The organism is Paraburkholderia sp. BL21I4N1 (assembly GCF_002973525.1).
In the GTDB taxonomy this organism is placed as follows: domain Bacteria; phylum Pseudomonadota; class Gammaproteobacteria; order Burkholderiales; family Burkholderiaceae; genus Paraburkholderia.
Genome location: NZ_PVEN01000005.1, coordinates 230,686 through 288,356 on the forward strand (window position 1 = coordinate 230,686; position 57,671 = coordinate 288,356).

The following is a 57,671-nucleotide window of genomic DNA, read 5'->3' on the forward strand; positions in this document are numbered from 1 at the left end:
CGATGCCGGCGTGGCGGAGAGCACCGCGCCGACAACCGCCGCAAGCACGGTGGCCGATGCGGCCGACACCGCGCCGCGATTACCACGTCCTGGCAATTTCATCATGGATCATCCGGGTTGACGCATGGTCACGGGGCGGCATTTGCCCATCTCGTGCGTGGCGAACGGCGTTCGACTCTGACGACTCAACGGCAGATCAGACGGGAAAGTTGACGGGGGAAGTGCAACGAAATTTTTCACGCACGGACAATGTGCGAGATGCCGGCCACGGGCAGGCACGGAAATAGCTAGCGCTTATAGAGTTCGCGGACGGCATCTTCGATGTGCTGCCGTAACAGACGCCGTTCGTCGGGCGTCATATGTCCGTCGCGACGACGTTGATCAAGATCGGGGGGAACTGCGGTGCGCAACATCACGTCGGAAGCGGGACGCTCGATATTGGCGTTATGGCGATTGATCCGGGGGTTGCCGGGCCTGGGCGCGCGTTCGCTCGCAGCTCTGTCGGCGGAAGGCTGGGCATGGGCGAGCGTGGGTCCCAGTGAGCCTGCGAGCGTACCGGCAACTGCCAGTGCAATAACGCTCAGGCGCACATTTGGCCAAACCCCTCCCTTCATGTTGTTCCCTTCGTGGCGCGGCAACCGGCTACCTCAAATGCGTATACAGACCCCGGTAACTAGCCGGGTGCGAGAGTTTTTAGTCGAGTGAAGTATCCACCGAACAGCCGCATTCAGTAAAGCAGTCTACCTGCCCGTGCTTTACGTCGTGCCACAGTGCGGGTAAATTTTGTAACTGACTGTAACCCGATAAATGATGCAACCGCGCACCCCTTTCTAATCGCGCTAAGATGCCGACCATGGAAACTAAAAACCCTTCGAAAATCCTCGTCGTCGACGACGATCCGCGCCTGCGCGATCTGCTGCGCCGCTACCTCGGTGAACAGGGCTTCAATGTCTATGTTGCCGAGAACGCGCCGTCCATGAACAAGCTCTGGGTGCGTGAGCGCTTCGATCTGCTCGTGCTCGATCTGATGCTGCCCGGCGAGGACGGCCTGTCCATTTGCCGCCGCTTGCGCGGCAGCAACGACCGCACGCCGATCATCATGCTGACGGCCAAGGGTGAAGACGTCGATCGTATCGTGGGCCTCGAAATGGGCGCCGACGACTATCTGCCGAAGCCGTTCAACCCGCGCGAACTGGTCGCGCGGATCCACGCGGTGCTGCGCCGCCAGTCGCCCTCCGAATTGCCAGGCGCGCCGTCGGAAACCACCGAGGTGTTCGAGTTCGGCGAGTTCGCGCTGAACCTCGCCACCCGCACGCTCACCAAGGCCGGCCAGGAAATCCCGCTGACCACCGGCGAGTTCTCCGTGCTGAAGGTATTCGCGCGCCATCCGCGTCAGCCGTTGTCGCGTGAGAAGCTGATGGAACTGGCACGGGGCCGTGAATACGAAGTGTTCGACCGCAGTCTCGACGTGCAGATCTCGCGTCTGCGCAAGCTGATCGAGCCGGACCCGGGCAGCCCGCGTTTCATTCAAACTGTCTGGGGTCTGGGCTACGTGTTCATCCCCGACGGTGCAGCCTGAGTTTGTTCTCGCCTCCTGTTTTTGAATTCAGATAAGAAGGGCCCATGCGGATCGACCGGCGCCTCCTGACGCTCGCGTTCGGCGGCCTTTTCTGGCGGACCTTTCTGCTGATCGCGCTGTTGATCGCGGTCAGTCTCGCCGCCTGGTTCCAGAGCTTCCGGGTGATCGAACGCGAGCCGCGCGCGCAGCGCGTGGCGTTGCAGCTCGTGGCGATCGTCAAGCTCACGCGCACCGCTCTCCTTTATTCCGATCCCGACCTGCGGCGCGCACTGCTGCAGGATCTGGAAAGTAATGAAGGGGTGCGGGTGTACCCGCGCGAAACCACCGACAAGTACAAGCTCCAGCCCGACGAGTCGCTGAACCGCCTGATCGAACACGACATTCGCGGCCGGCTCGGCGACGACACGGTCATCGCGCAGAGCGTGAACGACATTCCCGGCGTCTGGATCAGCTTCAAGATCGACGACGACGACTACTGGGTCGCGCTCGACCGCGATCAGCTCGACAACGCCACCGGGCTGCAATGGGCCGGCTGGGGCGTATTCGCGCTAGCGCTCTCGCTGTTCGGCGCGGCATTCATCACGAGTCTGGTGAACCGGCCGTTCGCGCGCCTCGCCATGGCCGCGCGCAAGGTCGGCTCGGGCCAGTCGCCCGAAGCGCTGCCCGAGCGCGGCATGGGTGTGGCCGCCGAAACCAATCGCAGTTTCAACCAGATGGTGCAGGACCTCGAACAGCTCGAGGCCGACCGTGCGCTGATGCTCGCGGGGATTTCGCACGATCTGCGCACGCCGCTCGCACGGCTGCGGCTCGAAACCGAAATGAGCCCGTCCGATCAAAGCACCAAAGACGCGATGGTCGACGACATCGAGCAGATGGACATGATCATCGGCCGCTTCCTCGATTACGCGCGGCCCGTGCAACGGGTTCCGGAACCGGTCGACCTTTCCGTGATCGCGGGAGAACTGGCTGCGCGCATGCAGAGCGAAGACAGCATGCGGCTGATTACACGGCTCGCGCCGTCGGCGGTGATCGAGGCCGATGAAACCGACATGCGGCGCGTGGTCGGCAATTTGCTGGAGAACGCGCGCAAGTACGGTCTGAGCGACGGCGACGGCATCCCGCACGTGATTCTGGAAACGCGGGTGTCGCACTCGCGGGTCGAACTGTCCGTGGTCGACGAAGGCCCCGGTATTCCGGAAGACCAGTTGGCGCTTGTCACACGGCCGTTCTATCGTGTGAACTCGGCGCGCACCCAGGCGAACGGCACGGGCCTCGGCATGGCCATCGTGCAGCGCCTCGTGGGCCGCTATCGCGGTGCGCTGCGTTTGCGCAACCGCACGCCGGGCCCGGGGCTCGAGGTCACGATCGAGTTCCCGCTCGCCAAAGGCGCCTGAGCGGAAACAAGCGGCGCAAACAAGCGTCAGGCGCCCTGGCGCGCCGCCCGCGGCTGTTGGCCGCGTTGAATAAACACCATTCGCCCGGTTAGCTTCAGCGACGGAACGAGTGGCTCAATAGAACCATAGGGGACACCGTGTGACGCACTCGTGTGACGAGTTCGGAGCCTAAGACATGCTGTTTTTTCCAACTGACGAAGGAGTATTCGCATGAAAACCGTTGGCGATAAAATCGAAGCGTTCACTATTGCCGCTGCCAAACCAGGCTTCAACCACCACGAAGAAAACGGCGTCTCGGCGTTCGAGGAAATCACGGAGCAATCTTTCCCGGGCAAGTGGAAAATCATTTATTTCTACCCGAAGGATTTCACCTTCGTGTGCCCGACCGAAATCGTCGAATTCGGCAAGCTGGCCAACGACTTCGAAGAACGCGACGCCGTGCTGCTGGGCGGCAGTGTCGATAATGAATTCGTGAAACTGGCGTGGCGCCGCGAGCATAAGGATCTGGACAAGCTGAATCACTACGCGTTCGGCGACGTGAAAGGCGAGCTGATCGATCAGCTCGGCGTGCGCGACAAGGAAGCCGGCGTCGCACTGCGCGCGACCTTTATTGTCGATCCGGACAATACGATCCAGCACGTGTCGGTGAATAACCTGAATGTCGGCCGTAATCCGGAAGAAGTGCTGCGTATTCTCGACGGCCTGCAAACGGACGAACTGTGTCCGTGCAATCGCTCGGTCGGCGGCGCGACGCTTTAAGCCGTGCCTTCAAAAGCCCGTCAAGCCTGAAAAGCCGCGGGCTTTTTTATCGACCACCTGATAGGAGATAACAATGGAATTCTTGTCTTCGATTAAGGCACGAGTACCCGACTACGCCAAGGACATCCGGCTCAATCTGGACGGAACGATTGCGCGCTCGTCGCTCGAAGGAAACGATGCGGTCGGCGTGGCCTTGGCGGCGGCATTCGCCGCGAAGTGCACGGTAATCGTCGACGCGATTCGCCATGCCGGCGTGTTGTCGCCGGAAGAAACGAATGGCGCGCTCACCGCCGCCGCGTTGATGGGCATGAATAACGTCTGGTATCCGTACGTCGAGATGGCGGGCAGCGCGGATCTGAAATCGCAGCCGGCGCAATTGCGGATGAACGCTTATGCGTCGCATGGCGGCGTGGATAAACGACGCTTCGAGATGTATGCGCTGGCGGCGTCGATTATCGGCAAATGCCATTTTTGCGTGAAATCGCACTTCGATACGCTGGTAGCCGAAGGCATGAGTGCCACGCAATTGCGCGATGTCGGCCGGATCGCGGCGGTGATCAATGCCACCGCGCAGTGTATTGCTGCCGATGGTCAGTAAGACTTCTGTCAGCGCGTGCAGCACGATGCGTTAATCGCTGCTGCGCGCGTGTCTTGAATGAGCCGCACCGGGTCGATGCGGCCCAACCCACCGGTCAGCTCCTGATCAGCAACACGGCGGCCTGCGCTTCGATACCCTCGCCTCGCCCGAGGTAACCGAGCTTCTCGTTGGTCTTCGCCTTCACGTTGACGCGCTCAAGCGGCAGGCCGAGATCGGCCGCGATATTCGCGCGCATGCCTTCGATATGCGGCGCCAGCTTCGGCGCCTGCGCGACCACGCTGCTGTCCACGTTGGCGATCGAAAACCCCGCCGCCTTCACGCGCGCAAAACACTCACGCAGCAAAACGCGGCTATCCGCGCCGGCGAACTTCGCGTCGGTGTCGGAGAAATGACGGCCGATGTCGCCCATGGCCGCGGCGCCGAAAATCGCGTCGGTGATTGCGTGCAGCAGCACGTCCGCGTCCGAATGCCCGAGCAAGCCGCGCTCATAAGGAATCGTCACGCCGCCGATAATCAACGGACGTCCCGGCACCAACGCATGCACGTCATACCCCTGGCCAATTCTGAAATCCATATGCGTCAAGTCCTTAAGTCCGCTTATTCACTGAAATTAAATTTGAAATTGCGATCCATCGTCACGCAGCCGATGTTCGGCTCAGAATCGCCTCGGCCAGATCGAAATCTTCCGGATAGGTCACCTTGAAGTTGCGCAAGCTGCCCTGCACCAGCTTCGGCGCATGACCCAGCCACTCGATCGCGCTCGCCTCATCCGTCAGATCGTGACCGTCGGCCTGCGCGCGCAGAATCGCGTCGCGCAACATGCCGATACGGAACATCTGCGGCGTCTGCGCCTGCCACAAACCGTCGCGGGCTTCGGTGCGGGCAATGCGGCTATCGGCGGACGTCGCGTCGATCCGCTTCAGCGTATCCGCCACCGGCAGGGCCATGATGCCGCCCACGGCGTCGTCCTTCAGCGCGCCGACCAGCGCGCGGATCAACGCGGGCGTGATGCCCGGCCGGGCCGCGTCGTGCACCAGCACCCAGTCGTCGTCGTGCGCGCCGAACTCGGCGAGCGCCTGCAACCCGTTCAGCACCGACGCCTGGCGCGATGCCCCGCCGCAACGGCGCACCGCGAAGCGCAGGCCGCCGAAGCGGCGGCCGTCGAAATGCTGGTCGTCGGGCGCGATCACCAGCAGGGTCTGGGCGAATTCGCTGCAGGCGTCGAACGCCGCCAGCGAGTAATGCAGCATGTCACGCCCGGCTACCGTGCGATATTGTTTGGGCATCGCGGCGCCGGAACGGCTGCCGGTGCCGGCGGAGGGAATCAGGGCAAATAGACGGGAAGTCACGAAGGCGCAGGCCGCGAAGTCAAAGTAAAGGACGGATTTTATAATAGGTCCTTCGCATCCATGCCCGGACACGCGTAAACTTGCCGCTCACGTGTGAGCCCGAGGCCGCCTTTTTTCTTCTATGCCAGACATCGCCGCATCATCGCAGTCCCCTTCGCCCGTCGCGCTTGTCAAGGCCGGCCAGCGTTTTGCCTTCGACGGCACGCACGGCTCGTCCGACGCGTTGCTGATCGCCCGCTACCATCTCGCCTATCGCGAGAAGGTGCCGCTGCTGGCCGTTGTGTGCGAAAGCGCCGTCGACGCGCAGCGTCTGTCGCAGGAAATCGGCTTTTTCGCGCCCGAGGCGCGGGTGCGCCTGCTGCCGGACTGGGAAACCCTTCCTTACGATACGTTTTCGCCGCACCAGGACCTGGTGTCCGAGCGCCTCGCCACGCTGCACGACCTCGGCGAAGGCCGCTGCGACATCCTGCTGGTGCCCGCCACCACCGCGCTGTACCGCATGCCGCCGGCGTCGTTCCTCGCCGGCTACACGTTCTCGTTCGCCCAGGGCGAGCGTCTCAACGAGGCGAAGCTCAAGGCGCAACTCACGCTGGCCGGTTACGAGCACGTGAGCCAGGTAGTGCGCCCCGGCGAATACTGCGTGCGCGGCTCGCTGCTCGACCTGTTCCCGATGGGCTCGCCGCTGCCGTACCGGATCGACCTGTTCGACGATCAGGTCGACTCGATCCGCGCGTTCGATCCGGACACGCAGCGCAGCCTGTACCCGGTGAAAGACGTGCGCCTGCTGCCGGGCCGCGAATTCCCGTTCGACGAAGCCGCGCGCACGTCATTTCGCAGCCGTTGGCGCGAGACCTTCGAAGGCGACCCGAGCCGCGCGTCGATCTATAAAGATATCGGCAACGGCGTGCCGTCGGCGGGTATCGAATACTATCTGCCGCTGTTCTTCGAGGACACCGCCACGCTGTTCCACTATCTGCCCGAAGGCGCGCAACTGGCGTTCATCGGCGATCTGGACGCGGCGATCCGGCGCTTCACCAACGACACCAGGCAGCGCTACAACTTCCTGTCGCACGATCGCGACCGGCCGATCCTGGAGCCGCAGCGGCTGTTCCTGTCGGACGACGATTTCTACACGCTCGCCAAGCCGTTCGCCCGGCTCGTGCTGCCCGCCAACGCGGGCGGCGGCTGGTCGACCCCGCTGCCGAATCTTGCGATCGACCGCCATGCCGACGACCCCGTCGCCGCGCTGCGCGCGTATCTCGCCACCACGCCGAACCGCGTGCTGTTCGCCGCCGAATCGGCGGGCCGCCGCGAAACGCTGCTGCAATTGCTGGCGGACAATCATTTGCGGCCGGCTTCGAGCGACAGCTTCCAGGACTGGCTAATCGGCAACGCCCGATTCTCGTTAGGCGTCGCGCCGCTCGCCACCGGCTTCGCCGTGCCGGTCGACGGTATCGCCGTGATCACCGAAACGGAGCTTTACGGACCGCTCGCGCGGCGCGCCGGGCGCCGCCGCCAGGAACAGGCGAGCAACGTCGATTCGATGGTGCGCGACCTGTCCGAGCTGAAGGTCGGCGATCCCGTCGTCCATTCGCAGCACGGTATCGGCCGCTACATGGGCCTGGTCACCATGGACCTCGGCGAAGGCGAAACCGAATTCCTGCACCTCGAATATTCCGGCGACAGCAAGCTCTACGTGCCGGTCGCTCAGTTGCACGTCATTTCGCGCTATAGCGGCGCCGATCCGGAAAGCGCGCCGCTGCATTCGCTTGGTTCGGGCCAGTGGGAAAAGGCCAAACGCAAAGCCGCGCAACAGATTCGCGACACCGCGGCCGAACTGCTGAATCTCTACGCACGCCGCGCCGCGCGCGAAGGTCACGCGTTCGCGCTCGAACCGAAAGACTATGTGAAGTTCGCCGAGAGCTTCGGCTTCGAGGAAACGCCCGACCAGGCCGCCGCGATCGCCGCCGTGATCGGCGACATGACGAGCGGCAAGCCGATGGATCGCCTGGTGTGCGGCGACGTCGGCTTCGGCAAGACGGAAGTGGCGCTGCGCGCGGCGTTTATCGCGGTGATGGGCGGCAAGCAGGTCGCGCTGCTCTCGCCCACCACGCTGCTCGCCGAACAGCACACCCAGACCTTCACCGACCGCTTTTCCGACTGGCCGGTGCGGATCGCCGAACTGTCGCGCTTCAAGTCGACCAAGGAAGTGAATGCCGCGATCCAGCAGATCAACGAAGGCACGGTCGACATCGTAATCGGCACGCACAAGCTGCTGTCGTCCGACGTGCAGTTCAAACGCCTCGGGCTCGTGGTGATCGACGAAGAACACCGTTTCGGCGTGCGTCAGAAAGAAGCGTTGAAAGCGCTGCGCGCCGAAGTGGACGTGCTCACGCTGACCGCTACACCGATCCCGCGTACGCTCGGCATGGCGCTCGAAGGCCTGCGCGATTTCTCGGTGATCGCCACCGCGCCGCAAAAGCGTCTGGCCATCAAAACCTTCGTGCGTCGCGAGGAAGACAGCGTGATTCGCGAAGCGATGCTGCGCGAACTGAAGCGCGGCGGCCAGGTGTACTTCCTGCACAACGAAGTCGAGACGATCGAGAATCGCCGCCAGATGCTCGAAGCGCTCGTGCCCGAAGCACGTATCGCGGTCGCGCATGGCCAGATGCACGAGCGCGAACTCGAACGCGTGATGCGCGACTTCGTCGCCCAACGCGCCAACGTGCTGCTGTGTACGACGATCATCGAAACCGGCATCGACGTGCCGAGCGCCAACACGATCCTGATTCACCGCTCGGACAAGTTCGGTCTCGCGCAATTGCATCAACTGCGTGGCCGCGTGGGCCGCTCGCATCACCAGGCGTATTCGTATCTGCTGGTGCACGATCCGCAAGGGCTGACCAAGCAGGCGCAACGCCGCCTCGAAGCGATCCAGCAGATGGAGGAACTCGGTTCGGGCTTCTATCTGGCCATGCACGACCTGGAAATTCGCGGCACCGGCGAAGTGCTCGGCGACAAGCAGTCGGGCGAGATTCACGAGATCGGCTTCCAGCTCTACACCGACATGCTGAACGACGCGGTGAAGGCGCTCAAGGAAGGCCGCGAGCCGGACCTCACCGCGCCGCTCGCCGCGACGACCGAGATCAACCTGCACGCGCCCGCGATTCTGCCCGCCGACTATTGCGGCGACGTGCAGGAGCGTCTGTCGCTCTACAAGCGCCTGGCTAATTGCGAACACAACGATTCGATCGATAGCATTCAGGAAGAGCTGATCGACCGTTTCGGCAAGTTGCCGCCGCAGGCACAGGCGCTGGTGGAGACGCATCGGTTGCGGCTGGCGGCGAAGCCGCTGGGCATTTCGAAGATCGATGCGGGCGAAACGGTGATCGGTTTGCAGTTCATCCCCAATCCGCCGATCGACGCGATGCGGATCATCGAGATGGTGCAGAAGCATAAGCACATCAAGCTCGCGGGTCAGGACAAGCTGCGCATCGAAACGCGTAGTCCGGATCTCGCGGTGCGCGTCGCGACGGTCAAGGAGACGTTGCGTGCGCTCGGTTCGCCGAGCCGCGGCACGGCGGCGACCGCCGCCGCACGATGATGGATTCCGCCGTTACGACGTGACCGAGGTACATCCGAGCGCATGCCCTCACGCGTACCACGCGAGAAAAACGGGGGACGTCTAGCGTCTTTCTGCTCATGCTGCGGTGCGCAAACGCGCTCCGCAGCATACGGGTGCATTTTTTTTGGGTATGATCGAAAGACTCAAATGCCGGAGTCTTGTCATGTCTCACGTCGCTGAATCAGCGCAGTCCTCGTCAACGTCCGCTTCCGCCGCCTCGCTTTCGCTCCCCTGGATCACCCGCCTCGTGTCGATGGACACGGTGAGCCGCAATCCGAATCTCGGCCTGATCGAAACCGTGCGCGACGAACTGCGCGCGGTCGGCGTCGACGCCACGCTCACGCACGACCCAAGCGGAAAATGGGCCAACCTGTTCGCAACGATTCCCGCGCACGACGGCGAGACCAACGGCGGTGTGGTGCTGTCGGGTCATACCGACGTGGTGCCCGTGGACGGTCAGCAATGGGACAGCGATCCGTTCAAGCCCGAGATTCGCGGCGACAAGCTGTACGGCCGCGGCACCTGCGACATGAAGGGGTTTATCGGCGCGGCGCTGGCGCTCGTGCCCGAGATGCAGCGCACCCGGCTCGCGAAGCCGATTCACTTCGCCCTCTCGTTCGACGAGGAAGTCGGCTGCGCCGGCGCACCGCTCATGATCGCGGACCTGATGAAGCGCGGCGTGAAGCCGGACGGCTGCATTGTCGGCGAGCCGACCAGCATGCGCCCGATCGTTGCGCACAAAGGCATCAACGCGTACCAGTGCTGCGTGCGCGGCCAGGCCGCGCATTCGTCGCTCACGCCGAAGGGCTTGAACGCGATCGAATACGCCGCGCGCCTGATCTGCTATATCCGCGACATGGCCGATCAGTTCCGCGAACAAGGCCCGTTCGACGAACTGTACGACGTGCCCTTCACTACCGCGCAGACCAGCACGATTATCGGCGGCAACGCGATCAACACCGTGCCGGCTGAATGCAAGTTCCAGTTCGAATTCCGCAACCTGCCCACGCTCGACCCCGAACCGATCTTCGCGCGCATCGATCAATACGCGCGTGAAACGCTGTTGCCGAAAATGTTGCGCGAGCATCCATCGGCAGCGATCGAGATCACCAGGATCGCCGCGGCGCCCGGACTCGATTCGTCTGAACAAGCCGCGATCACGCAACTCGTGCGCGCCCTCACCGCCGACCAGGACAAGCGCAAGGTCGCCTACGGCACGGAAGCGGGCCTGTTCTCGTTGGCGGGCATTCCGAGCATCGTGTGCGGCCCCGGCGACATCCAGCAGGCTCACAAGCCTAACGAGTTCGTTGCGCTCGACCAGTTGGTCGCGTGTGAACGCTTCCTGCAAAAATTCATTCACAGCATGTCGGTCGACGCGCACGCACACTGAAACCGGGCAGCACGAAAAAGGTCTTACTCATAGCGACCCAAGACACCCACACGCCATGTCAACCGCCACACCGCAGCACACGGACCACACGATTGACGGCGAGCCGATTCCCACGCTCGACGACATCGCCACACAGCATTTTGCGTTGACGCCGTGGGTGACGCGCACGCCGGTGTTCGACCGGCTCGACTTCGCGTCGCTGGAAGGCACGGTGGTGAACTTCAAGTTCGAACTGCTGCAGGCCGGCGGCAGCTTCAAGGCGCGTGGCGCGTTCACCAACCTGCTCGCGCTGGACGAAACCCAGCGCAGCGCCGGCGTGACCTGCGTGTCGGGCGGCAATCATGCGGTGGCGGTCGCGTATGCGGCCATGCGACTCGGCATCGGCGCCAAGGTCGTGCTGTTTCGCGCGGCCAATCCGGCGCGTGTCGCGCTGTGCCGGCAATATCGCGCCGAGATCGTGTTCGCCGAAGACATCGCCGAAGCCTTCGAACTGGTGCGCCGTATCGAGGCCGAGGAAGGCCGCTATTTCGTGCATCCGTTCAATGGTTATCGCACCGTGCTAGGGTCGGCCACGCTCGGCTACGAATGGGCCACGCAAACGCCCGACCTTGAAGCGGTCGTGCTACCGATCGGCGGCGGCGGGCTCGCCGCCGGCGTCGCCACGGCCATGCGGCTGGCGAATCCGCGCGTGCATGTGTACGGTGTCGAGCCGGAAGGCGCGGATGTGATGGGCAAGAGTTTCGCCGCCAATCACACGATCAGGATGGGCCACATGCACGGCATTGCCGATTCACTGATGTCGCCGCATACCGAGGAATACAGCTACGAGTTGTGCCGCCGTCATATCGACCAGCTCGTCACCGTGTCCGACGATCAATTGCGCGCGGCCATGCTGACCTTATTCGGACAACTGAAGCTCGCCGTCGAACCGGCCTGCGCGGCCGCCACCGCGGCCCTGCTCGGACCGCTGCGCGAACAGCTGCAGGGCAAGCGCGTGGGCGTGCTGTTGTGCGGCACCAATACCGACCCGGTCAGTTTTGCCGCGCATATTGAACGCGCACGGCATAGCGCGTCACAGTTTCCTGAATAGAAATCCTGTCATGGCTTTCCTTGTCAAAGGACTAGCCTATCCTTCTCAGGTTGGTATCATTCGCTAATCGATATCTGGGAGGAATCTCTATGAGCATGGTCAAGGAATTCAAGGAATTTGCCCTTAAGGGCAACGTGATGGATCTCGCGGTCGGTGTGATTATCGGCGGCGCGTTCTCCACCATTGTCAATTCGATTGTTAAAGACCTGATCATGCCGGTTGTCGGCCTCGTCACCGGTGGCCTCGACTTCTCCAATAAGTTTGTTCGGCTCGGCGACATTCCGGCCAGCTTCAAAGGCAGCCCCGAGTCGTATAAAGACTTGCAGACGGCAGGCGTGGCGGTGTTCGGTTATGGCTCGTTCATCACCGTGCTGATCAACTTCATCATTCTCGCGTTCATCATTTTCCTGATGGTCAAATTCATTAACAATTTGCGCAAGCCGGTTGACGCCGCACCGGCGGAACCGGCGCCCACGCCGGAAGACGTGCTGCTGCTGCGTGAAATTCGCGATTCGTTAAAGAATTCGCCGCGTTAAACCGTGGCCTCCGGCGCATTAGCCGAGGCACACTCGAATAGAAAAAGCCTGTTGCGATAAAAATCGCAACAGGCTTTTTTTCTCGCCGGCGCATCGCCTGACGCAATGCGACAAAGCAAAGGCGTTAAGCGCCCTTCTGCGCTTTCAGACTCACCGCGCTGTCGATCATCGCCTCGAGCTGGCCGAAGTTGACCGGCTTCGTTAGATGCGAAGTGAAACCTGCAGCCACACAACGGCGCACGTCTTCGTCGGTGCCGAAGCCGGTCAGCGCCACCGCCGGCGCATCCGAATGTTCACGGAACGCCTTGATGAAGTCGAGGCCGGTACCGTCGGGCAGGCCCACGTCGCTGACGATCAACTCGAATGTCTGCAACTGCGTGGCGGCCAGCGCGTCGTCCACCCGACCCACCACCGTCACCTCGTGACCGAGGCTGCGGATCAGCTGCGCCATGACCTCGGCGGTGTCCTCGTGGTCTTCGATCAACAGGATGCTCAACAAGCCGCCCGAGCGCACCTGGTTGGGCGCCACGACCGGCGGCGGACCGGCCGGCGCCGCCGCGGTGGGCAGCGTGATCGTGAAGGTCGCGCCGCAGTGCGCGCCCGGACTTTGCGCGATCACCGTGCCGCCGTGCACGTCGGTCAATGCCTTGGTGATCGCCAGCCCCAGACCCAGGCCGCCGAACTGCCGCGTCATATTCTGATTACCCTGCTCGAACGCGTTGAAAAGCTTGCCGATCTGCTCCGGCTCGATGCCGATACCGGTGTCTTCAACCGATATCTGCACCTGCATGCGTTCGTCGCGGGTGCGTAAATAAATATGGCCGCCGTCCGGCGTGAACTTGGCGGCGTTGCGAATCAGATTCCATAGCATCTGTTGCAAGCGGGCGCGGTCGGCCAGCACGTAGTGGTGCTGCGCGTCTTTATGCACGTGCACGTCCTGCTGCTTCACCTGAATCTCGCTGCGGAACAGTTCGAGTACGCTGTCCATCACCTCGTGCACGTCGACGGTTTCCAGCGACAACCGCAGCTTGCCGTTCGCCACCCGCGTGAGATCCAGCAGATCGTCGATCAGGCGCGCTTCGAGTTCGACGTTGCGACGAATCATGCGGACGCTCGCGCGCGCCTGCTCGGGCAGACCGGGGATCATTTCCAGCACGCTGGCGCCAGCCAGCACCGGCGTGAGCGGCGTGCGCAGTTCGTGCGACAGCATCGCGAGAAAGCGGTCTTTGGCGCGGTTGGCGTCTTCGGCGATCTGACGCGCGGCCTGTTCCGACGCGAGCAGCCGCTCGCGCTCCTCGATCGCCTCGCGTTGCGAATGAATGTCGGTGCAACTGCCGAACCACTTGCTGACCTGACCTTCGGCGTCGCGCATCGCCACCACGCGGGCGTCGAACCAGCGGTATTCGCCGTCGTGACGGCGAATCCGCAACTCGTGCCGATAGTCGCCGGCATGACTCGACACCGCCTTGAGCCAGCTGTGGCGGATTTCCTCGCGATCGTCCGGATGCACGGCGTCGAGCCACGCGAGACCATACGAACTGCTGTCGGGCAGACCCGTGTAGTCGTACCACTGCTTGGAGAGGAAATCGCAGTCGCCCGCGGCATTGCAGGTCAGCACGAGGTGCGGCAACGCCTCCGACAGCGTGCGGTAATGTTGCTCCCGATCGCGCAGCAGCAAGGCTTCGTCCGAGGCGCGCTGCAACCGCACTTGCGACAGCACCCGCTCGACGGCTTCGGGCAGATAGTCGAGGTAATCGCCGGATTTCGGCACCACGTCGGACACGCCCGCGCGCAGCGCTTCGATCACGCGCGACTCATCCGTAAAACCGGTCACGAGGATGGCGGGAATCCGCACACCTTCCGAACGCAAACGGCGAAAGAAGTCGAGTCCGGTTTCCGGTCCGCTCAGCTGGTAGTCGAGCACCAGCAGATCGGGGGCGCCGCCCACGAGCCGCTCGCGGGCCGCTTCGACGCCGGCGCAGATCGCAACCCGGCAACCGGCGCGTTCGAGCGACTTGCGCGCAAGCCGCAGGATGCCCTCGTCGTCGTCGACGACCAGCACATAAGCGGCCTGCTGCGTGGACACATCTTCGGTCATGCGGAATTCTTTCACAGGTTCGGATGGACTAGGTTGCCATGCACGGCTTTCGGCCAGCTTCATGGGCGCGGTGCTCGACGGCAGCGGCCTTACGGCGCCGCAAGGCGATGGCCCGACGGCAGCTTCACCACTTGCAGGAAAAACCCGAGCCGGCGTACCGCTTCGATAAACGCATCGTATTCGACCGGCTTGGTGATATAGACGTTGCAACCGAGCTCATAGCAGCGTGCAATCTCGCGCGGGTCGTCGGTGGTGGTCAGCACAATCACCGGCACTGCGGCCGTCTGCGGCGAGTCTTTCAGACGACGCAGCACTTCGAAGCCGTCCACGCGCGGCATTTTCAGATCGAGCAGCACGACGAAGTTCGTCAGATCCTCGCGCGACAGGATCGCCGTGGCGGGATTCGCGTCGGGGTCGACGGCCGGCGCCGGGCCGAAGAAATAGTCGAGCGCCTGCTGGCCGTCGCGAAAGCGCACGAAGCCGTTTGAAATGCCGGCCCGGCGCAGATTGCGCTCCACCAGCGTGGCATGACCGTCGTCGTCTTCGATCAGCACGATGCTGACCGTTTCCCCGTGACTCATAGGCTCTCCGTACAAACAGGTCGCTGATGCATACCGCTTCTGAATTGTTCTGTTTTCAATTCCGCGTGGGCTGCTCCGGCAACACCACGAAAAAGGTCGACCCGGCGCCTTCCGCCGACTCGACCCACACGCGCCCGCCATGCCGCTCGACCGTGCGCCGTACCACCGCGAGGCCGATGCCGTCGCCGTTCGCGACGTCGCCGTGCAGACGCTGGAACGCACGGAATACCTTCGACATATAAGCCGCCGGAATGCCGAGCCCATTGTCGCGCACGTAATAGGTGCGTGTACGCACGGCGCGCGGCTCCGACTCGTCGACCGGATCGGGCTCCAGCGCGCCGACCTCGATGCGCCCAAGGCGCGCCGGGTCGAGATAGTTCAGCGCGTTGCCGATCAGATTGCCGAAGACCTGTTCGATCGCGCCCGGGTCGCCCCATGCGGGCGGCAACTCACGCACCGTGACCACCGCCGACTGCTGCGCGATCGCGCCCTGCAGCGCGTCGACTACCCGGCCCACCACCCGCCCGACGCTCACCCGCTGCCACTGGTATTCCAGCCGGCCGGCGCGCGAGATGCGCAACAGCGCGTCGATGATCGCGGCGGCACGCGTCACCGCGGTGCGCAGATACTGCAAGGACTCGCGCACGTCGCCGTCGAGAATATGCGTCATGCGTCGATGCTCACCCTGCGGCAAACCGGCAGCGTCGACGATGCTGTCAAGTTCGTCGCACGAAACCTGCAGTTCCTTCGAAAAACCTTGCAGGTTCACCAACGGCGAGCGCAAATCGTGCGACACGCTGTAGATGAACATTTCATTATCTTGCGTCTCCTGACGCAGTTCCTCGTTGACACTCGCCAACTCCCGCGCGCGCGCTTCGAGCCGCGTTTTCAGCGTGGCCTGGTCGGCTTCCGCCGCGCGCAGACGGGCGCCGGTCTGATGCAGCACCGCGTCGAGCGCGGCGATTTCGTCGTTGCCCGACAGCGGCGGCGCCAGCGTGCGGCCGTTGCCTAGCCGTTCGGCGTTATCGGTCAGCACTTCCAGCCGCCGGCCGATGCTGCGCGCGAACACCACGGCGGTGGCGGCCCAGATCAGCATCGAGCCGAGCACCGCGGCGATCAGCGCATATTGCTGACGTTCGCGCCGCCGTGTGAGTGCCGCCGCGCGCTCGGCGTCGAGCCGCGACGCCTCGTCGGCGAACGCCGCCAGTTCGTCGCGAAACAGCGCGATCTGCTGCGGCAGCGGCTCGGTTTCGAGCGCGGTGAAGGTGGCCGGACTGCGCCCCGCGTGCAGCGCCTGCGAAATCGCCACGGTCTGCGCGCGATAAGCCTCGATCGCGCGCTGCATCTTGTGAACCCGCTCGACCTGCTGCGGCGTATCGGCCACCAGCGTATCGAGATTCGACAGCCGGTCGCCGAGATCGACCCACACCGTATGACGGTCGATAAACGACGGATCGCCGACGGCCATGCCCGTGCGAACCCGCGCGGCCTGACGCAGCAGCGGGTCGACGATCGCCGACGACTGATAAAGAATCTGCTTGCTGTTGGAGACCCACTGCGCGGCCTGCGCTGTCTGCTCCTGGGTATCGAAGACGACGCCAAGAAGCGCCAGCTCGACCACGCTCGGCACGGCAATCAGCAGCAGACCCTTGGTGAATAATTTCATGTTCGCCCGAAGGTCGAAGGGTCGGTCAGGCCGCGGCGGCTCACGAAGACCGGTCGCGTCTCGCGGTGCAGCTGGACGGGCCATTATCGACGTGAATCCGAGATATTTCAACGTAGCGGCAAGATGCGCTGGCCCACACAAAAGTGACTTTTTTATTGATGCGAGTTGTTTATTCCGCGCGTCGTGCGTCTATCATGGAGGCAGTTGTGATGGGAAGGGAAAGCGCGCGGCGAGGCGGTTCGGCATGATTCGTGCGGGAGGCGGTGGGGTCGGCGTTGGCGTCGAATCACCGTGAATCCGGCCTTGTCGTATGCTATAAAAGATCGACGTGCGGCGCGCGAAGCCGGGAGTGGTCGCATGAGGACGCTGCGTTTCTTGCAATTCTTTTTCAGGCGAATTTTTATGTCCTTCCCGAAAAAGCGTAGGCGCGCGAAGGTGGACGGCGATGAGTCGTTCCTCGCGGTACTACGGCATTTCAAGCCGTTCGGTCAGCTCGACACCAAGATTGCTCGCGCTCGCGCGCAAGACGAGCCGGTGCTTTATGCACACGTGCTGCCCGGCCTCGACGTGCTCTTATGCAGTGTCCGCGGTGCGCAACCGCCCTATCCCGCGGCGGCCGAGTTACGGCGGCGCTGCATCGAATCTATTACCAACGCGTTGGAACAGCCGCTCGACGGACTCGAAAACGGCGGCTACTGGTATGAAGCGGATGGCTTCGGCTTTCTGGTCTTCGCCAGCCGGGCGCGCGGCAAGATCCTGACGGAGTTCGGCGCCACGCGCGTCGGCGGTGCCCGTCGCGGGGTCCGTCGGCAGGACGCGGCGGGAGATGCCGCGCCGAGATCGCTGCGCTAGGCGCGTCCCCGGTCGAAACATTCAAGCACTCAATCTCTGACAACGCCGCTGGTTTCATCAGGCGGCGTTGCCTTTTCTCGCGCGCCCCGATTGATTCGGCCTTGCCCGGTAACACCGTCGCGTATGTGCGCGGCGTATCGGCCTTGGCTCGGTATCGAGCATGGGATCCGCGTGGTCGTGCATCGGCGGTAAGCTGATCAGCCACAGGAAGACCAGCGACAAGCCGCCGCCCACGCTCCAGCTCAACCAGTCCGCCGGGAATAGCGTCATCATTATCAGCTCCCCTTGTACTCGGCGGCGCTGGCCGGCGACATCGTGGTGGGCTTGCGGTTCGACGCGGGTGCCGCAGCCGGCGACGCGGCGCCTGCCGACGACTTATTGACCGGCGCGCCATCCAGTGAAATGGCGGCCTTCGGCTGCTGCTTGACGCCCGGCGGCGGCGCGGTCGGCGCCTGGCGGACCTGGGCCAGCAGTTGCGCGCACGGCAGCGGCTTGTTGTTGCTCGGTGCCAGCAGCGGAATCAACGCGGCGAACGGATTGATCAGCCCGAGCCCCACCGCGGCCCCGCCGCGCAGCGCCAGCGCCGCGGCATTCACGCCGACGTGCGGATCCTTGAAGGTGCCCTTCACGTACAGCGGCGAGCGCAGCGAGAACACCCGGAAGCCCTTGGTATGCGGATGAACGCCCAGATCCATGGTCTCGTCGCGCAGATTCACGTTACCGTCGATGTTGATCACCGCGTCGTCGGTATCGAGCGCGAACACGCGCGAATCGAGCACGCCGTTGGTCGCCACGAAATCGGCGGCCGCGCAGTTGATTTTCACGTCGCGATTGCCGAACAGCTTTTCGTAGACCACGTTCGCCACGTTCAGGCCCGCCGCTTCCATGATCAGGCGGCTCACGGTGCCGTCGGTCACGAGCGCCTTCACCTCCCCGTTCGAGGTCGCCGCCAACGCCGCCGGCGAATTGCCGGTCGCGGTCAGGGCGGCGTCGCCGTTGATTTCGCCGAGTGCGTTTTGCATCGTCTTGAAGTTCGGGAACAGTTGCTTGAGCTTCAGATGCCGCGCCGACGTCGCGAAGCGCCCCTTCAGCGGCGTCGTGCTGCCGTCCAGATGAATGTCCGAGGCGAGCGAGCCGCCGGCCACGCCGAACTTCAGCGGTTCCAGCGACAGCACGCCGTCCTGCATTACCACGTGCGCGTAGAGGTCCGTGATCGGCAGATCCGCATTCTTGACGATGCGCCGGCCAGTGAACTTCACGTCGGCGTCGATCGCTTTCCAGCGGTCGGTGCGGAATTCCTCGACCGGCAGCACCTTGCTGGACGGCTGGGCGGTCGCGTCGCCGCGCTTGGCCTTGCTCGCGTTCGAGTCGGCGCCGATCACGGGCGCCAGATCGGAGAATTGCAGCAGATGCGACACCAGTTCGCCCTGCAACAGCGGACGCGGTTCACGAGCGGTATAGGTCAGCGAGCCGTTCAGATCGCTGCCGCCCACCCGACCTGTAAAATTTTCATACTTGAACACGTTGCCGGTGGACTTGAACTGACCGACCAGGCGGCCTTCCGTTGCGTAAGGCGGGGTGTCGGGCAAGGTCACGCCCGTCAGCGAATAGAGCCGGGCCATGCTGTTGCCTTGCAGCCAGAGACGTAGATCGACCGCCGCCAGATGCGCCGGATCGGTGATCGTGCCGACCAGGCCGACGTGCAGATCGCCCGCCTTGACGTCGGCCTGCACCGGGAACGGCCGGTCCGCGTCCTGCAGGGCCAGCACGCCGCCCACCTTGCCGCTGCCGGACACTGGCGTCTTGTTGTAAGTGCCTTTGATAGTCCAGCCGATTGCGTACGGTGGAATCTCGCGCTTCGCTGCAGTGCTTGCGTTGGCTTCACTGCCGGCCGCCGCGCCCGAAACCGACGTGGCCACGCTTGCGCCCTCGCTCGCGCCTCCAGCGACCAGCGCACCCGAAGCGCCCGTGGCCGGCGTGACCCCCGACGCATTGATATCCGTCGCCGACGCGCCCGATGCAGCCGCCGCAGACGCCGCAGCAGCCTCCGACGCCGCCTGCGCATTCGCTTGCGCAGTCAGCTTGCTGGCCCCCGAACGGCCGATCGCCTCGGCCGACGACTTGCGCGACGCCTCTTCCTGCTGCTTCATCGCTTCGCCGATCGGGATCGGTTGGCCGAGCGTATCGATCGCCATCTGCAGGTCGACTTTTTTCTGCTGATCGGACAACGCGATGTTGCCCTTCGCGAACGCGATGTCGTGCAGGTCGAGTTTCCATTCGGACGGCCCGCTCGATGACGCCAGCTTGAACGTCCAGTTATTGCGCCCATCGAGCACACGTTCGAGATCGACCGACGGATTCACGAGGTTGATCGACGGAATCACGATGTCGTGCGCCAGCAGCGGCAGCACCTTGACCTGAAAGTCGATCTCGTCGAGCGTGGCGAACTGCGGCTGTTTTGTCCAGTCGGGGTTGCCGATCGTGATGTTGGCCGCCGAAAAGCGTGGCCAGGGCACCCAGGCACGCCAGCCGGTTTCGCCGACCGGATGCCGCCAGCCGACCTTCAGATCGCCGTTGATCGCGAACGGCCGGCCAATCGCCTGCGTGACCTTGTCGTCGATGTAAGGCCGGGCGCGATTCCAGTCGAAGGTCAGGATGAAGATCACCAGCGCGGCGATCAGGATCACGATGACAGCGAGTATCCATGCAATGATTTTTCCGACCCGTCGCCCGACTGTGCTCGACCCTGCCATTGAAAAGCTCCGCTTGATTTGCACATTGCGTATCCGGCAGCACGTATCGTGCCCGATTGCGGCCGATTGCAGCCATTGGGGAGGGGTGTGCGGCCTGCGGCTCGTGTGGCTTTATCATGCCGCATGGCCCGGCCGCGGACCGGCAACGATGACCCAAGCTTGACGGCCATCATGACCGGATCGCGGCGGCTTTCGGAACACCCCCTCCCCAGCCGAACCACTCCGTACCCCATTCATGACCGACGTTCCCTTTGTCCTCGCCGACGGCATGGCCCGCCGCGACGCGCAGCGCGGCCAGATGCTGTTGCAGCCGACCCGCTTCGCCCTGTATGCGGGCGAGCGCGTCGCGATCACCGGGCCGTCCGGCTCGGGCAAGAGCGTGTTCCTGCGCGCGCTCGCGCTGCTCGATCCGCTCGATGCCGGACGCATCATGTGGCATGACGCACCGGTGGAACGTGCGGTGATTCCGCGTTACCGACGTAACGTCGCCTATATTCGTCAGCGGCCCGCGCTGCTCGACGGCAGTGTCGAAGACAATCTGCGCTATCCGTTCGAGCTGCGCGCCTATCGCGACGTGCGCTTCGATCGCGCGCGGGCGGCGAGCCTCGCGGTTCAGGCGGGCCGCGGCGACGACTTTCTCGACAAGCGCGCGAGCGAGCTATCCGGCGGCGAAGCGCAGATCGCCGCGCTGATCCGCGTGCTGCAACTCGCGCCCGAGGTGCTGCTGCTCGACGAGCCCACCGCCTCGCTCGACCCGGAGTCGTCGCATGCGATCGAAGGGCTGGTGCGCGCGTGGTTCGACGCCGAGCCGGGACGTCATGCGTCGATCTGGGTGTCGCACGATCCGGCGCAAGCCGCGCGCATGAGCGAGCGCCATCTGACCATGCGCGCCGGCGTGCTCGACGCAGGCATGCACACCGCGCAAACCGATCCGATACGCTCCGCGGCGCCGCTGCCTCAGGCCTCGCAAGACCACCAGGAGCTTGGCCAATGACGCTGCAAAACCTGAGTCTCTGGGACGTCGCGATCGCCGCGCTGCTGATCGTGGTGAATGGCGTAGTGTCGGTGGCGCTGAAGCTCGATCTCGAGCGCCAGCTTGCCTGGGCGGCGCTGCGCACCGTCGTGCAGTTGCTCGCGATCGGTTACGTGCTCGGCTGGGTGTTCCGTTACGACCACTGGTTCGTGGTGCTGCCGCTGATGATCGTGATGACGCTGATCGCCGGTTTCGCGGGCGCGCAGCGCGGCAGCCGCACGTATACCGGACAGCGCGCGGACAGCGTGCTGTCGATCTGGCTCAGTTCGTGGCTGGTGGGCGCGGTCGGGCTGTTCGTGGTGATCCGGATTCACCCGTGGTACGAACCGCAATATGCGATTCCGATCCTCGGCATGATTCTCGGCAATACGCTCACCGGCGTGTCGCTCGGCATTGAACGGATGACCGAGGAATTGACCGCGCGGCGCGACCGCGTGGACATGGCGCTCGCGCTCGGCGCGACGCGCTGGGAAGCCGCTCAGGCGCCGGCGCGCCAGGCGGTGCGGGCGGGCATGATGCCGACGCTGAACCAGATGGCCGTGGTCGGCGTGGTGAGTCTGCCCGGCATGATGACCGGGCAAGTGCTGGCCGGTCAGTCGCCGTTGCAGGCCGTGCGCTATCAGATCGTGATCATGTTTCTGATCGCGGCGGCGTCGGCTTTGGGAACCGTGGGCGCGGTGCTGCTGACGTACCGTCGATTGTTTTCGGCGGAGCACCGGTTTCTGTCGGCGCGGCTGGTCGAGCGGGCGGCGGCGCGGCGCTGAGGTGGCGCGCCGCCTCACTCGTTCCTCAACGCTTCGCGCTGACCGCCACTTCCGTGCCGTCGTTCAGCGTCAGCGTTTTGGTGCTGCCGTTGACCGGCATCGTGAAACGCAGAATCTGACTGACCGTCACGTCGTTTGGACACTTGAGCGTTTTGCCGCCGTTCGTCACCGTCTTGATGCCGTGCGGCGTCTGTGCCTGGAAGCTCAGCTGCACGCTCGCGGTGCCGTCGGCGGCGACTACCGGCGCGAAGCGGATCTGCGTCTGACGGATCATTGCGCCGTTGGTATCGACCGGTAGCGACGCGTAGTTCGGGCAGGCATCCGTCGCCGCCACCGGGCCGCCCGGCGGCACGGTTTTCCACGTGAAGTCGTCCGATTCGCCGGAGCGGATCGTGCGGGTTTCCTGGGAATTGCCGAACTGTTTCGACGTGACGCGCACCGTGTAACGGATCGGGCCGTCGAGCGCGGATTGGGAGGTCACCGTGATCGGCGTGGCCGCATGCGCCGCCGGCACGAGCAGGCCGGGCGCGAACGCGCAAGCGAGAGAAGCGACAACGGACACGGCGGAGAGTTTGAAGCTGGAGCTCATACTGTCACCTCGTTGTTGTGCCGCTGCGTGCCTGATTCGGCGAGACCACCTGGGCACCGCCCGGTGCAATCCGAGCGGTGTGCCGGCGGGGCGGGCCGCGCCAGCCGGGTCGCGAGACACGCAACTGTTTTCGCGTGATGCGCCACCAGTCTAACGCCTCGCGACGCCGCGCGCGCTGCGCGGAGATCGGGTGTTAACCCGCTTGCGGCGAAGCGTTTTCTGCGCGTGTCACGCGCAACCAGCGACGGCCGGCGCGCATGGCTGCGGCGCCGGCCTGGTGCCGTCAAGGCACGTTCAACCGTCGACGATGCGCTTCAGAAACCCGTCAACACCAGTTTGCCGATCGCCCGCCCTGCTTCGAGCCGTTGATGCGCACGGCGCAGGTTCGCGGCATTGATCTTGCCGAGGTCCTCGCCGACGGTGGTCCGCAACGCGCCCGAATCGACCAGACGCGCCACCTCGGTCAGCAACTTGTGCTGTTCGATCATGTCGGGCGTGCCGAACATCGAGCGGGTGAACATGAATTCCCAGTGGAACGCCGCGCTCTTCGCCTTCAGCAATTCAACCGGCAAGGGTTTGCTGTTCTCGACGATCGTGCAGATGCCGCCTTGCGGTTTGAGCACTTCCGCCGCCGCCGGAAAATTCTTGTCGGTGTCGTTGAACATCAGCACGTAGTCGACCTGATCGATGCCGAGCTTTTTCAGTTGCGCGGGAATGTCGCCGAAATGATCGACGATGTGATCCGCGCCCAACTCCGTCGCCCATTGCGCCGATTCGGGACGCGATGCGGTGGCGATGACCGTCAGCTTCGCCAACTGTTTGGCGAGTTGAATGCCAATCGAGCCGACCCCGCCCGCGCCGCCGAAAATCAGCACCGTGCGGCCTTCGTCCGCGCCTTGCGGCGAGACGCCGAGGCGGTCGAACAGTGCTTCCCACGCGGTGATCGCCGTCAATGGCAGCGCGGCCGCGTGCGAGAAATCGAGCGATGCCGGCTTGTGTCCGACGATCCGCTCGTCCACCAGATGAAACTCGCTATTCGCGCCCGGCCGCGTGATGCTGCCCGCATAGAACACCGGATCGCCGATCTTGAACAGCGTGACCTCCGGGCCGACCGCGACGACCGTGCCGGCCGCGTCCCAACCAAGAATGCGCGGTTCTTTTTCGACGTTGTCTTTCGGTGCGCGCACCTTGGTGTCGACCGGATTGACCGAAATGGCTTCGACCTTGACCAGCAGGTCGCGGCCGGTAGCTTCGGGCTTCGGAATATCGACGTCGACCAGGGCTTCGGCGTTGTCGATCGGCAGATAACGGTAGAGACCAACGGCTTTCATACAGACTCCTGTTCGTTCGGATGAGAGGAAGGATCGGCGGCGTTGCGTCGTTGCGTCGCGCCATGTCGTCGATCCCATGAACGTCATCGTACGGCGATTCTTATTCTCGCAAAACCGGCATAATCTCTGAAACATCTTTTTGATTTTCAGAATAATGGCGTCTGTCAACCCGCTGCCCCGATCTTCATCCGCCGAACGCGAGCGGCTCGACCTGCTCGACGTCGCGTTGTTCGTGCGCGCCGCGCTGCTCGCCAACGTGTCGGCGGCGGGCCGCGAGTTCGGCCTGTCGGCGGCGGTGGCCAGTTCGCGGATTGCGCAACTGGAAAAGCTGCTCGGCGCCCGCTTGCTGCATCGGACCACCCGCCGCATCAGCCTCACGCAGGACGGTGAAGTCTTCATGACGCGCGCCGAGGCGCTGCTCGATGCCGCGGCGGCCGCGCGCGCTGCCGTCGGCCGCGGACAGGCGGAGCCGCAAGGCCGGCTGCGGGTGTCGATGCCGTCGTCGTTCGGGAGACAGCATGTGTCGCCGGCGATCAGCGAATTCCTGCGCCGTCATCCTGGCGTCAGCGTGGACTTGCGGCTGACCGATCAACTGGTCGATCTGGTGGACGCCGGTATCGACGTGGCGATCCGGATCGGCGTACTGAAGGATTCGTCGCTGGTGGCCCGGCGTCTTGCGGTGAACCGCCGGGTGCTGTGCGCTTCGCCGCGCTATCTCGCGGAGCGCGGCACGCCGCGTCATCCGTCGGATCTGACGCAGCACGAATGCATGATCCTGTCGGACCAGCGCGACTGGGGTTTCGTGACGCCCAGCGGAACGCTCGACGTGCGCGTGAGCGGACGCCTCGTGACGGACAACGGCGAAGTGATCCGCGACGCCTTGCTCGCGGGCTTCGGCATCGCACTCAAATCGACATGGGACGTGGCGCCCTATCTGCGTCGCGGCGAACTGGTCAGCGTGCTCGACACTTATCCGCTCGCGGAGCAGGTGGCGATCTGGGCCGTGTATCCGAGCCGCGCTTTCGTGCCGCCGAAGACGCTCGCGTTCATCGAATTTCTTGCCGGGCATTTTGGGGATCCGCCGTATTGGGATGCGGCGGATGCGCGAGGTTGATGAGCGCGCCGGCGCGGTCGGCGGGCGGCAATGGCGTCCGACGGTCGGCCCCGTCAATGCTTGCCGCTGCCGCCGGTGCCTTTACTTTTGCTTTGACCTTTGCCGTCGGAATTGACGTCGGTGTGCGCGTCGTTCTGGGTCTTCTGCTGATACTCGTCGCCGCCGCGACGGTCGGTGTCCGTCAGCCCGCGCTCCAGATCGCGATGCGCCTGCTTGCCGACATGGCGCGGACCGCCCTCATGTTGCGACTCCGGCTGCTGATCGGTTTCGTGCGGCAAGGGCGCGGACGCCTCCTGCATCGAACGGGGCTGCTTGCCGGCGTGAGAATCGGCCTTCTTGTCGCCGTCCGACGATTGCGGTGTGGTCTTCATGGTTGACTCCTGGTTGATCGAACGAGGTGATGGGCGGGATGGCCGCTAACGCGCACCCTCCAGCCGTTTTTTCATGGACGCGGTGAGACGCTGACGCGTCTTCGCGTAGTCGGTCCACGGATCGCGCTTGAGATCCGCCAGACGCTCGTGCAGATTCTCGATGGTCCATTGATCGCCGGCCGTGGTCGAGGCAACTTCATCCCACGACAGCGGCACGGACACCCCCAACCCAGGACGCGCGCGCGCCGAAAAGGCGGCCACCGTGCTGGAGCCGCGGTTGTTGCGCAGATAGTCGACGAAGATTTTCCCTTTGCGATTTCGTGCGCCCATCTTCGCGCTGAAATGCGTGGGCAGCGTGGCCGCCATGTGCTGCGCGACGGCTTGCGAGAAGCCCTTCACGTCGTCCCAGCCGGCCTGCTTCGCGAGCGGCACGACCACATGCAAGCCTTTGCCGCCGCTCGTCTTGCAGAACGACGCGAGGCCGAGTTCCTCGAGTAACGACCGGGTCAGTTGCGCGGCCTCGATCATGCGTTGCCAGTCGAGCGATGTGTCCGGGTCGAGATCGAACACCATCCGGTCGGGCTTCTCGATGTTCGACACGACGGCATTCCACGTGTGAAACTCGACCGTGCCCATTTGCGCTGCGCCGATCAGCGCCTTGAGCGTGTCGACAGTGATCAGCGGCGGATGACCGGGGTCGAGGCCGGGATGTTGCTCGACGTTCGGAATCGACAGTTTCTGGCTGTGCTTCTGAAAAAACAGCTCGCCGCCGATGTCCTCCGGCGCCCGTACCAGCGAGACCGGCCGGTCTTTCAGATGCGGCAGCATCCAGTCGGCGACGGATTCGTAGTAGCGCACGAGGTCGATCTTGCGCGCGCCGCTGCTGTTGTCGATGATGCGGTCGGGGTGTGAGATGCGAACGTTGGCGACTTCCGCGGGGGAAGCGGCGGATTTGACGGGCCTGGCGGTGGCGGCTTTGGTCGCGGTTTTCGTTGCTGCGGTTTTCGTTGCTGCGGTTTTCGTTGCTGCGGTTTTCGTTGCTGCGGTTTTCGTTGCTGCGGTTTTCGTTGCAGCCGTCTTCGTCGCAGCACGCTTTTTCGGCGCAGCCTCCGACACGGTATCGGTTTGCTCTTGCACGTCGGCTCCTCGACGGGGGGCTTCCTTGACGATCTGGCGCGCCGGTTTGTCGTTGCGCAAACTCACGAACGACGCCTGTCGCACGATGCCATCGCCGGTCCACTCGGCGAAGTTGCACTCGGCGACGAGCACCGGCTCGACCCAATGCACCGCCGTGCGGCTGCGCTCGCGCGGCGCCGCGGCGAACGGCATGCGTTGCGTCTCGTGAGGGTCGAGTTGCTTCTTGAGCGAGCGCAGCAGCGCGGCATCGAAACCGGTGCCGACGCGTCCCGCGTAGCGCAATTGACCGTGGCCGTCGTAGACACCGAGCAACAGCGCGCCGAACGCCGCGCGACTGCCGGCCGGCTCCGAATAGCCGCCGATTACGAACTCCTGACGCCGCCGGCACTTCAGCTTGATCCACGACGACGAGCGCCCCGCCAGATAACCGCTGTCGCGCCGCTTGCCGATGATGCCTTCCAGCGCCATATCGCAGGCGCTTTTCAGCAGGTCGTCGGCGCTGACCTCGAAGTTATTCGAAAAGCGCAGCACACTGTCGTCGAGCTCCTCCAGCAGCGCGCTCAGGATCGCCCGGCGCTGTTCGAGCGGCACGTCGCGCAAGTCGTAGCCGTTCAGAAAAGGCAGATCGAACAGATAGACGACGATGTCCTGAGGGCGATTCGCGTCGAAGGCGTTTTGCAGCGCCTGAAAGCTCGGCACGCCGCGTTCGTCGAGCACGACCGCTTCGCCGTCGAGCCACGCGCTGTTCACGCCGAGTCGTTCGAACGCCTTGACCTGCTTGCTGAATTTCGCGGTCCAGTCGTTGCCGGCGCGGGTGAATACCTGGATCTTGCCGGCTTTGGCGGTGGAGTCGATACGGGTCAGGATGCGATAACCGTCGAACTTGATTTCGTACGACCATCCTTCGCCCTGCGGCGCGCTGTCGATGAGCGTTGCCAGTTGCGGCTTGAGCGCTGCGGGCAAGCGGGCTTTGACGGCACCTTCTATCGACGGCGATTGGGCAAGCTCACGCAGCGACTGGGCGGTACGCGTGGCGACGATGTCGGGACGGTTGCTACGGTCATTTTTAGCGGGGCGAGCGTGCGAACGGCTGGCGCCGCTTTTTTCGGCGTATCTGGCGGAGCCGTTGCCGGCGCTTTTGCCGGAATTGTCGTCGAGGCCGAGACCCTTGCCCGCACCATCCCGCTTCGCCGTGGCGCGGCTTCGTGACACCGCCTTCGCTCCCTCACCTACTGAAGAAACAACTTCGCCGAGCACACTCCCCGGCTGCGCCGTCAGCACGTCGTACTCGCTTGCCTCGCGCGCTTCGTCGTCGCGCTCCTTGATGAGCAGCCACTGCTCCTTGTCGCCGCTACCGCGCATGTGGCTGCGCACCAGCGTCCAGCCGCCATGCAGCTTATCGCCATCGAGTCTGAATTTGAGCTTGCCCGCCTCATAGGATCGAAGCGCCTCCTTCGCGCCGCCGAGCGGCTCCCACGTGCCACGATCCCAAACGATCACGGTCCCCGCACCATAGTTGCCGGGCGGAATCTCCCCTTCGAACGACCCGTACTCGACCGGGTGGTCCTCGACATGCACCGCGAGCCGCTTCACCGACGGGTCGAGACTCGGCCCTTTCGGCACCGCCCACGACAGCAGCGTGCCATTCAGTTCGAGGCGGAAATCGTAATGCAGGCGCCGCGCATGATGCTCCTGAATCACGTACGACAGCGCTTGATCTGCCTTGCGCGCGGCACGTTTTCCGGCGGTTCTCTTGCGACCGGCACGCGCGCCCGCAGGCTCCGGCGTTTCGTCGAAACGCCGCTTGCGGGTGTAGAGATCGAGTCGGTCTGTCATGGCGATGACGTCGTCGCGGTTGGAAGAATAGGCGCGAGTGAGGCCGGCCGTTGCCGTCAAGCGGCCGCGCGGCGTTTGCGCGCAGCCGATGCGGAGGTGGCGGTCGACGACGCGGTCTTCGACGTCTTCGCCGACTTTGATGTCGCACGACTTGCGCCGCCCGCACTACCGGTCCGACTACGCGCCGCACTCGTCGCGCTCTTCGCGCTCTTAGTTGCTGCCGCCCCACGCGTCGCGCGAGGTTTCTTGCGGGCCGGGGCGCTCACTTCGGCATCCGCATCGTCGTCCGCGTCGTCATCTTCATCGTCCGCGGCACGCCGGCGGCCGCCCGTCGGCGGCTTGCCCTTGCCGCGCCCCAGACTGCGTTTGAGCAGGTCGGACAGATCGAGAATATCGGCCGATCGACGCGACTCGCGCGGCGTTTCGACTTCCGTGATTTCCTCGGTCTTTCCCGCGCGGATCTTGCGATCGACGAGCGCCATGATGTCGTCGTGGAACGTGTCGTGATAGTTCGACGGATCCCATGCGTCGCTCATGTCCTCGATCAGCTTTTTCGCCATATCGAGTTCGCGCGTACTCACGCCGGCGGCTTTCATGCCGTCGGCCGGCAGCTTGAATTCGTCGAAGTCGCGCACCTCGGCGGCCCAGCGCAGCGTGTTGAGCGCCAGCACGGGCCCCACGGGAATCAGCGCGGCGAGATGCTGCTTGTTATGCAGCACGACGTTCGCCACGCCGATCTTGCCGGTCGCCTTCATCGCTTCGCGCAGCAGCGCGTAGACCTTTTCCCCTTTGCGGTCCGGCGTCAGGAAGTAAGGCGTGTCGAGATAGAGGAACGAGATGGCCGGCGCGTCGACGAAGGCGAGAATATCGACCGTCTGCGTCGATTCGGGATTCGCCGAGCGAATCTCGTCGTCCGACAGCACGACATACTTGTCCTTCTCGTACTCGAAGCCGCGCACGATGTTCTCGCGCGTCACGTCTTTGCCGGTGCGCTTATTGATCTGCTTGTAGCCGATCGGGTCGATCGTGCGTTTGTCCAGCAGATTGAAACCGACTTTCTCCGACTGCGTCGCCGGATATAACTGCACCGGCACGTGGACGAGGCCGAAGCTGATTGCGCCCTTCCAGATCATGTGTGCCATCGCCCGCTCCGTTGGCCCGAGAGCCTAGGTGAAGCAGGCGGCGTGCCACGGGGTGGCGCGGCATCCCGGCCCATGGAGTGGCGGCGCGGCGCGGCCTGCGTCGAGGTCCGAGCTGTAAGTCTTGCGTCAGACAGGCAAAAGCTACGGCTACGGTGGCTGGCCCTACGCTATGCGTCTTCTGCCGCCGGAGCTGCGAGGCCGGTCGCCGAGCTGCGGGGAGGCCGGCCGCTGAGCTGCGAAGCCGGTCACCGCATGACGACGCCGGCTGCGGCACTACGAAGCCGGCCGCTGCAATATGAAGCCGGCCACTGCATTACGACGCCGGCCACTGCACTATGAAGCCGGCCGCCGCACTACGACGCCGGCCGCCGCACTACGAAGCCGGCCGCTGCGGCGCCTCAAGCGTCACCGGCACCGCGGCAAAGCCTCGAAACCGCACGCGCCCGCCGCGCGTCGGCTCACCGTCCAGCCGATAGTCTGGAAAACGCTGCACAAAACGGCCGATCGCAATCCGCGCCTCCAGCCGCGCGAGCGACAACCCCGCGCACTGATGGATGCCGAAACCGAACGCGAGGTGCCGGTTCGGTGCGCGACGAATATCGAACCGGTCCGGCTCCGCGAATTGCTCGGGATCGCGATTGGCCGCGCCGATGCACAACGTAACCGGCGTGCCGCGCGCGACCGCGACGCCGCCGATCTCGGTGTCGACCGTCGCCATCCGGTTGCCCAACTGGTTCGAACTTTCGAAGCGCAAACACTCTTCGACTGCGGACTCGATCAGCGACGGCTCCGCTAATAAAGCGTTGCGCGCCTCGGGCCAGTCGGTGAGTGTGACGAGGCCATTGCCGATCAGATTGGTGGTGGTCTCATGCCCGGCGTTCAGAATGAAAATGCAGTTCTGCAACAACTCCATCTCCGACAATTGCTCGCCGCCCTCCTCGCCTTGAATCAGACGCGTCAGCACGTCGTGCTGCGGGTCGCCCGGCTCGCGCCGCCGCCGCGCGACCAGATCGCGCAAATACGCGACGAATTCGTTCACCGCGCGATTACCCCGCTCGAGTTGCGCGTCGGTCAGCGACGGTTCGAGCGCGCCGAGTATCGCGAGCGACCAGTCGCGCAACGGCTCGCGTTCGGCGTGCGGCACGTCGAGCAGGTTGCCGATAATCTCGACCGGAATCGCGGAGGCGAATTCGCCGATCAGATCGATGCGCCCGCGCTCAGCCGCCGCGTCGAGCAGACCATCGACGAGACGCACAAGCCCCGGCTCCATCGCGGCGATCGCACGCGCGGTCAACGCCCCCGCGATCAGTTTGCGCACACGCGTATGACGCGGCGGATCGTTGAAAACCAGGCTCGTTGTGTGATGCGCGTAGAGCGGCGAGTCGCCGTACTTCGGCCTGAATTCGATGGTTTTGTCGGAGCTGAACGTTTTCGGATCGCGATAGACCGCCTGAACGTCGCGAAACCTTGTCAGAAACAAGGAGCCGTCGGGCATGCGTCGGATCGGTTCGTGTGTGCGTAACGCGTGGTAGACCGGATAGGGGTCGGCGTAGAACGCGGGGTTCAGATGACGCAGATCGAAGTCGCGCGCGACGGTGGAGGGATCGCTGGCAATCGCCGGGGGCATGCGTTGTCTCCGAGAGGGGTTGCGCCTCATGGGTTTGTGTCGTTGCGCTTCGTGCGGCGCGTGGCGCGGGTGGCGCTTGCGTAGCCGCGGCGGCATTAATGGCTGCAACGATGAAAGAGGCGTCGTTCGATGCGCCAGTATGAACCGGGCGCTTCAGGATTGCACGGCGGATGCCTGGCGCCTCTCCGCTCGCGCCCGCGCCCGTCGGTGCTCCCCCGGACGCTCGCCGGCGACCCGTTACAATAGCGGGATTTTCCGCGCGCGCTGCGTCCCCGTCCTCTTCTGCGTCTCTGCGTCGTCCATGAACCTCGTCATTCAAAGCCCCGCTGCTCTTTCCGTCGACCATCACAAAACGCTGATCGCGCTGGCGCGTGGCTCGCATGCCAGCCAGATCGACGCGAACGCGCTTCGCATTGCCGGCGCCAACGTCGACCAGCGCGCCGATCTCGATGTCTATTGCGCGACCCATCGGCTGGATTACGCGTTTGTCGAACCCGGCCGCGAGTTGGCCGACTTCGGATTGGTTGCGATGGACATGGATTCGACGCTGATCACGATCGAGTGCATCGACGAGATCGCCGATTTCTGCGGCCTCAAGGCTGAAGTCGCCGCGATCACCGAAGCGTCGATGCGCGGTGAAATCAAGGACTTCAATGAGAGCCTGACCCGCCGCGTCGCCCTGCTGCAGGGTCTGGACGCCAGCGCGCTTGAACGCGTTTACGAAGAACGGCTGCAACTCTCGCCGGGCGCGGAACAGATGCTGGCGGGCGCCAAGGCCGCCGGATTGAAAACGCTGCTGGTGTCGGGCGGCTTCACGTTCTTCACCGAAAAACTGAAGCAGCGCTTGGGTCTGGATTTCATCCGCGCGAACACGCTCGAGATCGTGGATGGCAAGCTGACCGGCAAGGTGATCGGCGAGATCGTCAACGCTGACGTCAAAGCACGCACGCTGCGCGAGATCTGCACCCAGTTGAGTATCAAGCCGACTCAGGCGATTGCCATGGGCGACGGCTCGAACGATCTGAAGATGATGGCCGAAGCCGGATTGTCCGTGGCATTCCGCGCTAAGCCGGTAGTGCGCGAAGCGGCTAGCGTAGCGTTCAACTACGTGGGATTGGATGGCCTGTTGCGGCTGTTCTGATGCATGAATGCTGGCGGATTCTTGCGAAATTCCGCCAGCCGGGACTCTGGCGACTTGCGTTGACCGGGTGGCTTATCTAGTTAGGAGATCGATAAGACATGTCGCGCACGTGAGTAGACCGGTGACACCCGCGAAGGTGCCGACCTGCACCACAAAGCGTTCGACGTTTTCGCTGGATTCGAAATAAGCGGCTATTGCCTTCATACGGACCTCGTTGAAAACCGCAGTCTAAATGACCTCCTATCTGAAAAAACCCATAACGGATAGGCGTGAACGACGGCAAACAAAATAGCGGCGAAAGCGACCAGGAAAATCGATGTGCCGATCGTAGCGGCGCCGCGGCGCGCTGAACATTCGGCCGGATGGTCAGGTTAACTGGCTATCCTGACAAACAAAAAAGCCCACCGGGAGCCTGTCCCGATGGGCTTGACCGTCCTTCAGAAATTCAGCGAACGGTTCGATGGATACGGTTCAGGGGTTCAGGCCAAGGCCGCCAGACACTGCTCGATATCCGCGCGCAGATCCGCCGCTTCCTCAAGACCGATGTAGAAGCGCACCAGGGTACCGCGATGCGGCCATTCCCCGGCGGTACGCATCGACGCGACGTCGTACGGCATCACGAGGCTCTGCGCGCCGCCCCAGCTCCAGCCGATCGAAAAGAGTTCGAGCGACTCGCAGAACGTATCGATCTGCGCCGCGCCGTAGCGACCGTCGAACACGACCGAAAACAGGCCGCCCGCACCCGTGAAGTCGCGCTTGAAAAACTCGTGACCGGGGCAATCGGCTATCGCCGGGTGCAACACGGCAGCGATTTCAGGCCGCGTCTTCAGCCAGGTGGCGAGTTCGAGCGCCGCCCGGTCATGCTGCGCGAAGCGCAGTTGCATGCTCGGCAGGCTGCGCAGAATCAGCGAGCAGTCGTCCGACGACACGCCGATACCCATGCGCATGCGCGCCGCCTTCAGCTTCAGATGCAGTTCGCGATCGACGGTAATCGTCGCGCCCATCAGCACGTCGCCGCCGCCCGACTGGTATTTGGTCAGCGCCTGCACCGAAATGTCGACGCCGTGGTCGAACGGCCGGAAGCCGAGTCCGGCCGACCACGTGTTGTCGATCGCCGTGACGACGTTGCGCGCTCGCGCGACCGCCGTGATCGCCGGCACGTCGGCCACTTCCATGGTCACCGAACCGGGCGCTTCGAGCCAGATCAGCCGTGTGTTCGGCTGGATCAGATCGGCGATGCCCGCGCCGATCAGCGGATCGTAATAGCGCACCGTGACGCCGAAATCGCGCGCCAGCCAATCGCCATGATCGCGGTTCGGCGAATAGACGTTGTCGGGAATCAGCACGTCGTCGCCCGACTTGATGAGGCCGAAATACACATTCGAAATCGACGACAACCCGGACGGCTGCAGCAGCGCGTGATTGCCCCCTTCGATGGCGGCCAGCCGCTGCGCCAGTACCAGCGAAGTCGGCGTGGCGTGCAGGCCGTAGCGCCATTGCGCGTCGTTTTTCCAGTCGAGCGCGCGCATGGTGGCGAGATCGGGGAACACGACCGTCGACGCGCGCGTGACCGGCATCGAAAACGACTCGAAGCCCGGCGTGAGCTGGTCCTCGGCACGCACGATACGAGTTTGCAGAGCACGTTTGAATTTGGATTGGGTCATGGTGAGATTCGGTGAAAGACAGACGGAAACGAAGAGTACGCGGTTTCAGGACAGCGACCGCAGCGGCCGCGGCCGGTGCGGTGTCGTCTCGTGCGCGGACTCGTGCACGCCTACGCGTACGGACGCGCTCACGCGCGGACGTCGAGGCCCGCGCGTGAGCGGATTCATTCGCCGGTTTGCAGATTGCTGACGCCGCCCACGGCGTGGCCGCCGTGGGCGGGCGCGGAACCCGGCGCACCCACCGCACCCACCGCGCCGGCCGTGGACGCCTGCGGCGCGGCGACAGCCTGATTCGCACCGACCGCCGCAGTCGCCGAGGCCGGTGCGCCGGGACGCGGCACTGCCTGTCCCGCCGCCAGCGGCTTCAGATCGAACGGCTGTGGGTCGGAATCGTCGACGTTCATACGATCGCCCGCCACCGAGCCGTCCGCCGCGAACTTGCCGACCCAGTTGCCGGTGATATGCGTGCCGTCGTTCGATTCCTCGACTTCGAGCGTGTCGCCGTCGTGGTCGCCGGCGATCAGGATCACCTCGCCGGTGTCCGTGAATTGATACTCGCCATGCACGCCGGACGGATCGTCGGTTTTCGCGCCGAGTCGCAGCACGATCTGACGCGCGCCCAACATGCCGGCATAGCGCGGGAATTTCGCGAACTCTGGGCTCGGCTTGAGCGGCAACTGGATTGCCGGAGGCGCCGCCAGTTCCTTCACTGCGTCGCTTTCCGCCCAGGCCTGCGTGGGCATCCACGCCCCCGCGCCGGCCCACAGCAACACGGCAACACGCATCACGGCCCAACCGCGCCGCCACGTTGCCGCGTGCTTTGTTCCGTGCTTTGCTGCGTTGTTCGCGTTCAATTCCTGCATCAATGCCTTCCTCGTTGCTTGCTACCTGCTCGCAAACGTCGCGAGCTTCAGATGTCCAATCGCGGACGCGGACTCAGATCCGTTCGAAGATCGCCGCGATCCCTTGTCCGCCGCCGATACACATCGTCACCAGCGCATAGCGGCCGCCGACGCGCTGCAGTTCATACAGCGCCTTCACGGTGATCAGCGCGCCGGTCGCCCCGATCGGATGTCCGAGCGAAATGCCCGACCCGTTCGGGTTCACCTTGGCCGGGTCGAAGCCGAGCTCCTTGCTGACCGCGCAGGCCTGCGCGGCGAAGGCTTCGTTGGCTTCGATCACGTCGAGATCGGCGACCGTCAGACCTGCGCGCTCCAGCGCCTTGCGGGTGGCCGGCACCGGACCAATGCCCATGTACGCCGGATCGACGCCCGCATGCGCATACGACACCAGCCGCGCGAGCGGCTTGATGCCGCGCTGCTCGGCGACACCGCGCTCCATCAGCACGACGGCTGCGGCGGCGTCGTTGATGCCCGACGCATTGCCGGCCGTGACCGTGCCGTTTTCCTTCGCGAACACCGGTTTGAGTTTGGAGAAGTCGTCGGGCGTGGCGTTCAGGCGCGCATGTTCGTCTGTGTCGAACACGACGTCGCCCTTCTTCGACGGGATCGTGATCGGCAGGATCTGATCCTTGAAGTAGCCGTTCGCGATCGCATTCGCCGCGCGGCGATGCGATTCGAGCGCGAGCGCGTCCTGCGCTTCGCGTGAGATGTCGTACTTGCGCGCGACGTTCTCGGCGGTCACGCCCATGTGGATCGACTGGAACGGGTCGTTCAGCGCGCCGACCATCATGTCGACGAGACGCGCGTCGCCCATGCGCTGGCCGAAGCGCGCGGCGGGCATGGAGTACGGTGCGCGGCTCATGTTCTCCGCGCCGCCGCCGATCGCGATGTCGGCGTCGCCGAGCAGCACGCTTTGCGCGGCCGAGATGATGGCCTGCAAGCCCGAGCCGCACAGCCGGTTCACGGTCAACGCGGGCGCGTGCTGCGCGACGCCGCCGTTGATCGCGGCCACGCGCGCCAGATACATGTCTTTCGGCTCGGTATGCACGACATTGCCGAACACCACGTGCCCGACTTCGTCGCCCGACACGTTGGCGCGCGCCAGCGCTTCACGCACGACGCGCGCGCCGAGATCGGTCGGCGGAAAATCTTTCAGACTGCCGCCGAAACCGCCGATTGCCGTACGCACACCGCTTACCACCACTACGTCTCGTTGCATCGCTCGCTCCTCTTCTAGTCTCTCAAGATAATCTTGCCGGGGGCCCGCCGCGCCTTGCTCTGAAGCGCGCCGTCAGCCTGCCAGCCGTTGTTCGACGACCGCCCGCGAAGGAATCGGCGCGACCGCGCCGTAGCCTTGCGTGGACAGCGCCGCGGCGACGTTCGCATAGCGCGCCGCGGTGAATGGATCGTCACCCGCCACGACGCGCGCGATAAACGCACCGCCAAAGCAGTCGCCCGCGCCGGTGGCGTCGACGGCGTTGACCGCGAAGCCCGGCACGACGCGCCGCTCGTCCGGCGTGGCGATGTAGGAGCCTTCCTTGCCGAGCTTGAGCGCCACCACGCGTGGACCGTGCGACAACAGGAAATCGACGATCTCGTCGCGGCCGGTCAAACCGGTGAGGTCGGTCACGTCGTCCCAGCTCGGCAGGCAGATATCGGTCTGGCGGATCGCCTCGAGCATGACCGCGCGAGCTCGCGCCAACGGCCACAGCTTCAGACGCAGGTTGGTGTCGAAGCTCACGCGCACGCCATGAGCACGCGCGTGCGCGATCGCTTCCAGCGCGGCGTCGCAGGCGCTCAGGCTGATCGCGAGGCTGATTCCGGACAGATGAACGACCTTGGCCCCGGCAATCGCGTCGAGAGGCAGGTCGTGCGGCGCATAACGGCTCGCGGCGGAACCGGCGCGCAGATAGTCGAACGCGTGGCCCTCAGGACCGTGCGACACGAAATACACGCCGGTGGGCGCATGCTGATCGACCTTGACCTGTGCCGTGTCCACCTGCTCGCGTTCCCACAGATCGATCAGCAAACGACCGAAATGATCCGCGCCGACCGCGGACACGAAACCGGCTCGCGCGCCTTGCCGCGCGGCGGCGATGCAGAAGTTCGACGTATCGCCGCCGAAGCCTTGCAGATAGTTCGGCTGATCTTTCGCCGACTGGTTGAATTCGATCATCGCCTCGCCGAGCGCGAGGATCTCGGGAGTCCCTGCCGGCTGGGCAGCGGTTGCGCTAACCGTCATTGCTTAAACCTCGCCCCACAGGTCGTGGCCGTCGGCGCCGGTGATCTTCACCGAGACGAAATCGCCGACCTTGTAACGCTTCGACGCCTTGGTGGTCGGCGCGATATACACGACGCCGTCGATCTCCGGCGCGTCTGCCGCGGTGCGGCCGATGCCGCCGTCGGCGTTGATTTCGTCGACCAGCACTTTTAGCGTCTTGCCGACCTTCTTCGCGATGCGCTTCGCCGAGACTTCTTCGGCCACTTCCATGAAACGCGCGCGACGCTCTTCGCGGACTTCGTCGGGCAACGCACCGTCGAGTTCGTTGGCCGTGGCGCCTTCCACCGGCGAGTAGGCAAAGCAGCCGACCCGGTCCAGTTCCGCCTCGCGGATGAAATCGAGCAGCGTCTGGAACTGCTCTTCGGTCTCGCCCGGGAAACCGGCAATGAACGTGCTGCGGATCGTCAGATCCGGGCACATTTCGCGCCACCGCTTTACACGCTCCATGACCTTCTCGGCGTTGGCCGGGCGTTTCATGCGCTTGAGCACTTCCGGATGCGCGTGCTGGAAAGGCACGTCGAGATACGGCAGCACGTGCCCCTTATACGGGCCTTCGGCCATCATCGGAATCACTTCGTCGACGCTCGGGTACGGGTACACGTAATGCAGGCGCACCCAGGCGCCGTATTGCGCGGCGAGTTCGCCGAGTGCGCCGACGAGATCGGTCATGCGCGTCTTGATCGGCTTGCCGTTCCAGAAGCCCGTGCGATATTTGACGTCGACACCGTACGCGCTCGTGTCCTGCGAAATCACCAGCAGTTCCTTCACACCAGACTTGAACAGGTTCTCGGCTTCGAGCATCACGTCGGCGACGGGACGCGACACGAGGTCGCCGCGCATCGACGGGATGATGCAGAACGTGCAACGATGGTTGCAGCCTTCGGAAATTTTCAGGTACGCGTAGTGGCGCGGCGTGAGCTTCACGCCGGCGGCGGGCACCAGATCGACGAACGGATCGTGCGGCTTGGGCAGATGGGTATGCACGTGCTGCATCACTTCGCCCAGCGCGTGCGGGCCGGTGACGGCCAGCACCTTCGGGTGCACTTCTTCGATCAGGCCGGAACCGCTCGCGCTTTTCTTCGCGCCCAGACAACCAGTCACGATCACCTTGCCGTTTTCGTTGAGCGCTTCGCCGATCGCGTCGAGACTTTCCTGCACCGCCTCGTCGATGAAGCCGCAGGTATTGACGACCACGAGGTCCGCGCCGTCATAAGTGCCGGAGATCTCGTAACCTTCGGCGCGCAGCTGGGTGATGATCTGCTCGGAATCGACGAGGGCTTTCGGGCAGCCGAGGCTGACGAACCCGACCTTCGGAGCTGAAGCGGTCGGCGCGGCGGGGGAAGTGGTCTGCGACATAGGGTGGGTCCGGCGTATAGCGGTGACGGTAACGACAAATGGGGACGGTGCGATACGGCCCGCGAGGCGGCAACACAGCCCCGGGCGAACGCCCGCACACGCAACCCACCATTGTACCGTGCTGGCGGATGGGTGTTCGCGCGCTAACTGAGCGCCGCGTGCGCGCCAAGCGGACCACGCTCTTGTTGCCACTGCAAATAAAAACAGCCGCTTAAGCGGCTGTTTGGCAATCCAGCACCGTATTGTCGCCGAGTCGTCCCGTTCGACGATCGATCAGGCAGGGCCGAGTCGTTATGGGATCGCAAGCAACGAAGGCTCGCCTGTCAATACTGCGAATGGCGTAGGGTCCGGCGCGAAACCCTTGCGCGCCAGCGACGCCTCGATCACCTCGAGAATCTCCCTCGAATCCTGCAGCCGTCGGATCGACGCATGCAGTTCGACGGCTTGCGACCAGGTGCGTTTCAGATAGCTCAGCCACATCTTGACGCGCCCGTGCTCGTGAAGATGCGTGGCGCGAGCCTGCAATTTGCGCAGATATCCGGCGATATAACCCAACACGACCTGCCATTCCTCATCGGAAGGATTACGTGCCATCAGGCCGCGTATGCGCAACGCCAGAAACGGATCCGACACCGCGCCACGCCCGATCATCACGTCCTCACAGCCGCTGACGAGCCGGCATCGCTCCCAGTCGGCCACCGTCCAGACTTCGCCGTTTGCAATGACCGGCACGTCGACGGCGGCGTCGATCGTGGCGATCCACTCCCAGTGGGCCGGCGGCCGGTAACCGTCGTCGCGGGTCCGGGCGTGCACGACCAAAGACGCCGCGCCCGCTTCCGCCAACGCCACCGCGCAGTCGATCGCGAGCGACGTATCGGACACGCCCAGGCGCATTTTCGCGGTCACGGGAATCTCCGCGGGCACTGCCGCGCGCACAGCCGAAACGATTCGATGCAGCTGTTCAGGGTCGCCCAGCAGCATCGCCCCGCCGCCGTGCTGATTGACGATTTTCGCGGGACAGCCGAAATTCAGATCGACGCCATGCGGCGACAGCCGTGCGGCACGCTCCGCGTTCGCGGCCATCCATTCAGGATCGCTACCGAGCAACTGGATCACCGTCGGCGTGCCGCCGAGGGTGCGGCCGCCGTGCAGAATTTCGGGCGCTTCCCGTTCGTAGACGCGATCGGGAAGCAGCGAGCCCGTCACGCGGACGAACTCGGAGACGCACCCGTCGAAGCCGCCCGTGCCGGTCAGGACGTCACGCAGCACATAATCGGCGACCCCTTCCATGGGGGCGAGAAACAGCCGGCTCACAGCGAGACGAGCGCCACGTCGACGCAGCGCTGTTGCCGGAAACCGGTGGGAGTGGGACATCCACGAAACATGAGATCGACCGTTGCAATGGGGAGGAAGTTGGCGGCCAGAGCGCCCTCTCCGAAGAAAATGCCCCACACACGCAGCCCGCGATTGTACCGCGCATACCGCGCGACACCTTGCGTCCGCGGCCGACCTCCACCCTTGCGCGGCTCGCTTACTTCTTCTCCGGCTCCGGATTGGTTTGCGGATTGGCCTGCGGATTACCTGGCGTCGTGCCGGCGTTGACCGGACCGCCCGGCGTAAACGGGAACGTCGCGAACATCGACTTCGCCTGGTTCTGCATCTGCTCCTGCATCTGCACGAACATGTTCTTCGACTGCTCGATGTAGCTGGTCATCATGCCCTGCATCATCGGCGCCTGCATGTTCATGAATTGCGACCAGACTTCGGGGTTCATCGCCTTGCCTTCGTACAGATTCTTCGACTGGTCGGCGAGCTTCGCCTGAATGTCGATGAAGGCCTGGATGTTCTTCTCGAGATACGTGCCCATCATGCCCTGCATCGCATGACCGTAGAAGCGGATGATCTGCGACAACATCGACGACGAGAACATCGGCAAGCCACCGCTTTCCTCGTCGAGAATGATCTGCAACAGAATGGCGCGCGTCAGATCCTCGTTGCTCTTGGCATCGATGACCTTGAAATCCTCCTGATCCAGCACGAGTTGCTTGACGTCAGTCAGCGTGATGTACGTGCTTGTCTCGGTATCGTAGAGCCGACGATTCGGATATTTCTTGATCAGTCGTTCGGCTGTTTTCTTTGTAGTAGTAGTCATGTAACGCCTTTGAGCGCGAGTTGAGCGCGGAAACGGCGTCATACCGGCTGCGCAATCGGGCCATTGCGCAGCGAGACGCCGCCGGAACCATCTGAGCCATGGCGCGCTGCCTTGTGAGCGGCGCGCCGGTGACTCAGCCCATATGCAAACCACCATTCAGCGAGAAATCAGCGCCCGTCGAGAAACCCGATTCTTCCGACGCGAGCCACGCGACGATCGAACCGATTTCGTCCGGTTGGCCGAGACGGCGCACCGGAATCGTCGCGACGATTTTTTCCAGCACGTCCGGCCGGATCGACTTGACCATATCGGTGCCGATGTAGCCCGGCGACACGGTGTTGACCGTCACGCCCTTGGTGGCCACTTCCTGCGCCAGCGACATCGTGAAGCCGTGAATACCGGCCTTCGCGGTCGAGTAATTGGTCTGGCCGAACTGGCCTTTCTGACCGTTCACCGACGAGATGTTGACGATGCGCCCAAAGCCGCGCTCGACCATGCCGTCGATCACCTGCTTGGTGACGTTGAACAGGCTGGTCAGGTTGGTGTCGATCACCGCCGTCCAGTCTTCGTGCGTCATCTTGCGGAACACGACGTCGCGCGTGATACCGGCGTTGTTCACCAGAATGTCGATCTCGCCGACTTCGCTCTTGACCTTGTCGAACGCGGTCTTGGTGGATTCCCAATCACCGACGTTGCCTTCGGACGCGATGAAATCGTAGCCCAGCGCCTTCTGCTCTTCGAGCCACTTCACACGGCGCGGCGAGTTCGGGCCGCAACCCGCGACCACCTTGTAACCTTCTTTGTGCAGCCGCTGGCAAATGCTCGTGCCGATGCCACCCATCCCGCCCGTTACGTACGCAATTCGCTGTGTCATAAACCACACTCCGTTATCGTTTTCGAGGCACCGACCGGCGCCTCTTCCCTCGCCTGATACTTCATCTCCGCTGCCGCCGGGCGACCGGCCGACGAGGCCATTTCAGCCACACGCTTCCTGCTGCCCTGCGGCGCGCGGCATCCCTACGTGACGCGGGCCCGGCGCCTCATGGACGCCCGCCCCGCGCGACACCTGCCTGCTGAACCGCCTCGAACGCTTAATCGCGCTCGATCGCCAGCGCGACGCCCATGCCGCCGCCGATACACAGCGACGCCAGACCCTTCTTCGCGTCGCGCTTCTGCATTTCGTGCAACAGCGTGACGAGAATCCGGCAACCGGACGCCCCGATCGGATGACCGATCGCAATCGCGCCGCCGTTCACGTTGATCTTCGACGTGTCCCAGCCCATCTGCTGATTCACGGCGCACGCCTGGGCGGCGAAGGCTTCGTTGATTTCCATCAGGTCGAGGTCGGCCGGCGTCCAGCCCGCGCGCTCGAGACAGCGGCGCGAAGCCGGCACCGGGCCCATGCCCATCACCTTCGGATCCAGACCCGAGGTGGCGTACGCCTTGATGCGCGCGAGCGGCTTGAGGCCGAGCGCTTCGGCCTTCTTCGCCGACATCACCAGCACGGCGGCGGCGCCGTCGTTCAAACCCGACGCGTTGGCGGCCGTCACCGCCCCTTCCTTCGAGAACGCCGGCTTCAGGCCCGACAGCGACTCAGCCGTCACGCCGTGGCGCACGAATTCGTCGGTCGCGAAACGCAGCGGCTCGCCCTTGCGTTGCGGAATCTCGACCGGCACGATTTCGTCGTCGAAACGGCCGGCCTTCTGCGCGGCTTCCGCCTTGTTCTGCGACGCCGCCGCGAACGCGTCCTGCTGCTCGCGCGTAATGCCGTATTCCTTGGCGACGTTTTCCGCCGTCACGCCCATGTGGTACTGGTTGTAGACGTCCCACAGGCCGTCGACGATCATCGAGTCGACCAGCTTCGCGTCGCCCATGCGGAAACCGTCGCGCGAGCCCGGCAGCACGTGCGGCGCGGCGCTCATGTTTTCCTGGCCGCCGGCAATCACGATGTCGGCGTCGCCCGCGATGATGGCGTTGGCCGCCAGCATCACCGACTTCAGGCCCGAGCCGCACACCACGTTGATCGTCATGCCCGGCACCGCATTGGGCAGGCCCGCCTTGATCAGCGACTGACGCGCCGGATTCTGGCCGGAGCCCGCGGTCAGCACCTGACCCAGAATCACTTCGCTCACCTGCTCGGGCTTCAGACCGGCCCGTTCGAGTACGGCACGAATCACCGTGGCGCCCAGCTCGGGCGCGGCGACCTTCGCCAACGACCCGCCGAATTTGCCTACTGCCGTACGCGCGGCCGATACGATCACAACATCAGTCATTTCTCTATCCTCCGGGCAAGCCAGCCAACTGCGCCGCAGCCCGTCAAGTTAAAAATATCGTTGCCCAATCTCGCAGTACTTGCGCTGTGACACGCGTTCAAACCTACTCCCTTTGCCGCACATAACGTCCGGGCGCCGGCTCGATGACCGGATAATCCGCCGAACCGGCCGCCGCGCGCGGTTTAACCTTTTTGCCGCCGTACTGGTCGAGCCACGTGGTCCATTCGGGCCACCAACTGCCGGGGACTTCAGTCGCCGCATCGAGCCATGCGTCGGCACTCTCCGGCAGTGCCTTCGCCTCGCCTTCCAGCATCCAGAAATTGCGCTTTTTCTTGGCCGGCGGATTGATCACGCCCGCGATGTGACCCGACGCGCCCAGCACGAATTTCAACGGCCCGCTCAGCAGCGGCACCGACGCATACGCCGTTTGCCACGGCACGATATGGTCTTCGCGTGAACCGTAGATGAAGGTCGGCACGTCGATCTTCGACAGATCGACCGGCTCGCCGCAGGTGGTCAACGCACCCGGCTCGCGCAGCCGATTCTCGAGGTACGTATTGCGCAAATACCAGACGTACATTGGGCCCGGCAGGCTGGTCGAGTCGCTGTTCCAGTACAGCAGATCGAACGGCACCGGCGTGCGACCTTTGAGGTAGTTGTCGACGACGTAGTTCCACACCAGATCGTTCGGCCGCAAAAACGAAAACGTGTTGGCGAATTCGATGCCGCGCATCAGTCCCGGCGCCGTGCCGCTCTTGCCGCCGATGCTCTGCTCGCGCATCTGCACGTGCTGCTCGTCGACGAACACGTCGAGCACGCCCGTGTCGGTGAAGTCGAGCATCGCGGTGAGCAACGTCATGGACGCGGCCGGATGCTCGCCGCGCGCCGCGGCCACGGCCAGCGCAGTGGCGAGCATCGTGCCGCCCACGCAGAAGCCGAGCGTGTTGATCTGCTCACGGCCGCTGATCTTGCTGACCGTTTCGATGGCGCGCAGCACGCCCTCGCCGATATAGTCGTCCCACGTTTTATGCGCGATCGATTGATCCGCGTTGCGCCACGAAATCAGGAACACCTGGTGCCCCGAGTCGAGCCCGTGCGCGACCAGCGAATTCTCCGGCTGCAGATCGAGAATGTAGAACTTGTTGATGCAAGGCGGCACAATCAGCAACGGCCGCTCGCGCACGGTGGCCGTGCGCGGCTTGTACTGAATCACCTGCATCAGCTCGTTTTCGAACACGACCGAGCCTTCGGTGTTCGCGAGGTTCTCGCCGACCACGAAACGCGATTCGTCGGTCTGCGAAATCTTGCCGCGCTGCAAGTCGCCGAGCAGGTTCATCACGCCCTGGCGCAAGCTCTCGCCCTTGCTGTCCAGCAAGGTTTTTTGCGCTTCCGGATTCAACGCGAAGAAGTTGCTCGGCGAGGCCGCCGCGGTCCACTGCTGGACCGCGAAACGGACCCGCTCGCGGACCTTCGGTTCGGTGTCGAGCGCGTCGACCATTTCCTGCAGATAGCGCGCGTTCAGCAGATACCAGGCGGCGGTAAACGCGTAGGCCGGCGCCGCGCTCCATGCTTCGGAACTGAAGCGGCGATCCTTGAGTTCGGGAGCCTTGACAGCCGACGACGTGGCTTGCTGGATCAACTCCATCGCCTCGCGCGAATAATCGGCCTGCAGTTTTTGCAGGCGCTCCGAAGGAATCGCGGCGCTGGGAATATTCAAACCGGCGAAGGACGGCAGCGACGGCATGCCGCCCGCGGCCAGCTTGCTGAAGTCGGGCATGCCGGGGAACGACGGCATGGTCGGCAAACCGAATCCCGCCATGGGCGGGACACCCATTTGCGGCATGTCAGGAATGGAGGGCATCTGCGGCATGGCGAACGGCAAGCCGTTGCCGCCGGCCTGCGCACCGACCGAACGCCATGCATTCATCCACAGATCGAGTAATTGCTGCATGCCTGCGGCCGGCGTTGCACCGCTCGTACCGGCCTGCTGCGTCTGCTCCTTCGAGGAGTCCGTGCTGGGGGAAGCTGAGGAATGTGATGCTGCCATGCCTGCTTTTGACCGGTAAGTCCTTGCGGACGGGTTGAGAGGCAGGTTCGTGCGCAAGTGGGCGATTGCTCGCGACCTCGTCACGCCCTGTCCTGCACGAGGAGCCGTGAGGAACATTCTTGCTCCCCATCGCAAGGCATGTCAATGCTTGTTCCCGATTTTGCCGCAGTGCGATAGTTTTTTAATTATCGTTTTCCCTGTGTAGAAGATCGCGCTTTTGCGGCATGAATGAACCGAAGTGTTAACAAGCGAAAAAAGCTCCCATGGAGCATGGGCTTATGTGTGTCTATCCGTTCACGTGTGGCGCTTTTTGGCGGCAGTTTTGCGCTAGCGCAGAGAATTCCGGCAGTGCAGCAAAATTGCCGGCCGCGTCTCCGAATAAACCCTCATACGCAGGCCCGCAGGAACGGGCAGCGTGCGTTCCGGCAGGCTGCCCGGCGAGCCTCAAATGCAGCACGCCCGCATGATCGCGCCGGTGAAACGCGGCGTGGCCATGCGGGCGTGAGCGGTTGTTTTTTGCAGCTGAACTAGCCGGCTTTTGCCGCTGAACTAGCCTGCAATCGCATTTGCCTGATCGTCCAGCCAGATCAGCGCGGCCATGCGGCCGGTCTCGCGATCGCGGCGATAGGAATAGAAACGATCACGTTGCGTGACCGTGCAAAGATCGCCGCCGACCACGCGCGTCACGCCGAGCCGTTGCAAACGCAAACGCGCCAGGGTCGGCAGGTCGGCGAGATATTTGCCGGGATTCAGCGGATGCTCGACGAACGCATTAGCGGTCGCGTCGCGTTGTGCGCTGTCCACGCCATTCATGAAGGCGTCACGCACGTCTGCGCCGACCTCGAATTCATTGGGTCCGATCGATGGTCCGAGATAAGCGTGCAATGCACCGGTCTCGACACCCGCGAGTTCGGCGACGCGCTGTGCCGTCTGTTCGACGATGCCCGCCGCCAGGCCGCGCCAACCCGCGTGCGCCGCGCCGACCGCGCGGCCCGCTTCGTCGCAGAACAGCACCGGCATGCAGTCGGCCACCATCACCACGCACACGGTGCCGGCGCGGTCGGTGACGCTGGCGTCGGCGCGCGTCGGCGTATCGCTCGCATGACGCTGCGCCAGTACGTCTTCCGCTCGCACGATCCCCGCGCCGTGAATCTGCTCGAGCCACGCGGCCTCGCTCACGCCAGCGAGCGTCAGCAGCCGCGCGCGATTGATCGCGACCACGGCAGGATCGTCGCCGGCTTTCATGCCCAGGTTCAGGCCACCGGGCTGCGCCGCGCCGTTCCGCCAGCGACCGAACGGCGGCAGGCTCACGCCGCCGTTACGCGTGGTGACCAGCGCGCGCACGCGCGGCGACACGTTCCACGCGGGCTGCACGACATCGGCAAAGCTCAGTTCCGGCACGGTCATGCGTGATCGTCCTTGTCGTGGTGACCGGCTTCGTCCTGATCGTCGTGGTCGTGTTGATCGTCGTCGTGGTCGGCGTCGTCGTCGGGCGACGCGTCGTAATCGTCGTCCTCGTAGTACGTCTCGTCGAACTCGCCCGCGTCGTCGCGCCCGAGACCCAAGGCCACCGACAGCGCCTCCATGTCCTCCGGCACATTGGCGCGCCAGTTCATCGTGCGGCCGGTCTTCGGATGCGTCAGCCCCAGCCGCCACGCATGCAGCGCCTGACGCGCGAAGCCGCCGGGCAACGGCTTGACCGAGCGCTTGCCGCGCGCGTGGCCATACACCGGATCGCCCAGCAGCGGATGCCCGATATGCGCGCAATGCACGCGAATCTGATGGGTGCGGCCGGTTTCCAGATCGCAGGTAATCGCGGTCACCGGCTGGCGCTCCCAGATCGCCGTTTCGACGCGCCGGAAATGCGTGCGCGCCGGTTTGCCCGTCGCGCCCGTCACCACCGCCATGCGCGTGCGTTCGCGCGGATCGCGGCCGATCGGTGCGTCGATCGTGCCGCTCTCCGGCATGTTGCCCCACACCAGCGCGAGATAACGGCGCTTCACCGTGTGGGCCTGCAACTGGCGCACCAGATCGGTTTGCGCTTCGAGCGTGCGCGCCACGACCATCAGCCCGGAAGTTTCCTTGTCGAGCCGATGCACGATGCCCGCGCGCGGCAAGCCCGCGGCCGCGTCACCGTAGCGGTATAGCAGGCCGTTCAGGAGCGTGCCGCTCCAGTTGCCGGCAGCCGGATGCACCACCATGCCGGCCGGCTTGTTGATGACCACCAGCGTATCGTCTTCGTAGACGATTTCGAGCGGCACCGGCTCCGGCGTGAACGCGAGCTGTTCGGGCAGCAGATCCGGCACGAGTTCGATGGTCGCGCCGAGCGGCACCGGCTGACGGATCTTCGCGGGCTTACCGTCGATCCGCACGCGCTCCGCCTCGATCCAGCTCTGCAGCCGGTTGCGCGAGAACTCGGGGAATACCCTCGCCAGCACCTTGTCGAGCCGGTCGCCGGCCATTTCGTCGGGCACGACGATGGAGCGCGGGGCCTCGTCCGTGACGCGATTGGCGACCGTCGGCACGAGGCTTTGCGGGTCGACGGCGTCGAGCGCGTCGCTGCCGAGATCGTCGTCGAGGGAATCGACGCCCAACGCGTCGGAGGGGTCAGCGCTTACGCTATAATCTTTGTTGCTATTCCCGGCACCGGTTGCGGTACCTGGAGTATTTGAGCGGGTCATTGAGTCTGGGTCACCTGGACGTAAAGCTAGACTGGAAAATGCGAGCCTTGAACACCATCACTAAAGCGGCGATCAATTTGGCGGCCATCAAGAAGGCGGCCCGTAAAGTGGCCGGATACATTGCGTGTGCCGCAGCCGTCGCCGTTGTTGCGGCTTGTCACGGCCTGCCGGAGAAGACCGACGAAACAGCGGCGTGGAACAACAACAAATTATATACGGAGGCGAACGACGCCTTGACCGGTGGTGATTTCGGCAAGTGCGCGAAGTACTTCGAAATGCTCGAAGGGCGCGACCCGTTCGGCCACTTCGCGCAGCAGGCGCAGATTAACGTCGCATACTGCAACTGGAAAGATAACGAAAATGCCGCCGCCGACCAGGCGATCGACCGCTTCATCCAGTTGCACCCGGATCACCCGGACATCGCCTACGCGTACTACCTGAAGGGCATGATCCACTTCAACGACGACCTCGGTCTGTTCGGCCGCTTCTCCGGTCAGGACATGAGCGAACGCGATCCGAAGTCGCTGCGCGAGTCGTATGACGCGTTCAAGGTCGTGGTCGACAAGTACCCGAACAGCAAGTACGCACCGGACGCCGCGCAACGCATGCGCTATATCGTGAACGCGCTGGCGTCGCACGAAGTCCACGCGGCGGATTACTACTACCGCCGTGGCGCGTATGTCGCCGCGATCAACCGCGCGCAACTGGCGCTGACGCAATACAAGAACGCGCCGGCTATTGAAGACGCACTGCACATCATGATGCTGTCGTATCAGAAGCTGAACCAGCCGCAACTGGCCGACGACACCAAGCGCGTCCTGGCCGGCACCTTCCCCGACAGCCCGTACATCACGGGTCATGCACGGCCGGGCAAGGAAAAGTCGTGGTGGCAGTTCTAAGCCGCACCACGGCACGCTGTCATTCAGCGTCAGCCTGAATAAAAAAAACGCCACGACTTAGGTCGTGGCGTTTTTGTTTGTGCAGCCCAGCTTGCTCAGTCCCGCTCGAACAACGCAATCGACTCCACGTGTGAAGTATGCGGGAACATGTTCACCACACCCGCCCCCACCAACCGGTAGCCGGCATCGTGCACCAGCAGCCCGGCATCGCGTGCGAGCGTTGCGGGCGCGCAGGACACGTAGACGATGCGCTTCGGCAGCGGCCCATTGCCGCTTTGAGCAATCTCCGCGAGCGCACGGGCAACCGCCAGCGCGCCTTCGCGCGGCGGGTCGATCAGGAATTTGTCGAAGTGGCCGAGCGCGCGGAAGTCTTCGGCGGTGACTTCGAACAGGTTGCGGCACGCAAACGACGTATGTCCCGCCACGCCGTTCAGCTCGGCATTCTCCAGCGCGCGCGAGGTCAGCGCCTCGCTGCCTTCGATCCCCACGACTTCCCGCGTAATCCGCGCGAGCGGCAGTGTGAAATTACCGATCCCGCAGAACAGATCCAGCACTCGGTCGGACCGTGCCGGCGCCAGCAGCCGCAACGCGCGGCTGATCAGCACGCGGTTGATCGCGTGATTCACCTGGGTGAAATCGGTCGGTTTGAACGGCATGCGGATGCCGTATTCCGGCAGCGTGTAGTCGAGCTGCTGGTCGAGCGGATAGAACGGCGCGGCCGTCTCCGGGCCGCCCGGCTGCAGCCACCACTGCACCTTGTGCTGGTCGGCGAAATCGCGCAGCACCTGTTCGTCGGCCTCGGTAAGCGACGCCAGGTTGCGCAGCACCATGGCGGTGACCGACGACCCCACCGCCAGCTCGATCTGCGGCATCCGCTCGTAGATGGACAGCTTGCGGATCATGAAGCGCAGCGGCATCAACATGGCCGAAATATGCGGCGGCAGCACCTCGCAGGTTTTCATGTCGGCGATATCGCTGCTTTTCTTCTCGTGAAAGCCGATCCGCATGCCGCCCTTTTCGTGCAGAAAACGCACCGCCAGACGGGCGCGATAGCGATAGCCCCAAGCCGGGCCGTGAATCGGCCGGAACACGGTTTCTGGGCGCAGCTTCGCCAGATGCTGCAGATTGTCTTCGAGCACGCGCTGCTTGACGGCGACCTGCGCGCGGATATCCAGATGCTGCATCGAACAGCCACCGCAACTCTCGAAGTAGCGGCATTTTGGCTGAGTGCGGATCACGCTTTCGCGCAATACCTGGACGACCTCGGCCTGCTCGAATTTCGCCTTGCTGCGATGCGTCGAATAGCTGACGCGCTCACCGGGGAGTGCGCCTTCGACAAAAATCACCTTGCCGGGCGTGCCGTCTTCGGTCTCGACGCGGCCGACGCCGCGCGCTTCCATATCGAGCGAAACGATTTCGATGATCGGCTCATTGCCGGTGATGACGAGTGCGGGCGCCGGACGGGACGGCTTCTGTCGCTTCGGCGAGCGACGATGGGGGGCAGTTCGGGACACCTGCGACTTCCTGACAAACTTGGGGGGAAGGCGAGATTGTAGACGAAGCGCCCGCCTCGTTAAGGATTCGGGAAACGAAGCGGGCACAAAGCGGGAACGAAGCGGGCACAAAGCCGGAAAAGAAGCAGAAACGCCGGGCGGCCTACCCGCCTACTGCCCGAACGCCGCCAGATACTCGGCCCATTGCGGCGCCGCCTCCTGCGCGAGCGCATTTTTCACCAGGTTGATTTCATCGGCATATTCTTCGGCCGAAAACGCACCGCGAATCAACTGGAACCGGCAATACAGCAGATACGTATTCACGACGTCGGTCTCGCAGTAATTGCGGATTTCTTCGATCCGCCCTTCCTGGTAAGCGTGCCACACCTGGCTGCCGTCCATGCCCATCTTGCCGGGGAAGCCGCACATCTTGGCGAGCGCGTCGAGCGGCGCATTGGCCCGCGCCTGGTACATGGCAAGCACGTCCATCAGATCCGTGTGGCGCGCATGGTAGCGGCTGATGTAATTGTTCCACTTGAACTCGCGGTCGTCCTCGCCAAGATCCCAGAAACGCGGCGCGGCAATGCCGTTGACCAGCGCCCGGTAGTTCAGCACCGGCAGATCGAAGCCGCCGCCGTTCCACGATACGAGCTGCGGCGTGTACTTCTCGATCACGCGATAGAACGATTGCACCAGCGCGGCTTCGCCGTCTTGCAGCGTGCCGAGCGAGCGCACGCGGAAGCCGTTGTTGTCGCGGAAGACGCAGGAAATCGCCGCGACCCGTTGCAGGTGATGCGGCAGGAAATCGCCGCCGGTCTTTTCGCGGCGCGCGGCGAACGCGTGCTCGGCGACTTCGGCGTCGCTCAGTGTGTCGGGCAAATCGTCGAGACGGCGAATGCCGGCGACATCGGGAATCGTCTCGATGTCGAATACAAGAATCGGTGTCATCAGTCTAGAGAACGGCGTCCTTGCGAACGCCATTGGAGGCGAAGAAGCGCTTCAAACGCACCAGCGCTTCCTGTTGGATCTGGCGCACACGCTCGCGCGTGAGGCCCATTTCGTCGGCCAGTTCTTCGAGCGTGGCGGGTTCGATGTGATTGAGCCCGAAGCGGCGCTCAATTACGTGGCGATGCTTGTCCGACAGCCGCGCGAGCCACGCCCGCGTCAGCGTTTCCAGCTCGCGATGCTGGACTTCGGCGTCCGGCGACTGGCTTTGGTCGTCGGACAGCAGATCGAGCAGGCTGCTAGCCGGATCGAGATCGAGCGGCGCGTCCAGCGACGCGGTGTGCTCGTTCAACGCGAGGATGTCGGTGACTTCGTCGGTGGTCTTGCCGGTCAGATAGGCGATGTCGTCGATGCTGGCGTCGCGGCGCTCCGCCGCTTCGCCGGAGTTCATTGAATTCTTTTCCAGATGGCGCTTGGCGCGCAGCACCTGATTGAGCTCGCGAATCACGTGAACAGGCAAACGCACGGTGCGCGCCTGGTTCATGATCGCGCGCTCGATGCTCTGGCGGATCCACCAGGTCGCGTAAGTCGAGAAGCGGAAGCCGCGCGTCGGATCGAATTTTTCGATTGCGTGCATCAGGCCGAGATTGCCCTCTTCGATCAGATCGAGCAGCGGCACGCCGCGGTTCAGATAACCCTTGGCAATGCTGACCACGAGCCGCAAATTACGCTCGATCATGACCTGGCGCGCGTCGAACTCACCGGCCTTCGCAAGGCGTGAGTATTTCTGCTCTTCCTCGACGGTGAGCAGCGGCTTAACGCTAATACGGTTCAGGTAGTGCTGAATGGTGTCGGCCGTCAGCTCGGCTTGCAACAACGCGCGGAAATCGTCGGCGTCGGGGGCTGCTTCTGTGGTGCTTTCGCGGGCGTCGCCGCCCTCTTCCGCGCCGCTCTGACGTTCGTCGAGATCACGTTCTTCGGCGATCTCTTCTTCCACTTCCGAAGCGCCGCTTTCGTCCACCGAAGCGGATACAGCTTGGCTGGTCTTTCCAGACTCGGCTTGCGGCGGGCGGCGCTTCGATTTCGGCATGGTCGTTTCGCTTATTGCGGCGGCAAATACTTCAGTGGGTCGACAGGTTTACCCTGCCGGCGAACTTCGAAATGCAACATTACGCGGTCGGAATCGCTATTGCCCATCTCAGCGATCTTCTGCCCCTTCGTTACCGCGTCTCCCTCTTTTACCATCAAAGCGCGGTTGTGTGCATACGCCGTGAGATAAGTTGCATCATGCTTGATGATAATGAGATTGCCGTAACCACGCAGCCCATTTCCGGCATAAACCACGCGGCCATCCGCCGACGCTTTCACCGGATCGCCCGCCGCGCCGCCGATATTGACGCCCTTGTTAGTCGAATCGTTGAAGGTGCCGAGGAGCGGTCCGCGCACCGGCCACGCGAAGCTCACGTTGCCTGCTGCGGCGCCCGAGTCGCTGGCGGCGCCCGGCGCCGGCGGCGTGAGCGACGCGTTGTTCGCGCCCGAACCGTAGATCGGCGGCGTGGCGACGCCCGCTGCCGCGCCAACGGCCGGCGGCGTGCTGCCGAGCGGCGCGCTTTGCACGGCGCCGCCGTTGCCGATCGGCGCGGTCGACACACCCGGCGTCAGCGCCGCGGTGTTCGCACCCGGCGGCACCACGCGCAGCAATTGATCGACTTCGATCTGATTCGGGTTGGTCAGATTGTTCCACGTCGAGATGTCGCGGTAATTCTGGCCGTTCTCCAGCGCGATCCGATACAGCGTGTCGCCGGGTTTCACGCGGTAGTAACCGGGCGGCGGCGGCCCGAGCGGCACCGGCGGCTGCGCAGCCTGCGTGCCGAGCGCGCCGCTACCGGAGCGGTCGATCACGGGCGCCTGGTCGAGCCTCGTCGCGCATGCCGACATCAGCAGGGACAAGGCGAGCACGCACACGCTACGCTGGGTTACGGTCATCGGGACATTCAGGCTGGTTCTTTGCATAGCGCGCAACATACTCATCGGTGTTAAATCACTCCGGATTTTAAGGGTACAAAGAAAACGCGATCAAGCCGTGACTCGCGCCATTGCGCGGGTCCGGTCCGCTCGACCAGAGTCAGCACCTGATTCTGGCCTTCCTGCGAGCCGACCGGCGCAACCAGACGGCCGCCGATCGCGAGTTGTTCAAGTAATGCCTGCGGTACATCGAGCCCCGCCGCGGCGATCAGGATCGCGTCGAACGGTGCCGCCGCCGGCAAGCCCAGCCGCCCGTCGCCGTAATGCAGGCGAATGTTCGGAATGCGCAGCGGACGCAAATTCGTCTTGGCGCGTTCGGACAGCGGCTTGATACGTTCGATCGAGTAAACCTCGCGCGCCACCTGGCTCAGCACTGCCGCCTGGTAACCGCAACCCGTGCCGATTTCGAGCACTGTGTTGAGCGCGCGACCGGCCACGGCCAGTTCGATCATTCGCGCGACGACCGAAGGCTTGGAGATCGTCTGGTGATGACCGATCGGCAACGCCGCATCTTCGTAAGCCTGGGCAGCAAGGCCCGGGTCGACGAACATGTGGCGCGGCACCACCGACATCGCATTCAACACACGCTGATCAGTCACGCCGTTCGCACGCAGGCGTTCGACCATGCGTTCGCGAACCCGTTCCGAAGTCAGTGCCAGGGCACCGTTCAAGGCGACGTTCGGCGCGGCGGTGCGCTCGCTCGCGCGGGGTTTCGCCGATGGCGCCGGGTGCGAAGCCGGCGACTTCTTCACCGGCTGCGGCCGCGCATTCAGCGCCGCGCTCGCGGCCAACGCCGCCGCGCGCATTTCGCCCGGACGCCCTTCGGGCCGGCGCGGTTCGCGCACCAGGTCCTCGAGGCCGAGCGGAAAACGCTTGGCGCGCTCGCTGGTCATGAAGCGCCGCTGCCGGCGCGCAGCCAGTCGCGCGCCGCGGGCAGCATTTGCGTGTGGGTCAAATCGAGTTGCAACGGCGTGATCGACACGTGGCCATTGGCAACGGCGTGGAAGTCGGTACCTTCGCTCGCGTCGCGCGCGCCGCCCGCCGGCCCGATCCAGTAGATCGGTTCGCCGCGCGGATTGGTCTGGCGGATCACCGGCTGCGACGGATGCCGCTTGCCGAGACGCGTGATCTGCCAGTCTTTGAGTTGCGCGTACGGCAAATTGGGAATGTTGACGTTCAGCAGCGGATGACCGGGCAACGGCTGCTGCAGATAATGCGCGACGATCTCGGCGGCGACGCGCACCGCGTCGTCGAGATGCACCCAGTCCTTGTCGACCAGCGAGAACGCGATGGCCGGCACGCCGAACATGATGCCTTCGGTAGCGGCGGCGACGGTGCCCGAATACAGCGTGTCTTCGCCCATGTTCTGACCGTTGTTGATACCCGAGACCACGAGGTCGGGCGTATGGTCGAGCATGCCGGTCAGCGCGATATGCACCGAGTCGGTGGGCGTGCCGTTCACGTAGTAGAAACCGTTCGCCGAACGCAGGACCGAGAGCGGCCGCGACAGCGTCAGGGAATTCGACGCGCCGCTGCAATTCTGTTCGGGAGCCATCACGGTGACGTCTGCGATCGGCTTGAGCGCTTCGTAAAGCGCGGCAAGGCCTGGCGCCAGATAACCGTCGTCGTTGCTGAGTAGGATTCGCATGCGGCGATTGTAACCGAGGAAAGATGGCGCGCGAACGACACGGCGGCCCGTGTTCGCCTCGTGTTCGCTCCGTCTGCGCCCCGTATGCGCGACGCACACGCGAGGGTTATGACGAGCCGGCTCGGGCCGCATGATGGCCGTGACTCGAACGCGTCCCGCACAGCGGACTGCGTGTGCCACGACGACAAAAACGCACGGTCGTGCGGATTGTTTTACACTCGACACGCTTGCCCCGCCTCGCGGAAAATCCCTCAGCAAGACCCTGATCGATATGGAGACACGATGCGCGCGATTCGCTGTAATCAATACGGCCCGCCGGAGAGCCTGGTCGTCGACAATCTGCCGGACCTCGAACCGCCGCCCGGTCACGTGGTGATCGACGTCAAGGCCGCAGCCGTCAATTTCCCCGACGTGCTTATCATCGAGAACAAATACCAGTTCAAACCGCCGCTGCCCTTCACGCCCGGCTCGGAAGTCGCGGGCGTGGTGCGTGCGGTCGGCGCCGACGTGACCCAGTTCAAACCCGGTTCGCGCGTGGTCGCGTTCACCGGCCAGGGCGGCTTCGCGGAGCAGGCGCTGGCGCCGGCGGCCGCGTGCGTGCCGCTGGCGGACGGCGTCGATTTCGACGTCGCCGCGGCATTCACGCTTGCGTATGGCACCTCGCATCACGCGGTGGTCGATCGTGGCGCCTTGCAGGCCGGCGAGACGATGCTGGTGCTCGGCGCGGCCGGCGGTGTCGGGCTCGCGGCGGTCGAGATCGGCAAGGCGCTCGGTGCGCGCGTGATCGCGGCGGCATCGAGCGACGAGAAGCTCGCCACCTGTGTGAAGCACGGCGCGGACGCCACCATCAACTACAGCACCGAAGACCTGCGCGAGCGCATCAAGGCGCTCACCGAGGGCAAGGGTCCGGACGTGATCTACGACCCCGTCGGCGGCATCTACGCCGAGCCGGCGTTCCGCAGCATCGGCTGGCGTGGCCGCTATCTGGTGGTCGGCTTCGCCAATGGCGAGATTCCGAAGCTGCCGCTCAATCTGACGCTGCTCAAGGGTGCGAGTCTGGTCGGCGTTTTCTGGGGCGATTTTGCGAAGCGCGAGCCGCAGCGCAATCATGCTGCGTTCCAGCAGATGACGCGGTGGATCGGCGAAGGCAAGCTCAAGCCGTACGTGTCGGCGCGCTACGCGCTGGAAGACACCGGCCGGGCGTTGCGCGACATGGCCGAGCGGCGTGTGATCGGCAAGGTGGTGATTACGCCGTAGCGTTTGGGCTGTCGGTGGGCGATGCTGCGTAAAGCGCGGCGAACCGTCAGACAGCGGCTGCAAAAAATAGCTAAAAAAAACGGCGCGCGGTTTTTAAACCGCGCGCCGTTTCATTTGCGCCTCACCGTTGTTGTGTCTACCGTTTTTCCGTCTTGTCCGATTCCGGTTGCCATTTCGTCATTCAGACGATTTGTTGCGCGTGCAACCTGGCAATGTTGTCCGCGTCATAACCTAGCGACTGCAGGAGTTCGTCGGTATGTTCGCCTAGTTCGGGGCCCAGCCAGCGCGTTTCGCCGGGGGTTGCCGAGAGCTTCGGCGTGACCGCCGGCAGCGTGATTTCCTGGCCGTCCTGCCACTTGAAGCGCTGGATCATCTGACGCGCCATGAACTGCGGATCGGTGAACATATCCGCGACGCTATAAATGCGGCCGACCGGCACGTCGGCGGCATTCAGCACGGCAAGCGCTTCGTCGATGGTGCGCGTGGCGAGCCAGGTGGCGATCGCGGCGTCGATTTCCAGCGTGCGCGGCACGCGCCCGTCGTTATGCGCGAGGCCGGGATCGTTTGCGAGATCCTCGCGTTCGATCGCTATCATCAGGCGCTTGAAGATCGGATCGCTGTTGCCGCCAATCACGATGCTGCCGTCGCGGCACGGATACGTGTTCGACGGTACGATGCCCGGCAGCGATGCGCCGGTGCGCTCGCGCACCATGCCGTACACGCCGTATTCGGGCACCACGCTTTCCATCATGTTGAAGACGGCTTCGTACAGCGCGACGTCGACCACCTGCCCTTTCCCGCCGTTCACCTGCTTGTGATGCAGCGCCATTAGCGCACCGATCACGCCGTGCAGCGCGGCGATCGAATCGCCGATCGAAATGCCTATGCGCGGCGGCGGCAAATCCGGATAGCCGGTGATATGGCGCAAGCCGCCCATCGACTCGGCGATCGCACCGAAACCGGGCCGGTCGCGATACGGTCCGGTCTGGCCGTAGCCGGACAGACGCACCATCACGAGACCCGGATTTTCGGCGGACAGCACGTCATAGCCGAGCCCGAGTTTCTCGAGCAATCCCGGCCGGAAATTTTCGACGACGATATCCGCTTCTTTCGCGAGACGTCGCACGATTTCCTTGCCCTCTTCGGCCTTCAGATTGATCGTGATGGATTTCTTGTTACGCGCCTGCACGGCCCACCACAGCGACGTACCGCCGACTTCCGGATAAAGCTTGCGCCATTTGCGCAGCGGATCGCCGCCTTTGGGGTCTTCGATCTTGATGACTTCGGCGCCGAACTCGCCGAGAAAGCGCGCGGCGAAGGGGCCGGCGATCAGCGTGCCGAGTTCCAGCACCTTGACGCCGGCGAGTGGGCCTGCGGGGCTTTGGGCTGAGGTGGCTTGCGCGCCGGGTGTGTCTTCGGGCGCGGCGTTCGCGGTTGATTCGGGAGTAGCGCTCATAGGGCTCCTTGTGCTGATCTGGGCGGCGGCGGCGGCGGCAAATTAACGTCGTAACCCTGGCGCTGCGCCGTGCCGCGTCCGCCTTCGAAACCTGCAACGACCGCCCTGCCGCGTCACGCCGCGCACGTTACATCGAGCGACGGTCGAGCATCGCGCGGGCGATCGTGCCGGCGTCGACGTATTCGAGTTCGCCGCCCACCGGCACACCACGCGCCAGACGCGTGACGGCGAGACCGC

At 64.1% G+C, this 57,671-nt stretch carries 49 protein-coding genes (2 of these 49 only partly in view); 15 read left to right on the top strand and 34 right to left on the bottom strand.

What is annotated here, in order from left to right; genetic code table 11:
- On the bottom strand, positions 1–105 hold the 5' end (the start) of the coding sequence (locus B0G83_RS15605) for a DUF1800 family protein (RefSeq protein WP_105508292.1). It extends 1,575 nt beyond the left edge of the window; 105 of the gene's 1,680 nt are visible here — the first part of the coding sequence; its start codon is at positions 103–105; the stop codon falls past the left edge of the window.
- Between the two features lie 182 nt (positions 106–287).
- Positions 288–614, bottom strand: a complete 327-nt coding sequence (locus B0G83_RS15610) for a hypothetical protein (protein WP_105508293.1) — start codon at positions 612–614, stop codon at positions 288–290.
- A 230-nt stretch (positions 615–844) separates the two neighbouring features.
- Here B0G83_RS15610 and ompR point away from each other — a divergent pair, with 230 nt between their 5' ends.
- From ompR to B0G83_RS15630, 4 genes are all read left to right on the top strand, one after another.
- Positions 845–1,579, top strand: a complete 735-nt coding sequence (gene ompR / locus B0G83_RS15615; protein ID WP_006048917.1) for a two-component system response regulator OmpR — start codon at positions 845–847, stop codon at positions 1,577–1,579.
- A 44-nt stretch (positions 1,580–1,623) separates the two neighbouring features.
- Positions 1,624–2,973 (top strand): ATP-binding protein, encoded by a 1,350-nt coding sequence (locus B0G83_RS15620; RefSeq protein ID WP_105508294.1) that lies wholly within the window; start codon positions 1,624–1,626, stop codon positions 2,971–2,973.
- Positions 2,974–3,183: 210 nt separating this feature from the next.
- Positions 3,184–3,732 carry a peroxiredoxin gene (locus B0G83_RS15625; RefSeq protein ID WP_035550336.1) on the top strand — a complete coding sequence of 183 codons (549 nt, stop codon included), beginning with the start codon at positions 3,184–3,186 and terminating at the stop codon, positions 3,730–3,732.
- 73 nt (positions 3,733–3,805) lie between these two features.
- Positions 3,806–4,330 carry a carboxymuconolactone decarboxylase family protein gene (locus B0G83_RS15630; RefSeq protein WP_105508295.1) on the top strand — a complete coding sequence of 175 codons (525 nt, stop codon included), beginning with the start codon at positions 3,806–3,808 and terminating at the stop codon, positions 4,328–4,330.
- 94 nt (positions 4,331–4,424) lie between these two features.
- On the opposite strand, the gene ispF is transcribed toward B0G83_RS15630, so the two are convergent.
- Together ispF and ispD are read right to left on the bottom strand one after the other, a co-directional pair.
- The gene (gene ispF / locus B0G83_RS15635) at positions 4,425–4,904 is read right to left on the bottom strand and encodes a 2-C-methyl-D-erythritol 2,4-cyclodiphosphate synthase (protein WP_105508296.1); all 480 of its coding nucleotides are present in this window, start codon (positions 4,902–4,904) and stop codon (positions 4,425–4,427) included.
- Positions 4,905–4,965: 61 nt separating this feature from the next.
- Positions 4,966–5,679, bottom strand: a complete 714-nt coding sequence (gene ispD / locus B0G83_RS15640; RefSeq protein ID WP_105508297.1) for a 2-C-methyl-D-erythritol 4-phosphate cytidylyltransferase — start codon at positions 5,677–5,679, stop codon at positions 4,966–4,968.
- A 121-nt stretch (positions 5,680–5,800) separates the two neighbouring features.
- Here ispD and mfd point away from each other — a divergent pair, with 121 nt between their 5' ends.
- From mfd to mscL, 4 genes are all read left to right on the top strand, one after another.
- A complete protein-coding gene (gene mfd / locus B0G83_RS15645) occupies positions 5,801–9,283 on the top strand; it encodes a transcription-repair coupling factor (RefSeq protein ID WP_105508298.1) in 3,483 nt (1,160 codons plus the stop codon).
- 184 nt (positions 9,284–9,467) lie between these two features.
- Complete coding sequence (argE, locus tag B0G83_RS15650; protein WP_105508299.1) at positions 9,468–10,694, top strand: acetylornithine deacetylase; 1,227 nt, start codon at positions 9,468–9,470, stop codon at positions 10,692–10,694.
- A 55-nt stretch (positions 10,695–10,749) separates the two neighbouring features.
- Complete coding sequence (locus B0G83_RS15655; protein WP_105508300.1) at positions 10,750–11,784, top strand: pyridoxal-phosphate dependent enzyme; 1,035 nt, start codon at positions 10,750–10,752, stop codon at positions 11,782–11,784.
- 89 nt (positions 11,785–11,873) lie between these two features.
- Positions 11,874–12,320 (top strand): large conductance mechanosensitive channel protein MscL, encoded by a 447-nt coding sequence (gene mscL / locus B0G83_RS15660; RefSeq protein WP_105508301.1) that lies wholly within the window; start codon positions 11,874–11,876, stop codon positions 12,318–12,320.
- A gap of 124 nt (positions 12,321–12,444) precedes the next feature.
- Here the strand turns inward: mscL and B0G83_RS15665 are convergent, their stop codons facing one another.
- The 3 genes from B0G83_RS15665 to B0G83_RS15675 form a co-directional block, all read right to left on the bottom strand.
- Complete coding sequence (locus tag B0G83_RS15665; RefSeq protein WP_105508302.1) at positions 12,445–14,418, bottom strand: response regulator; 1,974 nt, start codon at positions 14,416–14,418, stop codon at positions 12,445–12,447.
- Positions 14,419–14,507: 89 nt separating this feature from the next.
- Complete coding sequence (locus B0G83_RS15670) at positions 14,508–14,999, bottom strand: response regulator (RefSeq protein ID WP_105508303.1); 492 nt, start codon at positions 14,997–14,999, stop codon at positions 14,508–14,510.
- A gap of 55 nt (positions 15,000–15,054) precedes the next feature.
- A complete protein-coding gene (locus B0G83_RS15675; protein ID WP_105508304.1) occupies positions 15,055–16,665 on the bottom strand; it encodes an ATP-binding protein in 1,611 nt (536 codons plus the stop codon).
- Positions 16,666–17,022: 357 nt separating this feature from the next.
- Between B0G83_RS15675 and B0G83_RS15680 the strand changes: the two genes are divergently transcribed.
- Positions 17,023–17,517: a hypothetical protein gene (locus B0G83_RS15680; protein ID WP_105508305.1), complete on the top strand. Its 495-nt coding sequence runs from the start codon at positions 17,023–17,025 to the stop codon at positions 17,515–17,517.
- Positions 17,518–17,792: 275 nt separating this feature from the next.
- Here B0G83_RS15680 and B0G83_RS15690 read toward each other — a convergent pair whose 3' ends face one another.
- Entirely contained in the window at positions 17,793–20,270 is a 2,478-nt protein-coding gene (locus B0G83_RS15690) for an AsmA family protein (RefSeq protein WP_105508307.1), read from the bottom strand.
- 235 nt (positions 20,271–20,505) lie between these two features.
- Here B0G83_RS15690 and B0G83_RS15695 point away from each other — a divergent pair, with 235 nt between their 5' ends.
- Complete coding sequence (locus B0G83_RS15695; protein WP_105508308.1) at positions 20,506–21,264, top strand: ATP-binding cassette domain-containing protein; 759 nt, start codon at positions 20,506–20,508, stop codon at positions 21,262–21,264.
- On the top strand, positions 21,261–22,067 hold the full coding sequence (fetB, locus tag B0G83_RS15700; RefSeq protein ID WP_105508309.1) for an ABC transporter permease: 807 nt from the start codon (positions 21,261–21,263) through the stop codon (positions 22,065–22,067). Before B0G83_RS15695 ends, fetB begins: the two co-directional genes overlap by 4 nt.
- Before the next feature lie 25 nt (positions 22,068–22,092).
- Here the strand turns inward: fetB and B0G83_RS15705 are convergent, their stop codons facing one another.
- Entirely contained in the window at positions 22,093–22,656 is a 564-nt protein-coding gene (locus B0G83_RS15705) for a DUF6013 family protein (protein WP_105508310.1), read from the bottom strand.
- 314 nt (positions 22,657–22,970) lie between these two features.
- Entirely contained in the window at positions 22,971–23,987 is a 1,017-nt protein-coding gene (locus tag B0G83_RS15710) for a zinc-binding alcohol dehydrogenase family protein (protein ID WP_105508311.1), read from the bottom strand.
- 154 nt (positions 23,988–24,141) lie between these two features.
- Here B0G83_RS15710 and B0G83_RS15715 point away from each other — a divergent pair, with 154 nt between their 5' ends.
- Complete coding sequence (locus B0G83_RS15715) at positions 24,142–25,101, top strand: LysR family transcriptional regulator (protein ID WP_105508312.1); 960 nt, start codon at positions 24,142–24,144, stop codon at positions 25,099–25,101.
- A gap of 53 nt (positions 25,102–25,154) precedes the next feature.
- Here the strand turns inward: B0G83_RS15715 and B0G83_RS15720 are convergent, their stop codons facing one another.
- The 4 genes from B0G83_RS15720 to B0G83_RS15735 all read right to left on the bottom strand — a co-directional run bounded on the left by B0G83_RS15720 (position 25,155) and on the right by B0G83_RS15735 (position 31,214).
- Positions 25,155–25,472: a hypothetical protein gene (locus tag B0G83_RS15720; RefSeq protein WP_105508313.1), complete on the bottom strand. Its 318-nt coding sequence runs from the start codon at positions 25,470–25,472 to the stop codon at positions 25,155–25,157.
- A 45-nt stretch (positions 25,473–25,517) separates the two neighbouring features.
- Positions 25,518–28,445, bottom strand: coding sequence for a DNA ligase D (gene ligD / locus B0G83_RS15725; protein WP_105508529.1), 2,928 nt, complete (start codon positions 28,443–28,445; stop codon positions 25,518–25,520).
- A gap of 56 nt (positions 28,446–28,501) precedes the next feature.
- Positions 28,502–29,587 (bottom strand): Ku protein, encoded by a 1,086-nt coding sequence (locus B0G83_RS15730; protein ID WP_105508314.1) that lies wholly within the window; start codon positions 29,585–29,587, stop codon positions 28,502–28,504.
- 373 nt (positions 29,588–29,960) lie between these two features.
- Positions 29,961–31,214, bottom strand: a complete 1,254-nt coding sequence (locus tag B0G83_RS15735) for a cytochrome P450 (protein WP_105508315.1) — start codon at positions 31,212–31,214, stop codon at positions 29,961–29,963.
- Between the two features lie 301 nt (positions 31,215–31,515).
- On the opposite strand from B0G83_RS15735, the gene serB reads away from it, so the two are divergent.
- Complete coding sequence (gene serB, locus B0G83_RS15740) at positions 31,516–32,355, top strand: phosphoserine phosphatase SerB (RefSeq protein ID WP_105508316.1); 840 nt, start codon at positions 31,516–31,518, stop codon at positions 32,353–32,355.
- A gap of 479 nt (positions 32,356–32,834) precedes the next feature.
- Here serB and B0G83_RS15745 read toward each other — a convergent pair whose 3' ends face one another.
- The 12 genes from B0G83_RS15745 to B0G83_RS15800 form a co-directional block, all read right to left on the bottom strand.
- Positions 32,835–34,019, bottom strand: a complete 1,185-nt coding sequence (locus B0G83_RS15745) for a cystathionine beta-lyase (protein WP_105508317.1) — start codon at positions 34,017–34,019, stop codon at positions 32,835–32,837.
- A gap of 164 nt (positions 34,020–34,183) precedes the next feature.
- Entirely contained in the window at positions 34,184–34,882 is a 699-nt protein-coding gene (locus tag B0G83_RS15750) for a hypothetical protein (RefSeq protein WP_105508318.1), read from the bottom strand.
- A 73-nt stretch (positions 34,883–34,955) separates the two neighbouring features.
- Entirely contained in the window at positions 34,956–36,140 is a 1,185-nt protein-coding gene (gene bktB / locus B0G83_RS15755) for a beta-ketothiolase BktB (RefSeq protein WP_105508319.1), read from the bottom strand.
- Positions 36,141–36,212: 72 nt separating this feature from the next.
- Positions 36,213–37,163: a sugar kinase gene (locus B0G83_RS15760; protein WP_105508320.1), complete on the bottom strand. Its 951-nt coding sequence runs from the start codon at positions 37,161–37,163 to the stop codon at positions 36,213–36,215.
- Between the two features lie 3 nt (positions 37,164–37,166).
- Complete coding sequence (rimO, locus tag B0G83_RS15765) at positions 37,167–38,558, bottom strand: 30S ribosomal protein S12 methylthiotransferase RimO (protein WP_105508321.1); 1,392 nt, start codon at positions 38,556–38,558, stop codon at positions 37,167–37,169.
- A 291-nt stretch (positions 38,559–38,849) separates the two neighbouring features.
- On the bottom strand, positions 38,850–39,872 hold the full coding sequence (locus B0G83_RS15770) for a tRNA-dihydrouridine synthase (protein WP_105508322.1): 1,023 nt from the start codon (positions 39,870–39,872) through the stop codon (positions 38,850–38,852).
- Between the two features lie 217 nt (positions 39,873–40,089).
- Positions 40,090–40,710 (bottom strand): polyhydroxyalkanoate synthesis repressor PhaR, encoded by a 621-nt coding sequence (phaR, locus tag B0G83_RS15775; protein ID WP_105508323.1) that lies wholly within the window; start codon positions 40,708–40,710, stop codon positions 40,090–40,092.
- Between the two features lie 133 nt (positions 40,711–40,843).
- Positions 40,844–41,584: a 3-ketoacyl-ACP reductase gene (locus B0G83_RS15780; RefSeq protein ID WP_105508324.1), complete on the bottom strand. Its 741-nt coding sequence runs from the start codon at positions 41,582–41,584 to the stop codon at positions 40,844–40,846.
- A gap of 217 nt (positions 41,585–41,801) precedes the next feature.
- Positions 41,802–42,983, bottom strand: a complete 1,182-nt coding sequence (locus tag B0G83_RS15785; RefSeq protein WP_105508325.1) for an acetyl-CoA C-acetyltransferase — start codon at positions 42,981–42,983, stop codon at positions 41,802–41,804.
- Positions 42,984–43,086: 103 nt separating this feature from the next.
- On the bottom strand, positions 43,087–44,934 hold the full coding sequence (phaC, locus tag B0G83_RS15790; RefSeq protein WP_105508326.1) for a class I poly(R)-hydroxyalkanoic acid synthase: 1,848 nt from the start codon (positions 44,932–44,934) through the stop codon (positions 43,087–43,089).
- A 645-nt stretch (positions 44,935–45,579) separates the two neighbouring features.
- The gene (gene pgeF / locus B0G83_RS15795; protein WP_105508327.1) at positions 45,580–46,437 is read right to left on the bottom strand and encodes a peptidoglycan editing factor PgeF; all 858 of its coding nucleotides are present in this window, start codon (positions 46,435–46,437) and stop codon (positions 45,580–45,582) included.
- Entirely contained in the window at positions 46,434–47,711 is a 1,278-nt protein-coding gene (locus B0G83_RS15800) for an RluA family pseudouridine synthase (protein ID WP_105508328.1), read from the bottom strand. Before B0G83_RS15800 ends, pgeF begins: the two co-directional genes overlap by 4 nt.
- A 38-nt stretch (positions 47,712–47,749) precedes the next feature.
- Between B0G83_RS15800 and B0G83_RS15805 the strand changes: the two genes are divergently transcribed.
- The gene (locus B0G83_RS15805; protein ID WP_105508329.1) at positions 47,750–48,610 is read left to right on the top strand and encodes an outer membrane protein assembly factor BamD; all 861 of its coding nucleotides are present in this window, start codon (positions 47,750–47,752) and stop codon (positions 48,608–48,610) included.
- Positions 48,611–48,705: 95 nt separating this feature from the next.
- Here B0G83_RS15805 and rlmD read toward each other — a convergent pair whose 3' ends face one another.
- The 6 genes from rlmD to surE form a co-directional block, all read right to left on the bottom strand.
- The gene (rlmD, locus tag B0G83_RS15810; RefSeq protein ID WP_105508330.1) at positions 48,706–50,124 is read right to left on the bottom strand and encodes a 23S rRNA (uracil(1939)-C(5))-methyltransferase RlmD; all 1,419 of its coding nucleotides are present in this window, start codon (positions 50,122–50,124) and stop codon (positions 48,706–48,708) included.
- Positions 50,125–50,274: 150 nt separating this feature from the next.
- Entirely contained in the window at positions 50,275–51,051 is a 777-nt protein-coding gene (locus B0G83_RS15815) for a 3'-5' exonuclease (protein WP_105508331.1), read from the bottom strand.
- Positions 51,052–51,055: 4 nt separating this feature from the next.
- Positions 51,056–52,138, bottom strand: a complete 1,083-nt coding sequence (rpoS, locus tag B0G83_RS15820) for an RNA polymerase sigma factor RpoS (protein ID WP_105508332.1) — start codon at positions 52,136–52,138, stop codon at positions 51,056–51,058.
- A gap of 11 nt (positions 52,139–52,149) precedes the next feature.
- The gene (locus B0G83_RS15825) at positions 52,150–53,079 is read right to left on the bottom strand and encodes a peptidoglycan DD-metalloendopeptidase family protein (RefSeq protein ID WP_105508333.1); all 930 of its coding nucleotides are present in this window, start codon (positions 53,077–53,079) and stop codon (positions 52,150–52,152) included.
- A 5-nt stretch (positions 53,080–53,084) separates the two neighbouring features.
- Complete coding sequence (locus B0G83_RS15830; RefSeq protein ID WP_105508334.1) at positions 53,085–53,966, bottom strand: protein-L-isoaspartate(D-aspartate) O-methyltransferase; 882 nt, start codon at positions 53,964–53,966, stop codon at positions 53,085–53,087.
- Positions 53,963–54,721, bottom strand: coding sequence for a 5'/3'-nucleotidase SurE (surE, locus tag B0G83_RS15835; RefSeq protein ID WP_105508335.1), 759 nt, complete (start codon positions 54,719–54,721; stop codon positions 53,963–53,965). The genes B0G83_RS15830 and surE overlap by 4 nt, the downstream gene beginning before the upstream one ends.
- Positions 54,722–55,003: 282 nt before the next feature.
- Here surE and B0G83_RS15840 point away from each other — a divergent pair, with 282 nt between their 5' ends.
- Positions 55,004–55,978, top strand: coding sequence for an NADPH:quinone oxidoreductase family protein (locus B0G83_RS15840; RefSeq protein ID WP_105508336.1), 975 nt, complete (start codon positions 55,004–55,006; stop codon positions 55,976–55,978).
- Positions 55,979–56,159: 181 nt separating this feature from the next.
- Here the strand turns inward: B0G83_RS15840 and B0G83_RS15845 are convergent, their stop codons facing one another.
- Both B0G83_RS15845 and recR read right to left on the bottom strand, forming a co-directional pair.
- A complete protein-coding gene (locus B0G83_RS15845) occupies positions 56,160–57,434 on the bottom strand; it encodes a CaiB/BaiF CoA-transferase family protein (RefSeq protein ID WP_105508337.1) in 1,275 nt (424 codons plus the stop codon).
- A gap of 127 nt (positions 57,435–57,561) precedes the next feature.
- Positions 57,562–57,671: the 3' end of a recombination mediator RecR gene (recR, locus tag B0G83_RS15850; protein ID WP_035550459.1), read on the bottom strand. 487 nt of this gene lie beyond the right edge of the window; 110 of the gene's 597 nt are visible here — the last part of the coding sequence; its start codon lies beyond the right edge, outside the window — the gene reads right to left on this strand; the stop codon is at positions 57,562–57,564.

What these genes read in the sequence shown, in the direction of transcription:
- B0G83_RS15610 (WP_105508293.1), bottom strand. Translation starts at nt 614, where the DNA reads ATGAAGGGAGGGGTTTGGCCAAATGTGCGCCTGAGCGTTATTGCACTG.
- ompR (WP_006048917.1), top strand. Translation starts at nt 845, where the DNA reads ATGCCGACCATGGAAACTAAAAACCCTTCGAAAATCCTCGTCGTCGAC.
- B0G83_RS15620 (WP_105508294.1), top strand. Translation starts at nt 1,624, where the DNA reads ATGCGGATCGACCGGCGCCTCCTGACGCTCGCGTTCGGCGGCCTTTTC.
- B0G83_RS15625 (WP_035550336.1), top strand. Translation starts at nt 3,184, where the DNA reads ATGAAAACCGTTGGCGATAAAATCGAAGCGTTCACTATTGCCGCTGCC.
- B0G83_RS15630 (WP_105508295.1), top strand. Translation starts at nt 3,806, where the DNA reads ATGGAATTCTTGTCTTCGATTAAGGCACGAGTACCCGACTACGCCAAG.
- ispF (WP_105508296.1), bottom strand. Translation starts at nt 4,904, where the DNA reads ATGGATTTCAGAATTGGCCAGGGGTATGACGTGCATGCGTTGGTGCCG.
- mfd (WP_105508298.1), top strand. Translation starts at nt 5,801, where the DNA reads ATGCCAGACATCGCCGCATCATCGCAGTCCCCTTCGCCCGTCGCGCTT.
- argE (WP_105508299.1), top strand. Translation starts at nt 9,468, where the DNA reads ATGTCTCACGTCGCTGAATCAGCGCAGTCCTCGTCAACGTCCGCTTCC.
- B0G83_RS15655 (WP_105508300.1), top strand. Translation starts at nt 10,750, where the DNA reads ATGTCAACCGCCACACCGCAGCACACGGACCACACGATTGACGGCGAG.
- mscL (WP_105508301.1), top strand. Translation starts at nt 11,874, where the DNA reads ATGAGCATGGTCAAGGAATTCAAGGAATTTGCCCTTAAGGGCAACGTG.
- B0G83_RS15665 (WP_105508302.1), bottom strand. Translation starts at nt 14,418, where the DNA reads ATGACCGAAGATGTGTCCACGCAGCAGGCCGCTTATGTGCTGGTCGTC.
- B0G83_RS15670 (WP_105508303.1), bottom strand. Translation starts at nt 14,999, where the DNA reads ATGAGTCACGGGGAAACGGTCAGCATCGTGCTGATCGAAGACGACGAC.
- B0G83_RS15675 (WP_105508304.1), bottom strand. Translation starts at nt 16,665, where the DNA reads ATGAAATTATTCACCAAGGGTCTGCTGCTGATTGCCGTGCCGAGCGTG.
- B0G83_RS15680 (WP_105508305.1), top strand. Translation starts at nt 17,023, where the DNA reads ATGAGGACGCTGCGTTTCTTGCAATTCTTTTTCAGGCGAATTTTTATG.
- B0G83_RS15690 (WP_105508307.1), bottom strand. Translation starts at nt 20,270, where the DNA reads ATGGCAGGGTCGAGCACAGTCGGGCGACGGGTCGGAAAAATCATTGCA.
- B0G83_RS15695 (WP_105508308.1), top strand. Translation starts at nt 20,506, where the DNA reads ATGACCGACGTTCCCTTTGTCCTCGCCGACGGCATGGCCCGCCGCGAC.
- fetB (WP_105508309.1), top strand. Translation starts at nt 21,261, where the DNA reads ATGACGCTGCAAAACCTGAGTCTCTGGGACGTCGCGATCGCCGCGCTG.
- B0G83_RS15705 (WP_105508310.1), bottom strand. Translation starts at nt 22,656, where the DNA reads ATGAGCTCCAGCTTCAAACTCTCCGCCGTGTCCGTTGTCGCTTCTCTC.
- B0G83_RS15710 (WP_105508311.1), bottom strand. Translation starts at nt 23,987, where the DNA reads ATGAAAGCCGTTGGTCTCTACCGTTATCTGCCGATCGACAACGCCGAA.
- B0G83_RS15715 (WP_105508312.1), top strand. Translation starts at nt 24,142, where the DNA reads ATGGCGTCTGTCAACCCGCTGCCCCGATCTTCATCCGCCGAACGCGAG.
- B0G83_RS15720 (WP_105508313.1), bottom strand. Translation starts at nt 25,472, where the DNA reads ATGAAGACCACACCGCAATCGTCGGACGGCGACAAGAAGGCCGATTCT.
- ligD (WP_105508529.1), bottom strand. Translation starts at nt 28,445, where the DNA reads ATGACAGACCGACTCGATCTCTACACCCGCAAGCGGCGTTTCGACGAA.
- B0G83_RS15730 (WP_105508314.1), bottom strand. Translation starts at nt 29,587, where the DNA reads ATGGCACACATGATCTGGAAGGGCGCAATCAGCTTCGGCCTCGTCCAC.
- B0G83_RS15735 (WP_105508315.1), bottom strand. Translation starts at nt 31,214, where the DNA reads ATGCCCCCGGCGATTGCCAGCGATCCCTCCACCGTCGCGCGCGACTTC.
- serB (WP_105508316.1), top strand. Translation starts at nt 31,516, where the DNA reads ATGAACCTCGTCATTCAAAGCCCCGCTGCTCTTTCCGTCGACCATCAC.
- B0G83_RS15745 (WP_105508317.1), bottom strand. Translation starts at nt 34,019, where the DNA reads ATGACCCAATCCAAATTCAAACGTGCTCTGCAAACTCGTATCGTGCGT.
- B0G83_RS15750 (WP_105508318.1), bottom strand. Translation starts at nt 34,882, where the DNA reads ATGCAGGAATTGAACGCGAACAACGCAGCAAAGCACGGAACAAAGCAC.
- bktB (WP_105508319.1), bottom strand. Translation starts at nt 36,140, where the DNA reads ATGCAACGAGACGTAGTGGTGGTAAGCGGTGTGCGTACGGCAATCGGC.
- B0G83_RS15760 (WP_105508320.1), bottom strand. Translation starts at nt 37,163, where the DNA reads ATGACGGTTAGCGCAACCGCTGCCCAGCCGGCAGGGACTCCCGAGATC.
- rimO (WP_105508321.1), bottom strand. Translation starts at nt 38,558, where the DNA reads ATGTCGCAGACCACTTCCCCCGCCGCGCCGACCGCTTCAGCTCCGAAG.
- phaR (WP_105508323.1), bottom strand. Translation starts at nt 40,710, where the DNA reads ATGACTACTACTACAAAGAAAACAGCCGAACGACTGATCAAGAAATAT.
- B0G83_RS15780 (WP_105508324.1), bottom strand. Translation starts at nt 41,584, where the DNA reads ATGACACAGCGAATTGCGTACGTAACGGGCGGGATGGGTGGCATCGGC.
- B0G83_RS15785 (WP_105508325.1), bottom strand. Translation starts at nt 42,983, where the DNA reads ATGACTGATGTTGTGATCGTATCGGCCGCGCGTACGGCAGTAGGCAAA.
- phaC (WP_105508326.1), bottom strand. Translation starts at nt 44,934, where the DNA reads ATGCAGCAATTACTCGATCTGTGGATGAATGCATGGCGTTCGGTCGGT.
- pgeF (WP_105508327.1), bottom strand. Translation starts at nt 46,437, where the DNA reads ATGACCGTGCCGGAACTGAGCTTTGCCGATGTCGTGCAGCCCGCGTGG.
- B0G83_RS15800 (WP_105508328.1), bottom strand. Translation starts at nt 47,711, where the DNA reads ATGACCCGCTCAAATACTCCAGGTACCGCAACCGGTGCCGGGAATAGC.
- B0G83_RS15805 (WP_105508329.1), top strand. Translation starts at nt 47,750, where the DNA reads ATGCGAGCCTTGAACACCATCACTAAAGCGGCGATCAATTTGGCGGCC.
- B0G83_RS15815 (WP_105508331.1), bottom strand. Translation starts at nt 51,051, where the DNA reads ATGACACCGATTCTTGTATTCGACATCGAGACGATTCCCGATGTCGCC.
- rpoS (WP_105508332.1), bottom strand. Translation starts at nt 52,138, where the DNA reads ATGCCGAAATCGAAGCGCCGCCCGCCGCAAGCCGAGTCTGGAAAGACC.
- B0G83_RS15825 (WP_105508333.1), bottom strand. Translation starts at nt 53,079, where the DNA reads ATGAGTATGTTGCGCGCTATGCAAAGAACCAGCCTGAATGTCCCGATG.
- B0G83_RS15830 (WP_105508334.1), bottom strand. Translation starts at nt 53,966, where the DNA reads ATGACCAGCGAGCGCGCCAAGCGTTTTCCGCTCGGCCTCGAGGACCTG.
- surE (WP_105508335.1), bottom strand. Translation starts at nt 54,721, where the DNA reads ATGCGAATCCTACTCAGCAACGACGACGGTTATCTGGCGCCAGGCCTT.
- B0G83_RS15840 (WP_105508336.1), top strand. Translation starts at nt 55,004, where the DNA reads ATGCGCGCGATTCGCTGTAATCAATACGGCCCGCCGGAGAGCCTGGTC.
- B0G83_RS15845 (WP_105508337.1), bottom strand. Translation starts at nt 57,434, where the DNA reads ATGAGCGCTACTCCCGAATCAACCGCGAACGCCGCGCCCGAAGACACA.